The organism is Streptomyces sp. NPDC048361, from assembly GCF_040651795.1.
Lineage (GTDB): Bacteria > Actinomycetota > Actinomycetes > Streptomycetales > Streptomycetaceae > Streptomyces.
Genome location: NZ_JBEZKW010000003.1, coordinates 113,556 through 170,942 on the forward strand (window position 1 = coordinate 113,556; position 57,387 = coordinate 170,942).

A 57,387-nucleotide genomic window follows, 5' to 3' on the forward strand; every position below is an offset into this window, starting at 1 on the left:
GGCAGCATCGCCTCGATCGCGGCTCAGGTCGCGGGCTTCGCCATCCCGGCCGTCGTCACCGCCCAGTACCCGGAGCGCGCCCGTCGCGCCGCCGTCCTCAAGGGTGCCTGACCATGACGGCGACGCACAGTACTTCCGCGCACCTCGCGGGCAACTTCGCCCCTGTCCCGGAAGAACTGACCACTTACGAGCTGCCCGTCACCGGTGCCATACCGCCGGAGCTGTCCGGTTGGTACGTCCGCAACGGCCCCAACCCGCACGATGCCGCGTCCCCGCACTGGTTCTTCGGGGACGGGATGGTCCACGGCGTCCGGCTCGAAGGAGGCAGGGCCCGCTCCTACCGCAACCGCTGGGTGCGCACCTCCACCCTCACGCACGGGGCGCGGGTCCACGACCGGGAGGGCAACACCGACCTCACCGCCGGGGTCGCCAACACCCATGTCGTGCGGCATGCCGGGCGCACGCTGGCTCTGGTGGAGTCGTCCTTCCCGTACGAGCTGGACTGCCGGCCCGGGCGTGAACTGGAGACGCTGGGTCCGTACGACTTCGGTGGGCGGCTCATCACCGCCATGACCGCGCACCCCAAAACCTGCCCGACCACCGGCGAGCTGCACTTCTTCGGGTACGGCATGCTCCGCGAGCCGTATCTCACCTACCACCGTGCCGACGCACGGGGAGAGTTGGTGGTGAGCCGACCCGTGGAGGTGCCGGCGGCGACGATGATGCACGACTTCCACCTCACCGCCGCCCACGTGGTGTTCATGGACCTCCCCGCGGTCTTCGACCTGGAGACGGCGATACGGTCGGGCGGCGGGATGCCCTACCGCTGGGACGCGGGGCACGGGGCACGCCTGGGAGTGCTGCGCAGGGACGATCCCTATGGCGAGGTGCGGTGGCTGGAGATCGACCCCTGCTACGTCTTCCACGCGCTGAACGCGTATGACGAGCCGGGCGACGATGCGGGGTGTGGGGAGCGCATCGTGCTGCACGTGGTGCGGTACGAGCGTCTGGGCGCCGAGCGGCCGTCCCTGTGGAAGTGGACGCTGGACCTGGGGACCGGCGTGGCGGACGAGGAGCAGCTCGACGACCAGGCCTGTGAGTTTCCCCGGATCGACGACCGGCTGGCCGGCCTGGAAGCTCGGTTCGGGCACGTCACGGTGGCGCAGTCACCCTCCTCGGGTCCCACACCGGGGGCGCTGCTCCGGTACGACCTGCGGACGGGATCGGTGGCGCGGCACGACTTCGCGGCGGGGCGGACCCCGGCAGAGGCGGCGTTCGCCCCGGCGGACGACCGGCCGGGGGGCCCGGGCTGGCTGCTCAGTTATGTGTACGACGCCGCGAGGGACACCAGCGATCTCGTCATCCTGGACGCGGACGACCTCGCGGCTCCCCCGGTCGCGACAGTTCATCTTCCTCAGCGCGTGCCGTTCGGCTTCCACGGCGACTGGCTCGCGGATCGATGAAGAGTGACCTCAATCACCCGACGGAGAGGGGTAGTTGTGTTTGTTCCACAATGAAGTCGAGTTATCCACAGGGCATTTGGCGATCGTGTGGATAACTCGCGTCTCGTACATGGCATTTGCGCAATTTGTCTCGCCTAAGGCTCAGTTGGTCGACTGACCTTCGCGTTCTGATACGTGTTGACCGGACAACACGTCCAACGTCCGCGACTGCACCTCGCGTTCGGCGGCCGCGGCGATGAACGCGGCGACTTTGTCCTGGCCGACTAGGGCTTGAACGGCGCGGACTGTGTGCGTGGGGAGTGTCACGAGGGCGGGGTCCGGGTCGGGCGGGGCGGCCGCGGGAGTGCCCAGGTGTTTCTGGAGATGGCGGGTGGCGAACAGGCGCATCGCGCGCGCGAGTTCGGCGTCTACGGTCTGTTGGGCCAGCGGGCGCAAACGCCGTACCAGTTCGGCTGCTTCGGCGGCGTCGGTGTCGCTCGGGGGGTGGGGGCCGAGGTAGCGGGCGAAGACGTGTTCCGTGGTGAAGTCGAGGAAGCGGGCCGCGATGTGTTCGACCTGGCCCCGCAGCTCGCGCAGATGGCCGGAGATGGCGTCGAGCGGAACGCCCGCGGCATGCAACTCGGCGGCCACTGCCAGCTCTTGAGGGCTGGGGACGAGGAACTCTGTGTCGTTGTCCGGTATGCGTTCCAGGATGCCGAGCTCCACGGCCTCGGCCACGGCGTCGTCGTCGGGGTCGCCGCCGAACGTCGCGTCGAGATCGGCGCGGGAGATCCGAGCCGCCTCCTCGTCGGTCCACGGACCGTTGACCTCGACGACGAGGCCGAGCACGCCGCCGAGTCCGCGGCCCGCGTCCCAGGCCTCCAGGAGTTCCTTGATGGAAGCCAGGGTGTAGCCACGGTCGAGCAGATCGGCGATCTGGCGCAGCCGGGCCAGATGGGTTTCGCCATACACATTGGAGCGGCCGCGTCGCTCGGGCCGGGGCAGCAGTCCGCGGTCCTGGTAGGCGCGGATCGTGCGGACCGTGGCGCCGCTGGCATGCGCCAGGTCCTCGATCCGGTACTCGGCCGGAGCCGGTGGCTGAGACGCCACCTGCTGAAGTGCTGACTGCCCGGACAAACCCACTCCCTCTAACCCAGGGCGGCGCGGCCCACCGCGCCCGCCGCCGCTCGGGCCGCCGGCGAGGTCGCGAGGTATTCGACGGCCTTGCGCAGGGAGCCCTCCTGCGAGGGATGGTACGACCGGCGCAGGTAGCGGGGTATGGCCGAGCCCAGTTCCTTCCAGGTGGGCAGCAGGCCGCGGCGTACCGCCCGGTTGTGTTCACGCAGTGAATAGCGCATCCGGCCGCCGAGTTGGGGGTCATGGCGGATGAGGTAGGAGGCGCCCCACGCCCACAGCCACAGCAGCACCGGGGCGACGACGGCCATTCCTTCAACGCGGCGGATGTACCGGGGCAGGCCTGTGCCACCGCAGTGCTGGTACATGTCGAAAGCGACGGCCCGGTGCTCGACCTCCTCGGCGCCGTGCCAGCGCAGCAGGTCGAGCATGACCGCGTCGCATCCGGCGCCGTCCAGGCCCTCGGCGTCCAGCACCCAGGTGCCGAGGACCGCCGTGAACTGCTCGATGGCGGCGATCAGTGAGAGCCGGAAGCGCAGCCACTCCTGCGTCGGGATGGGGGCGCCGAACGGCGGCGCCTCGCCGAGGAGCTTGTCGAAGAGGAAGTCGACGTGCCGCGTGTAGGGCGTGGTGTCGAGGCGCTGGAGCGCCAAGTGGTCAAGGACATAGGAGTGTTGAACACTGTGGGTGGCCTCCTGACCCATGAACCCCTTGACGTCTTTGAGCAGTGCGGGGTCGGTGACCAGCGGCAGGGCTTCTTTGAAGACCTTCACGAACCAGCGCTCGCCCGCCGGAAGCAGCAGGTGCAGCACATTGATGACGTGGGTGGCGGTGGGCTCGTCCGGTATCCAGTGCAGCGGTGTCTCGTCCCAGTCGAACGCGACCCGGCGTGGGGATATCCGGTAGTGCTCCTCGCCCTGGGTGCCGTCTCGGCGCTCCGTGCTCACAGCGGCGGCTCCAGGCGGGCGATCGCGCGCAACGCCCTCGGCGTGAAACGGGACATGAGGTGAGCGCCGCGGGCCTCGGGCGTCACCGGCACCACGGCCTGGTTCTTCACGACGGCACGCAGGATCGCCGAAGCGACCTTCTCCGGCGGGAAGTTGCGCAGTCCGTACAGGCGGGAGGTCTTCTTCTGGAGGCGCTTCTCCTCGGCGGCGTCCGCTCCGGCGAAGTGCGTCGTCGAGGTGATGTTGGTGTTGACCAGGCCGGGGCAGATCGCGGAGACGCCGATGCCCTGCCCGGCCAGCTCGGCGCGCAGGCACTCGCTGAGCATCAGGACCGCTGCCTTCGACGTGCTGTAGGCGGGCAGCGCCCGGGAGGGCTGGTAGGCGGCGGCGGAGGCGGTGTTGACGATGTGGCCGCCCTGGCCGCGGTCGGCCATCTGCTTGCCGAAGATCCGGCAGCCGTGGATGACACCCCAGAGGTTGACGTCGAGGACCTTCTTCCAGTCCTCGGCGGTGGTGTCGAAGAACGAGCCGGAGAGCCCGATCCCGGCGTTGTTGACCAGGACGTCGACGATGCCGTACTCGCAGGCCACCTTCTCGGCGAGCTTCTCCATCGCCTGCTCGTCGCTGACGTCGACGGCCTCCCCCCACGCCTCGGGCGCGCCGATGAGGCGGGACATCTCGGCGGTCCGGGTCGCGCCCTCGGCGTCCCGGTCCACGGCGACGATCCGCGCCCCCGCCTCGGCGAACGCGAAGGCCGTGGCACGGCCGATGCCGCTCGCGGCTCCGGTCACCAGGACGAGCTGTCCGCCGAACCGGTCGGCGTACGGTCCCGTCGCCACGGCGTCCTGCGCCGGTATGCCGTCCTCGTTGGCACGGACGAACTCGGTGATCCAGGCGGCCAGTTGATCCGGCCGGGTGCGTGGCACCCAGTGCTTGGCGGGAAGGGTGCGCCGCACCAGGCGGGGCGCCCAGTGCTCAAGGTCGGCGGAGAGCTTCGGCGAGAGGAACGCGTCGTCGAGCGGCGTGATCAGCTGGACGGGCACATGCGCGTACGCGTCGGCACGGGGACGGCGCAGCCGGGCGCGGACGTTGTCGCGGTAGAGCCAGGCGCCGTGCGCCGCGTCCTGCGGCAGCGAGGCCGTGGGGTAACCGTCGGCGGGCACCTTCTCCATCCGCTGAAGGATCTTGGGCCACTGCTTGCCGAGCGGGCCGCGCCACGCGAGCTCGGGAAGGACCGGGGTGTGCAGCATGTACACGTACCAGGACTTGGCGCCCTGGCCGAGCAGTTGAGCCGTCGCGCGCGGGCCCGGGCGGCGCAGGCGCTTCTTGATCCAGTGGCCGAAGTGGTCCAGCGAAGGGCCCGACATCGAGGTGAAGGAGGCTATGCGGCCTTGGGCGCGCTCGACGGTGGCGAACTCCCAGCCCTGCACCGACCCCCAGTCGTGACCCACCAGATGGACCGGCCTGCCGGGGCTGACCGCGTCCGCGACCGCCAGGAAGTCGTCGGTCAGCTTCTCCAGGGTGAACCCGCCGCGCAACGGCGCGGGCGCCGTGGAACGGCCGTGACCGCGCACGTCGTACAGCACCACGTGGAAGTGCTCGGCGAGCTGCCGGGCCACCTCGGACCACACCTCTTTGCTGTCGGGGTAGCCGTGCACGAGCACCACGGTCGGCTGGGCGTCGTCGCCCAGTTCCGCCACGCACAGCTCTACGCCGCCGGTCCGCACCCAGCGCTCGCGCGCCCCCTCGATGTGCCCGTTCGTCACGCTCACGCCGCCTTCTCCTCGGCCCAGCGCCGCACATGCGGCAGGTCGTCGTCCAGCCAGAACGCGCTCTGCTCCGGATCCCTGGAGTCGGTGACGACCAGGATCTCCTCGAACTTCGCGCCCGTACCCCGGAACCCGAGGTGCGGCTCGACCGCCCACAGCCCCGGGTGGGGCGGGTGGTCGGAGAACGTGTAGGGGGACCACAGGGGTGACCAGCCGTCCCGGTGGCCGTGGACCGCGTCGCTCGCGAGGCCCTTCAGTGCCTGGGTGCCGAACCCGAAGACCGTCGGCGACCAGCGGCGCTCCTTCACCCGGTCGATCTTGTGGGCGATCACCCCGAACGGATAGGCGCGATGCCGGTTGGCATAGCCCTGGCGGACCATGAGCCGGTCGACGCTCTCGTAGATCTCGCGCAGCGGCCGCTTCTCGCGCACCTCGCGCAGGATCAGCGCGCGGTGCGCCTCAAGGTCGGCGAGCAGCCGGTCGTGCACCGGGTTGAGGCCGAGGCAGCCCGAGTAGCCGACGTCGGCGGTGAAGCCCTTGTAGACCGGGGCCATGTCGAGGATGAAGGGCATCCCCGCCTCCAGGCGCCGGTTGGTGGGGAAGAACTGCAGCGGGACGCGGAAGTTGACGAACGCCGTGCGGTCACCGAACCAGGCGAAGGGCAGATGGAACCAGTCCCGCACGCCCCGCTCACCCAGCCACTCCCGCTGCATGCGCGCCGCGTCCCGCTCGGTCACCCCCGGCTTGAGCTGGGCGGCAACCGCCTCCGCGCATTCGTACGCGAGGCTCTGCACCTCTTTGAACCCGCTCAGCCGCGAGTCGGGCCGAGCCTTCACTGCCGATGGCATCCGTCCACCCCTGTCGCCCTACGCGTGCGTAACTTGACACTGATGAATGTGACAATGCCCGGCGGCTGCGTCAAGGGCCCTGCGCAAGCCTGTGGACAACGGCGTGATTGTGGACAACGGCGTCGCTCGGGACGGCGAACCCCTCCGCCTCACGTACGGGGTCCCCTACGGGGCCGTACCTCTGGAGTCGGATATGGATCCAGCCGTCTGGTCTGACGATTCGTGTGGCCCGCGCCACTACCGTCGATGACGTGACTGTGATCGCGACCGAAAGCCTGAGCAAGCGGTTCCCCAGGGTGACCGCGCTTGACCGGCTGTCGTTGGACATCGGCCCCGGTGTGACCGGGCTGGTGGGCGCCAACGGAGCCGGCAAGTCCACGTTGATCAAGATCCTTCTTGGTCTCTCGCCCGCCACGGAGGGCACCGCCGCCGTGCTCGGCCTGGACGTCGCCACCAGTGGCGCCGCCATCCGTGAGCGGGTGGGCTACATGCCGGAGCACGACTGTCTGCCGCCCGACGTCTCGGCCACCGAGTTCGTCGTGCACATGGCGCGCATGTCGGGCCTGCCGGCCACCGCCGCTCGCGAACGCACCGCGGACACGCTGCGCCACGTGGGTCTCTACGAGGAGCGCTACCGGCCCATCGGCGGCTATTCGACCGGCATGAAGCAGCGCGTCAAGCTCGCCCAAGCTCTCGTCCATGACCCCCAACTGGTCCTCCTGGACGAGCCGACCAACGGCCTCGACCCCGTCGGCCGCGACGAGATGCTCGGCCTGATCCGCCGTATCCACACCGACTTCGGCATCTCGGTCCTGGTCACCTCGCATCTCCTGGGCGAGCTGGAGCGCACCTGCGACCACGTCGTGGTCGTCGACGGCGGGCAGTTGCTGCGCTCCAGCTCCACCAGCGACTTCACCCAGACCACCACCACCCTGGCGGTCGAGGTCACCGACTCCGACAGCCACCCCGACGGCACGGAGGCGGTCCGCAAGGCACTGACCGCGGCCGGCCTCACCCTGCACGCGGGCGTCGAGGACGGGCTGCCGGGCGCCGGCCACATCCTCCTGGTCGAGGCCACCGGCGAGGACGTCTACGACACGGTCCGCGACACCGTGGCCCACCTCGGCCTCGGTCTCGTACGGATGGAACAGCGCCGCCACCACATCGCCGAGGTGTTCCAGACCCCGGCGCGGGAGCCGGTCTCCGAACGCGCCGCCGCATGGGCAGCCACTGCGGCCGGCACCGAGCACAAGGGAGGCGGCCGCGATGGCAACTGACAGCGCCCAGACCCAGATCCACAACATCGGTTACCGCACCTACGACGGCCCCCGCCTCGGCCGGGCCTACGCGCGCCGCTCGCTCTTCTCGCAGTCGCTGCGCGGAGCGTACGGGCTCGGCCGCAGCGCCAAGTCCAAGGTCCTGCCCATGCTGCTGTTCGCGGTGATGTGCGTGCCGGCGGCCATCCTGGTCGCGGTCGCCGTCGCCACTAAGGCCAACGACCTGCCGGTCCAGTACACGCGGTACGCGATCCTGTTGCAGGCAGTCATCGGCCTGTTCATCGCGGCGCAGGCACCCCAGTCCGTCTCACGGGACCTGCGCTTCAAGACGGTGCCGCTGTACTTCTCGCGGCCGATCGAGCACGTCGACTACGTCCTGGCCAAGTTCTCCGCCATGGCGTCGGCGCTGTTCATCATCACGGGCGCGCCCCTGGTGATCCTCTACATCGGCGCTCTGCTCGCCAAACTCGACTTCGCGGACCAGACGAAGGGGTTCGCCCAGGGGCTGGTATCGGTGGCACTGCTCTCCCTCCTCTTCGCCGGCCTCGGCCTGGTCATCGCCGCACTCACACCGCGCCGCGGCTTCGGAGTCGCCGCGGTCATCGCCGTGCTGACGGTCTCCTACGGCGCCGTCTCCGCGGTCCAGGCCATCGCCTTCAACCAGGGCTCCCCCGGAGCGGTCCAGTGGCTCGGCCTGTTCTCGCCCATCACGCTCATCGACGGCGTGCAGACCGCGTTCCTCGGAGCGAGCTCCAACTTCCCCGGCGGCCACGGCCCGGGATCCGGAGCCGGAGCGGTCTACCTGCTCGTCGTCCTCGCGCTCATCTACGGCTCGTACGCCGTGCTGACCCGCCGCTACCGGAAGGTGGGGCTGTGACCACCATCGACATCGACCACACCTCACGCTGGTTCGGCAACGTGGTGGCGGTCAACGACGTCACCATGACGATCGGCCCCGGCGTCACCGGGCTGCTCGGTCCCAACGGCGCCGGAAAGTCCACCCTGATCAACATGATGGGCGGTTTCCTCGCGCCCTCCACGGGAACGGTCACGCTCGACGGCGAGCAGATCTGGCGCAACGAGTCCGTCTACAAGAAGGTCGGCATCGTCCCCGAGCGGGAAGCCATGTACGACTTCCTCACGGGCCGCGAATTCGTCGTCGCCAACGCCGAGTTGCACGGCCTCGGTGCGCGCGAGGCCGGCCAGGCCCTGGCCACGGTCGAGATGGAGTACGCGCAGGACCGCAAGATCCAGACCTACAGCAAGGGCATGCGCCAGCGCGTCAAGATGGCCTCCGCCCTCGTGCACAACCCGTCGGTGCTCCTGCTCGACGAGCCGTTCAACGGCATGGACCCGCGCCAGCGGATGCAACTGATGGAGCTGCTGCGGCGGATGGGGGCCGAGGGCCGCACGGTTCTCTTCTCCTCGCACATCCTCGAAGAGGTCGAGCAGCTCGCCTCGCACATCGAGGTCATCGTGGCCGGACGCCACGCGGCCAGCGGCGACTTCCGCAAGATCCGCCGCCTCATGACGGACCGCCCGCATCGCTATCTGATCCGCTCGAGCGACGACCGCGCACTGGCTGCGGCGCTGATCGCCGACCCCTCGACCGCCGGGATCGAGGTGGACCTCAAGGAGGGCGCCCTGCGCATCCAGGCCGTCGACTTCGGCCGGTTCACCACCCTGCTCCCCCAGGTGGCCAGGGCGAACGGCATCCGTCTGCTGACGGTCTCGCCCTCGGACGAGTCCCTCGAATCCGTCTTCTCCTACCTCGTAGCGGCCTGAGCGCCTCCAGAAAGGAGCGGACGTTCCCATGTACAACCCGACCGTCGCCCGGCTCACCTACCGGGCTCTGCTCGGCCGCCGCCGGGCCGCCATTCTCTTCGTCCTGCCGGCTCTGCTGATCGTGATCTCCGTCGCCGTACGGTCGTTCAGCAGCGGAGCCGACGACCAGGTCACCGCCGACCTCCTCGGCAGCTTCGCGCTCGCCACGATGGTGCCGCTGATCGGTGTCATCGCCGGTACGGGCGCCATCGGTCCGGAGATCGACGACGGCTCGATCGTCTACCTGCTCGCCAAGCCGGTGAAGCGGTCCACGATCATCGTCACCAAGCTGATCGTCGCGATCGCCGTGACGATGGCGTTCTCCGCGATCCCCACGCTGATCGCCGGGTTCATCCTGAACGGCAACGGCCAGCAGATCGCCATCGCCTACACCGTGGCGGCCCTGGTCGCCTCCATCGCGTACGCCGCGGTCTTCCTGCTGCTCGGCACCATCACCCGGCACGCCGTGGTCTTCGGCCTGGTGTACGCGCTGGTCTGGGAGGCGCTCTTCGGCAACCTGGTGCCGGGCGCCCGCACGCTGAGCGTGCAGCAGTGGTCGCTCGCCCTCGCCCAGCGGATCGGCGAGAACGGTGTGATCTCCTCCGACGTGGGGCTGCCGCTCGCGGTGACCCTCCTTGTGGGCGTGACCGCGGTGGCCACCTGGTACGCGGGCCAGAAGCTGCGCACGCTGAAGCTGGCCGGGGAGGAGTGACGGGGCTTTCCTGGGCGGGGGTGCCTGGGCGGGTTCCTTGAGCGGGTCCCGGGACGGGGGCTCCGGGGGCTCCCTGAGCGGGGGCTCCCGGGACGGGGCTCCTTGAGAGCGGGGGCGGTGCCCGGCGGCGACAATCCGCCACCGGGCGCCGCCTTTTGTCTGGGAGCCGGCCCAGGTCGTGCTTGTGCGGGAGCCCGGGCCCCAGTCGCATTGGTGCAGGAGCCCGGCCTCCTGTGCCTGCCGCGCGGGGCCCGGCTGTTTCCCGTCCCGCGTGGTTACCTCCGGCGCTTGCGGCGCGGGTGCGGCGGGTGGGGGAGGCGCCGCTGGATGTCGGCGACGTCCTCGGTGAGATCCGTGAGCCGGACGCTCATCGCCCCCACCACGTGGTTGGTGGCGTCGAGCCGGCGGTCCAGAGATTCGACGCGGCGGTCCACGGCCTCCAGCCGGAGGTCCATCGCCCCCAGCCGGCGGTCCATCGCCTCCATGCGGTGGTCCATCGCGGCCATCCGATGATCGAGCGAATCGAGCCGCACCGACATCCGGCCGAGCAGCGGACCGAGTTCCTGGAGCGCCGGCCCGATCTGGGCCATGGAGCTCTCCAGGTTGCCGACCCGCAGGTCCAGGCCGTCGTAGCGGGGGTCGCTCGCGATGACGGTCCGGGGAGCCTCCTCGGTGTCGAGGAGGTAGCTACGCACGCAGCGGGCAACTTCGCTGTCGCGAAGGAGCATGGCTACGTTGAGGACGGCTCGGCGGGTGAAGAGCCGGAGGTGGAGCGCCCCTGTGGATAACTCTCCGGGGTGGCGCAGGGTGGCGTGGCCGTTTTGGCCACGTCATCGAGCCGCAGGTCATCACCGCTAAGGGTGGTCATTCCATTAGCGGTGAGCTCTTCGCGGTGCCGCTTGACCACGCTATGCACAGCCTGCTTGTGGACAGCAAAGTACTGGGCGACTCCGTCCGTGGTCACATGCAGACCATCGGGTAGCACCTGCAACGCCCTGACCTTCTCCAGGACGTCGACACGCCCCCCGATGGTCGGCGCGCAAGGTGCGAGATTCGAGTAGGGCGGCTTCGGATGGCATGGTTGTCGGCCTTCCGTTCATGGTCGTCGGTGCATGACAGGAACGCCCTGACCCCGGGCCGCAGGGGTGGAGGTCCGCTCATCTACGCCACTGACTCAATGACCGGTCTGTACCGCGACCGGCAATCCCCGAATTCACGAAAGGTACGACGCCACTAACCCCAGTTGCCTCCACGCACATGGGACAACGAGCGGACTTTCGTACAAGTCACGCATCCGGGGAACACCTGTTGGGAACAAAGGTCTCGCCAAGCCCCTGGGAGCCCCCGGGAGTCTCGAAGCGTCCGCCCCCGGGGGCCCTCGGCCCCCCGAGACCCTCCGAAACCCCCCGCACCGCGCGTCAGACCGTCCGGTCGCGGGCCGCGAAGAGGCCCACCGCAAGGGCCGCCGCGCAGACGCCGAGGACGAGGGCGATCGGCACGGTCCAGCCGCCCGTCGCCTGGTGGACGGCGCCCGCGGCGATCGGGCCCGCGGCGGCCAGCAGGTAACCGACCGTCTGGGCCATGCCGGACAGCCGGGCCGCCGTGCGGGCGTCTCCCGAGCGCAGCACGATCATGGTGAGGGCCAGGCCCACCGCGCCGCCCTGCCCGATGCCGAGCACCCCCGACCAGAGCCAGGCGCCGCTCACCGGGGCGATCATCAGGCCCGCGTATCCGGCGGCGACGAGCGAGGTGACCAGCACGATCAGCGGGCGCTGGCTGCGCATCCGGCCGGCCAGGAGCGGTACGCCGAAGGCGCCCGCCACCTGGATCAGGTTGTTGAACGCGAAGATCACCCCGGCCGTGGAGCGGCTCATGCCGTGGTCCGTGAGGATCGTCGGCATCCACGCGATCAGAACGTACGACCAGAGCGACTGGAGGCCCATAAAGAGGGTGACCTGCCAGGCGAGGGCGGAGCGCCACACACTCTTGACCGCGGCAGCGGAAGCGGGAGCCGAGCCGGAAGCGGAGCCGTTGGGGGCAGCACCGCGTACCTCATGACCGGTACGGCCCCGCGCGATCAGGACCTGCGGCAGCCAAGCCACCGCCGCGAGCACCGCCAGGAGCGACCACACCGCGAGGGATGCCTCCCAGCTGCCGCCGAACGCCTTCTCCAGGGGCACCGAGGACGCGGCCACCAGGGTCGCGCCCGCGATCATCGCGCCGGTGTAGACCGACGTCATCGACGCCGCCTTGTCGGGGAAGTCGCGCTTGATCAGGCCGGGCATCAGCACATTGAGCAGGGCTATCGCCGTGCCGACCAGCACGCCTCCGCCGTACAGCGCCACCGCCGAGGGGGCCACCCGCACCACGATGCCGACCGCCAGGAGCAGCAGGGCGAACAGCAGCACGGGCTCGCTGCCGAAACGGCGGGCCAGCCACGGCGCGACCAGCGCGCCGAGCCCCAGGAAGAGTACGGGTACGGAGGTGACCAGGCTGCTCGCGGTCGACGAGAGGCCGAACGATTCGCTGATCTCGCCCACCAGCGGTGACACGCTGGCCAGCGCCGCGCGCATGTTCACCGACGCCAGCACGATCCCGACCAGCAGCACCACCGGATGCGCGAGCAGCGCCCGCCGTGCGGCGAGACCCTGGGGCGAGGGCCGCACATCGGCTTCGGCATCGGGCAACAGCAGTTGATCAGCATCGGGGCGTGACAAAACAAGCACCTTTCTCAACGTGTACGTACTTCTCGCGCCGCGTCCTCACGCGGCACTCTCGCGCCGTGACCTCACGGACCCGCGGGCCGTGACTTCACCCGGCACCCGCATGCCGGGACCTCACGTGACACCCGCGCCCCGCGCCCTCACGCATCACTCGCGCGCCGAGGAGCGCCGTGCGGTCACCGCACGCACCGCTTCCAGCGGCTTGCGGAGCAGTTCGCGGACCGTGTGTTCCGCGGCCGCCGGGTCGCCGCTCTCGATCGCGTCGACCAGGGCCTCGTGTGTGTCGAGGTCGATCGGGGGCATCTCCTCGTCTCGCAGCGACGTGATCAGGCTCTCGTGCACCTGGACCGAGAAGAACCGGTAGACCTCGATGAAGGCCGGGTTGTGGGTGGCCTGGACGACTCCCATGTGGAACGCCATGTCGGCGTCGGCGGCACGGTCGCCCTGTTCGCGCAGGGACCGCAGCGCGCCGCGCAGGGCCACCATGTCGGCCGTGTCCCGGCGTTCCGCGGCGAGCCGGGCGGCTTCGGCCTCCAATGCGACGCGGAGTTCGAGCACGTCAAGGGTGCCGGCGGCGCGAATTCCCTGGAGGACCGCGGAGGGGTCGGCCGTGGAGCGTACGAACGTGCCGTTGCCCTGGCGGGACTCGAGCAGCCCGGCGTGGACCAGGACGCGTACCGCCTCACGGACCGTGTTGCGGCCGACGCCCAGCTGCTCGGCGAGCTCGTGCTCGGTCGGGATGCGGTCGCCGACCGCCCAGTCGCCGCCGGTCAGCTGGGCCCGCAGCTGATCGACCACGGTGTCCACCAGGGACTGCCGCCCCGCCGTCCGAAGAGCCACGCCCTACTCCATTCACCCGGTTGCCCAGTCATCCTACAACTGGTCATCCTACAACTGTCCCGGCATGGCGGCTCATGGCTTCCTCAGCGTCACACGCCATCATCTAGGGATGACGACCCTGCTCAACCGCGGCGCCGAGCCCTCGCGGCCGATCCGCGCCTGGGTGCGTTCCACGCCCGGTACGCACATCTGGCTGCTGTCCATCGCGGTCACCAGCCTCGTCATCCAGCTCTCCACGCGGGAGTTCGAACGGTTCCTGCTGCACCGCAACAGCAGCAACATCCACGAGCTGACCCGCCATCCCGTGCAGTCCCTCTTCACCAGCGCCTTCTGGATCGAGAACCCGTCCTCGCTCCTGCTCTACCTGGTGATGTTCGAGGTGGTCCACGGCACGGTGGAGCGCTGGCTCGGCACGTTGCGCTGGCTGTGCACGGTCGTCGTCGGGCATGTGGTGGCGACTCTGATCAGCCAGGAGTACGTGCTGTGGTCGATCCAGAACCAGCATCTGCCCCGGCGTCTGGCGCATGCCATGTCCCATGTCGTCGACATCGGCGTCAGCTACGGGCTGGCCGCGTCGGCCGGGATCCTCGTCTACCGGCTGGCCCGGCCGTGGCGCTGGTTCTATCTGGCGGGGGTGCTCGGGTTCTTCGGCATTCCGCTCGCCACCGGCGGTACGTTCACCGACCTCGGCCATGTGACGGCGCTGTTCATCGGGTTCGCCTGCTGGCCGCTGACCAGGGACCTGCCCGGGCAAAAACCAGTGGCGGCCAACGACCCTGCCGGGCACAGTGGTTGACGCAGCCGTACATGTGATGCGCGGCCCGCGGCACGGGGGAGGAGCACGACGGCGACCGTCTGCACGGGTTGTCGGGCTCTTGTGCGGGGCGGCGCGAGGCAGGCGCCGGAGCAGCACCGACGACTCCGGTTCGCCGCCCGTGCGCGGCTGCACAGGGGCGGCCGCTTCGAGCGCGCATTCGCGCGAGGCCGCCCCTCCCCACGTAGCGACACCTATGAGTCCCGCGCCGCGACACAGTGGGTAAGGGGCTCATGAGTCCCGCGCAGCGACACCCATGAGTACGCGCAGCGGCACCATGGGTAAGGGGCGTCCGCTATGGCGGACGCCCCTTACTGATCGAGCCACCGGCTCACCCCTGCAGCAGCTGCTCCAGCACCACGGCGATGCCGTCGTCGTCGTTGGAGGCCGTGATCTCGTGTGCCACGGCCTTCAGCTCGTCATGGGCGTTGGCCATTGCCACGCCGTGCTCGGCCCAGCCGAACATCGGTATGTCGTTGGGCATGTCCCCGAACGCGATGGTGTCCGCCGCCTTGCAGCCGAGCCGGCGCGCCGCGAGCGAGAGGCCCGTCGCCTTGCTGAGGCCGAGCGGCAGCAGCTCCACGACGCCGGCGCCCGCCATGACCACGCCGACCAGGCTGCCGACGACCTGCCGTGTGATCGCCGCGAGCGCGTCGTCGTCGTAGTCGGGGTGCTGGATGTAGACCTTGTTCAGCGGGGCCGACCACAGCTCGGCGAGGTCCTCGAAGCGGTTGACCGGTAGCGGTCCCTCCTGGACCCGGTAGCCGGGGCCGACCAGTACGTCGCCGTCGAGCCCGTCGCGGCTAGCCGCGAGCGCGAGCGGGCCGATCTCCGCCTCGATCTTGGACAGCGCGAGCCCGGCGAGCTGGCGGTCGAGCGTCACCGACGTCAGAAGCCTGTGCTCACCGGCGTGGTAGACCTGCGCGCCCTGTCCGCACACCGCGAGCCCGTCGTACCCCAGGTCGTCCAGGATGTGCCGGGTCCAGTTCACCGCGCGGCCGGTCACCACGATGTGCGCGGCGCCGGCCGCCGTGGCGGCGGCCAGCGCGTCACGGGTGCGCTGCGAGACCGAGCCGTCGGAGCGCAGCAGCGTGCCGTCGAGGTCGGTCGCGACCAGCTTGTACGGGAACGGGCGGCCCGGGGCGGTGTTCACTTGGCGATCGGCTCCAGGACCTCGCGACCGCCCAGGTAGGGGCGGAGCGCGGCCGGGACGCGCACCGAGCCGTCGGCCTGCTGGTGGTTCTCCAGGATCGCCACGATCGTGCGCGGGACCGCGCACAGCGTGCCGTTCAGCGTGGAGAGCGGGGTGACCTTGCTCTTGCCGTCGCTGGTGTCGCGCATGCGGACCGACAGACGCCGTGCCTGGAAGCCGTCGCAGTTGGAGGCCGAGGTCAGCTCGCGGTACTTGCCCTGGGTCGGGATCCAGGCCTCGCAGTCGAACTTGCGCGAGGCCGAGGAGCCGAGGTCGCCGGTGGCGACGTCGATGACCTGGAAGGGCAGTTCAAGGGCGGTGAGCCACTGCTTCTCCCACTCCAGGAGCCGCTTGTGCTCGTTCTCCGCGTCGTCCGGGTGGACGTAGGAGAACATCTCGACCTTGTCGAACTGGTGGACCCGGAAGATGCCCCGGGTGTCCTTGCCGTACGTACCGGCCTCGCGGCGGAAGCAGGGCGAGAAGCCGGCGTAGCGCATCGGCAGCTTGTCCGCGTCGAGGATCTCGTCCATGTGGTACGCGGCGAGCGGGACCTCGGAGGTGCCGACCAGGTAGTAGTCGTCCTTCTCCAGGTGGTACACGTTCTCGGCGGCCTGGCCGAGGAAACCGGTGCCCTCCATGGCGCGCGGGCGGACCAGAGCGGGGGTGAGCATCGGGATGAAGCCGGCCTCGGTGGCCTGCGCGATCGCGGCGTTGACCAGGGCGAGCTCCAGGAGCGCGCCGACGCCGGTCAGGTAGTAGAAGCGCGAGCCCGACACCTTGGCGCCGCGCTCGACGTCGATGGCGCCGAGCGCCTCGCCGAGCTCCAGGTGGTCCTTGGGCTCGAAGCCCTCGGCGCCGAAGTCGCGGATGGTGCCGTGCGTCTCCAGGACGACGAAGTCCTCCTCGCCGCCGACCGGCACGTCCGTGTGGACGATGTTGCCGAGCTGCAGAAGCAGCCGCTTGGCCTGCTCGTCGGCGTCGTTCTGCGCGGCCTCCGCGGCCTTGACGTCGGTCTTGAGCTGCTCGGCCTTCTTCAGGAGCTCGGCGCGCTCGTCCGGCGTGGCCTTGGGGATGAGCTTGCCGAGCGACTTCTGCTCGGAGCGCAGTTCGTCGAAGCGGAGGCCCGAGGACCTGCGCAGCTCGTCGGCGGAGAGCAGGGCGTCGACAAGGGCGACGTCCTCTCCACGGGCGCGCTGGGAGGCGCGAACACGGTCGGGGTCCTCACGGAGCAGGCGAAGGTCAATCACCCCTCCAGGCTACCGGTGCGGACTCCTGCCACCCCACCGGTATATCCCCCGCGCGCCCCACCCGCGTGGCGCTTTGTCCGCATTGACCGAATTGGCAATGCTGGCGCTCGCAATTCCCGGGCGGATGTCGGCAGGAGTCAAGGAAAGCGCCGCTATTCCCTGAAAAGAGGCGCTTTCGGGATGGTCGTTGACCGACTCCCTTGCCGTGCACCGGACTTGTCCACAGAGGTGGACGCGCTCGGAAACTTATCCACAGGCTGTGTGGGAGATCTGTGGACTGCGGAAGGGATCATTCCGAAAGCCGCATGCGGGACCGAGGTTTCCCCTACCAAACCCGCTCCACACACTCATTCGGGTGGGAATTACTCGCTCTAAAGAGTTGATCAATGGAATTGAGGTGACAGAGGGCGTCCTGGTGGCCTGTGGACTGATGTGTCGTCACTAGAGGGATTTGTCGACTGTGTCCGGTTGTGTTGTCGACTTACCCACAGGTCGAGAACCGGGCCTGTGGATAACTTTGTGGACAACGAAAATCAGCAGGTAGGACCGGCTGTGAAGCCGCCACAAAGCTGGGGACAACGCCTCCTGAGCGCCCTCGCGCCCGACAGTCCTGCCCCTCCCGAGCGGCCTGGCACGCGCCAGTCCTCCGAGCGGCCTTACGCACGCCCGTCCTGGCAGTGGGCCAGCCAGTCCGCGGCCCTGTCGAACTCCGCGTCCGAGGTCCCCTGGCGCGGCGGCCGAACGTCGTCCAGCGTGACCTCCGCCCGCGGGTAGGAGCCGAGGAAGCGGATCTCCGGGCAGATGCGCCGCAGCCCCATCAGGGCCTCCCCTACGCGCCGCTCCGAGATGTGGCCCTCGGCGTCGATGGCGAAGCAGTAGTTGCCGATGCCCTGACCGGTCGGCCGGGACTGGAGCAGCATCAGGTTGACCCCGCGCACCGAGAACTCCTGGAGCAGTTCGAGCAGGGCGCCGGGGTGGTCGTCGCGCTGCCACACCACCACCGAGGTCTTGTCCGCGCCGGTCGGCGCCGCCGGGCGGGCCGGGCGGCCGACGAGCACGAAACGGGTCTGCGCGTTGACCGCGTCGTGGATATCGGTGATCAGCGGTTCGAGGCCGTACGTCGCCGCCGCGAACTCGCCCGCGAACGCCGCGTCGTACCGCCCTTCCTGGACGAGGCGGGCGCCATCGGCGTTGGAGGCCGACGACTCCCAGAGCGCCTCCGGCAGATTGGCCTGCAGCCACTTGCGCACCTGGGGCTGGGCGGCCGGGTGCGCGGTGACCGACTTGATGTCCGCGAGCGCGGTCCCCGGGCGCACGAGCAGCGCGAATTTGATGGAGAGCAGCACCTCGCGATAGATCATCAGCGGCTCGCCCGAGACCAGCTGGTCGAGCGTGGTGGTGATGCCGCCCTCCACCGAGTTCTCGATGGGCACGAGCGCCGCGGCCGCCTCCCCGTTGCGCACCGCGTCCAGGGCGGCCGGCACGGAGACCATCGGGACCAGTTCGCGGGTGGCTGCCTCGGGGAGGGTGCGCAGGGCGGCCTCGGTGAACGTGCCCTCGGGACCCAGATAGGTGTAGCGCGTGGCGGACATGCGGTTCACACTAATGGCCCGAAGTCCCCGGCACGCACCGCCCGGACCGGCCGTCCCGCCCGCCGGGCACGCCCCTTGGGCGCCTCCCGCCCCTCACGTCTCCAAGAGCCGCTGGCCCACGTATTCGCCCGCCCGCGGCCCGCCCGGCACCGCGAACAGACCGCTCGCCTCGTGGCGTACGAACGCGGACAGCGCGTCCCCCCGGTCGAGCTTGCGCTGCACCGGTACGAAGCCTCTGACCGGGTCGGCCTGCCAGCAGACGAAGAGCAGCCCCGCGTCCGGCGTGCCGTCCGCCGCGATGCCGTCGTGGTAGGAGAACGCGCGGCGCAGCATGGCCGCCCCGCCGTTCTGTTCCGGGGCGGCGATACGGGCGTGCGCGTTCTCCGGGATGACCAGCTTGCCGTCCGGCCCGAACGTGTCGAGCTTCATCGCGGTCGTCTCGGTACCCCCCGAAAGAGGGGCGCCGTTCGACTTCCTGCGGCCGATCACCTTCTCCTGATCGGTGAGCGGCAGCTTCTCCCAGGTGTCCAGAAGCATCCGGATGCGGCGTACGACCGCGTACGAGCCGCCCGCCATCCAGGCCGGCTGCCCGGTGTCGGGCACGAAGATGCGCTGTTCGAAGTCGGCGTCCGCGACCTTGGGATTGCCGGTGCCGTCGATCTGGCCCATCAGATTGCGCGCGGTCATCGGCTTCTCGGTGGCGCCCGGGGTGCGGTTGAAGCCGTTCATCTGCCAGCGCACCTTGGCCGCGGCGCCGGCGTCCTGCTGGATCGCGCGCAGGGCGTGGAAGGCGACCAGTGCGTCGTCCGCGCCGATCTGCACCCACAGGTCGCCGTTGGAGCGCTTGGGGTCGAGCTGGTCGGAGGAGAAGTCGGGCAGCGGGTCCAGCTGGCCGGGGCGCCGGTCGGTCAGCTGCGTACGGTCGAAGAAGCTGTGGCCGAAGCCGAAGGTGACGGTCAGCGAGGAGGGGCCGGCGTCCAGCGCGACCCCGGTGTCGCCGCTGCCCGCGGGCTCGCCAGCCATGAGTGCCCTGGCCGTCGCCGACCAGCGGCGCATCAGGGCGGCGGCCTCCTTGCGCCCGGCGCCGGGCGCAAGGTCGAAGGCGATCAGATGGCCGGTGGACTGAAGCGGAGTGCTGATCCCCGCTTGATGTTTCCCGTGAAACATCACCTCCGTGGAACCGACCGTCGACAGCGGGCTCGTGGCATCCGGCGATTCGACCGCCGCGTACACCCCGGCCCCGCCCGCCGCGCCCAGCGCCAGACCGGCCACGCCCACGCCGCCGACGGTGCCGAGCAGCTTGCGCCGGGAGATGTCCAGGCCGGGCTCGGCGGAAGTCCCCGGGGCCTGCTCGGTGATCCCGGCCCTGCCGGCCTGCCCGGGCTTGTTGGCGTTCTTGGTCTCGGTCATGTCAGTTCAACTCAGCCGATCTTGACGTTCTTGTCCACGGTGGTCTCGTCGATCTCGGAGGTGCGTACGGTCACCGAGATCTGCCAGTCGCCCGCCATCGGGATCTGCACGCCGCTCGCGCTCCAGTGTCCGGCCACCACGTGGTCGGGCACGACGGGCAGCGGGCCGACCGATTTGGCGGCCAGGGTGAAGGCGACCTTCACCTCGGGAGCGTCCTTGGGCTTGCCCGACGGGTCCACGAGATAGACGTGCAGGTCGTTGGCGCCGGTGCGGCCCGGGTCGAGGGTGAGCTCGACGGTCCCCTTGCCGTTCTGGCCGCCGGTGTCGAACGGCAGCCGGATGTCGACGGGGCGGTCCGCCACCGCGACCTGGGACCCGGCCTTCGCCCGGTCCACGGCCTCCTGGGTGCGGCCGGGCTCGGTCGAGGTCAGCACCGTCGTCACGGCGAGCAGCACCACGGCGACGCCGGCCTCAACCAGGACCGTGCGGCGCAGCCCGCTCCGCCCGGGATCGGCGTCGCGGACCCGCTTCTCGCGTGCGGTGCTCATCGCGGCCTGCTGGCGCGCGAGTTGAGCGGCCCGCTTGGCGCCCTCGCCGTCGGCGGGCAGGGTGACGGGCTGGGGGACGGGCCCGGGGACGGGGTCGGGGGCGGTGACCGGCTCGGGCGCGGTGACGGGATCAGCCACGGTGACGGGCTCGGGGACGGTGACCAGTTCGGGCTCCGGCTCGCTCGCGCGCTGCTCCACGATCACGGCGGCCCCGTCGTCGGTCGCGGCGTGCTCCGAGAGGCGGGCGGTCCAGCGCCGCGAGAACGAGGCGGTCGCGACCAGGACGGCCACCAGGCCCACCTTGACGAGCAGGAGCTGCCCATAGGTGGTGTCGACAAGCGCCGACCAGGTGCCCACCTGACGCCACGACTGGTAGAGCCCCGTCGCCGCGAGGACGGCCACGCTCCAGAACGCGAGGCGCGAGAAACGCAGCACGGCCGCGCGCTCGATGTCGGGGGCGCGGTACAGGACGACGAGCAGGGTGGTGAGCCCGCCGAGCCAGGCCGCCACGGCCAGCAGGTGCAGTACGTCGACGGGCATGGCGATGCCGGGCTGGAGCCCCGTCGAGGCGTGCTCGGCGAGGGCCCAGGTGGCGGCGAGCCCGGCGGCGACCACGGTCCCGCCGAGGGCCAGGCCGAAGGTGAGGTCCTGCTTCTCGGCCTTCTCGTGCTCGTCGTCGCGCCTGGCGTACGCGCCGAACAGCACGGACACGAAGAGGGCGGCGGCGCCGAGCAGCAGCAGCCGGGAGATGAGCGCCGCGCCCGGCTTGGTCTGCAGGACGGCCCGGAGCCCGTTCAGGTCGAAGGCGTCCGAGAGCTTCCCTGAGCCGGTGTAGGGGGTGCGGAGCAGCAGCATCGCGAGGGTGGCCACGGTCATGGTGAGCCAGCCGCCGACGACGACCCGCTGCACCGCGCTCACGCCCGCGCCCCGGCGCCAGCAGGCGAGCACGAAGGCCGCGCCGCCGGTGAGCAGTACGAAGCCGGCGTATGCCGCGTACCGCGCGATGCCGTAGAGGGCGCCGACGAGACCGCCGCCCACCTCCTGGCTGGGGAGGACGGCGGCGGTCGCTGAGGGGGCGCCGATGGAGAAGGTGAAGGCGCCGGAGACGGGGTGGCTGTCGGCGGAGATCGCCTGCCAGGCCACGGTGTAGGTGCCGTTGGGGATGCCGGTGCGCAGCCGGACGCCGTACTTGACGATGTTCCCGCTGCACAGGTTGATCAGTTCGGCGGTGTCGGAGCGCTTGCCCGTGGGATCCAGGACGCGAATGGAGTTGGCGTCCAGGGCGACGCCCTCGGAGAAGGTGAGGGTGACCTGGGCGGGCGCGGTGGCGACCACCGCCCCGTCCTTCGGATCGCTGCCGGTGAGTGCGGCGTGCGCGGACGCGGGCACGGCGCCCGCGAAGAGCGCGCCGAGCAGCGCCACCGTGACGAGCAGCAGCCGGGTCAGAGGCCTGCTCGCGATGGTGCGAAGGGGTGGGGCGGTGGCCGTCATGTCAGTCCCTCATGTCCCTCAAGTCCCTCTGGACGCCTCAGTGGTGCTTCGGGTTGTAGGTGGCTTCCTTCACCGGGAGGTCGACCTTGACCGGGTCGGCCTTCTCGAAGTGCAGCTCGATGGTGACGTTCTCGCCCTGCGTCGGCTTCTTCTTCAGACCCATGAACATGATGTGGCTGCCGCCGCGTTCCAGATCCAGCTCGCCGTTGGCCGGGATGTCGAAGGACTTCACCTCCTGCATCTTCTGGTTCTTCGTCTCGTGGATCGTGACGTCGTCCGACAGGTCGCTGGTGACCTTGGTGAGCTTGTCCGCGGTCGTGCTGTCGTTCTTGACCACGAGGAAGCCGCCGGCCATGTTGCTCGTCGGCAGCGGCATGAACGCGTCGCTGACCTGGAGCTTCGGCTTCGCTTCGGCGCTGTCGGAGCAACCCGCGAGGGCCAGGCCCGCGGCCAGGGCTATGACGGCGGCGACGGTCGAGCGGGTGGTGCGGGTGGTGCGGCGGTTCACGGGTTCTCCCCCTTGATGATCTTCGGCAGGTCCTTGGTGTAGTCGGCGATGGTGGCGTCCTCGCCGTACAGCACATAGCCCTGGTCGGTCTTGGGGGAGAAGGCGATGACCTGGGCCCCGTGCATGGAGACGACCTTGCCGTCCTTGTCCTTGGTGGCCGGGTCGATGCCGATGCCGATCGAGCGTGCGCCCTTCTGGATGGTGGCGAAGTCGCCGGTCAGGCCGATGAAGGACGGGTCCTGGCCCTTGAGCCACTTGCCGAGCGAGGCGGGGGTGTCGCGCTCGGGGTCGGTGGTCACGAAGACGACCTGGAGCTTGTCCTGGTCGGCCTTGGGCAGCGACTTCTTGGCGACGGCGATGTTGCCCATGGTGAGCGGGCAGACGTCCGGGCAGTTGGTGTAGCCGAAGTAGATGAGCGTCGGCTTGCCCTTGGTCTCGGCACGGAAGTCGAACTTCTTGCCGTTGGTGTCCGTCAGGACGAAGTCGGGCTTGGTGAACGGCCGGTCGAGCACGGTCGCGGCCTGGGTCTTCGCGGAGGCGGAGACATCGGCGACGGGGCTCTTCGAGCCGCCGTCACCGTTGCTGCCGCACGCGGTCAGGGTGAGCGCCGCTGCCGCCGCGAGGGCGGCGGCAGTCAGCGCGGTCTTGGTGCGCATGAGGTGATGTTCCGGTCTTTTCCGGTGGAAGGGGTGCAGAGGGCGGGGGTTACGCGGAGCGGCGTCGCCCGGCGAGGACCCCGAAGGCCACGCCCGCGATGCCGACGACGATGCCCACGACGGCGAGGACGCGCGCGGTGGTGTCGGTGTCCGACGAGGAGGCGGCCGCGGTCTTCTGGCCGGCCGTGCTCTTGTCCGCGGCGGGCGCGGCGCCGCCCGCCCCGGTGGCGGCGGCCGTCAGCTGAAGCGTCGGCGCCGGGTTGGCGGGCTCGGCCGCGCCCTGCTTCGGCTCCTCGATCCAGCGCACGACCTCGTTGTTGGAGTACGTCTGGAGCGCCTTGAAGACGAGCTTGTCGGTGTCGGTGGGCAGCGAGCCGATGGAGAGCGGGAACTTCTGGAACTGGCCGGCCTCGATCGCCCCGCCGCTCCACGTCACCTTGGTGACGGCTTCGTTGATCTGCTTGCCGTGCACGGTCAGCGGCTTGTCGAGCTTGGACTTGGTGACTTCGACGTCCCAGCCCGGCACCGGCTGCGGCATCACGGACGCCAGCGGGTGGTCGGTCGGGAAGTTGACCTCGACCTTGACCGTCTTGGCGTTGTCGCGCTCATTGGGGACCTTGAAGTCCACGACGGCGTAACCGCCCTTGGCGGCCGCTCCCTCGGGCTGCACGGTGACGTGGGCGAAGGCCGTTCCCGACAGCAGCAGGACAGAGCCGGCGGCGACGGAACCGACGAGGGCGATACGGGTGCGCGAACGGGCAGCGTTCATGGCAGAGACACTCCAGTGAGCAGGAAGGGTGGGGACGGCCACCGCGCACGGATGCGCGGGGACCCGCGACACCACTCCTGCGGTACGTGTGGGGAGTGGGCCGCGTTCAGGCTGCGAGGGCGTATGCCGCGGGCGGCCCGCGCCTGATCACCGAGTGCTGCAGTGCCGCTCCGGGCGGGGGAGGTGTCTCGCGCGCATCCGCGAGCGGGACACGCGGCCCCTGTGCGCCGGCCGCCAGGAGCCCGGCGCACAGGGCGCCCACGAAGGACAGGGCGCGGCGCAGAGAGCGTACGAAGGCGTCCTCGGCGGCGACCGTGACGGACTCGGTGGCCAGGCGCACCGCGCCGAAAAGCGCGACCTCGCCGCGCCGCAGCAGCCAACCCGTGGCGAGCGCCGCAAGCAGGTGGCAGAGCAGCATGGGAAACGTGGGAAGCAGCGAGGCGGCGAGCGAGGCGGAGTGCGCCGCGCCCGGACCGGCACCCGTCATGCCCGGCATCAAGTCGCTCATCTGCGCCATGCCGGGCACGGTGGCGTGGCCGCCGCCGCTGATTCCGGCCGGGTCGATGCCCGCGTCGCTCACGATGCGCTGGGCGTCCGCGGCGGTCAGCGGGATCGAGCCGTCGCCGCAGAGCAGATGTCCGGCGAACCGGATCAGCGGGAGGTCCCCGGTGGATCCGTTGCCGGACGCGGCCGCCGTGTGCTGGCCGATGCCGAACAGCGCGTGCAGGCCGAGCTGTCCGATCGCGAGGGCCCCTGCGATGGACGGCAGCGAGCGCTCCCGCCCGGCGAGCGGAGCCACGACGGCGAGCACTCCGAGGAAACCGGCGAGCAGCGTCCACCAGGGGACGCTCGCACAGGCCGCCATGACGTGTCCCATCGCGGACAGCACGACGCAGACCGCGGCGAACACCGCGGCCCTGAGCAGCCGGAGGCCGGCGCCTGCTGGGGCGTGGAGGGAAGACATGGCGGGGCCATCATCGCACTGGGCTTACCCGCCCCATACGCCAGGTCCAAAAGGTCACCTTTGGGGGTCGCATCTGGCCGCGGCCGCCGCACGGCCGGCCGCGGCGTAAGCGGCGGTCGCGGTGGCTCTACACCGGCGCGCGGGGGCGCGTACATCCGCCGAACGGGCGCCATCACGTCAAGAGGGTGCTTACGGGCGAGTAGTTACGGCAATACTGCGCCCGTAGAGAGAAGGACTATGTCGAGCCGCAGTTGCAGCCAGGAGGCTGGAGCATGAGCATCTGGTGGTCCCTCCACTTGCGGCGCGAAGCCGCGAGCGTGCCGCTCGCCCGGCGTCTTCTGCTCGGGACCATGGAGACCGCGGGGGTCGACCCCGACGTCTCCTACGACTTGTCGGTCGCCCTCACCGAGGCCTGCGCCAACGCCGTCGAGCACGGCGGGGACACGGGGGCGGGCAGCGCCTCGGCGGCCTACCGGGTGACGGCCTACCTCGACGGCGAGAAGTGCCGCATCGAGGTCGCCGACTCGGGCCCGGGCTTTCCCGCGCGGCGCGCCCGCCGCCCCGCACCACCCGCGAGAACCGGCTGCCTCGCCGAGCACGGCAGGGGGCTCGGCCTGATCGAACAGCTCGCCGACCATGTGCACTTCAGGAACCGGCCCGGCCGGGGCGCGGTGGTCAGTTTCGACAAGATCCTCAAATGGCGCGAGGGCGCGCTGCTCAAGGTGGGCTGAGCGGCGCGCCCCCGGGCGCTTGAGCGGTGCTGGGTCGGGCCGGCTGGACCCGGACCGCGTAAGCGCAGCTGGATCAGGCCGGCTGGACCCGGCCGCGTGGGCCGGCCTGGATCAGGCCTGCTTGACCTGGGCCATCCACGCCTCGACCTCGTCCGAGCGGCGCGGCAGCGCGGCGGACAGGTTGGTGTTGCCGTCCTCGGTGACGAGGATGTCGTCCTCGATGCGGACGCCGATGCCCCGGTACTCCTCGGGCACGGTCAGGTCGTCGGCCTGGAAGTACAGGCCGGGCTCGACGGTCAGGCACATGCCCGGCTCCAGGTCGCCGCCGACGTACGTCTCGGTGCGCGCGGCCGCGCAGTCGTGGACGTCCATGCCGAGCATGTGACCGGTGCCGTGCAGGGTCCAGCGGCGCTGGAGGCCGAGCTCAAGGACCTTCTCGACGTCCATGTCGCCGAGCAGCCCCCAGGCGACGAGCTTCTCGGCGAGCACGCGCTGGGCGGCGTCGTGGAAGTCGCGGTAGGCGGCGCCCGGCTTGACCGCCGCGATGCCGGCCTCCTGGGCCTCGTACACCGCGTCGTAGATCTTCTTCTGGAGCGGCGAGAAGGTGCCGTTGATCGGCAGGGTGCGGGTGATGTCGGCGGTGTAGAGCTCGTTGGTCTCCACGCCGGCGTCCAGGAGCAGCAGGTCGCCGGAGCGGACCTCGCCGTTGTTGCGCACCCAGTGCAGCGTGGTGGCGTGCGGGCCTGCGGCGCAGATCGAGCCGTAGCCGATGTCGTTGCCCTCGACGCGGGCGCGCAGGAAGAACGTTCCCTCGATGTAGCGCTCGCTGGTCGCCTCGGCCTTGTCGAGCACCTTGACGACATCTTCGAAGCCGCGGGCGGTCGAATCGCACGCCTTCTGCAGCTCCGCGATTTCAAACGCGTCCTTCACCAGGCGCGCCTCGGAGAGGTACACGCGCAGCTCTTCGTCGCGTTCGGCGGTGACCTTGTCGGTGAGCGCGGCCTCGATGGACGCGTCGTGACCCCGCACGCACCGGACGGGCCCGGTGGCCTCGGCCAGGGTGGCGGCCAGCTCGCGGACGTCCTTGGCGGGCACCCCGAGCAGCTGCTCGGCCTCGGCCAGGGAGTGGCGGCGGCCGACCCACAGCTCGCCGGAGCCGGAGAGCCAGAACTCACCGTTCTCACGGTTGGAGCGGGGCAGCAGGTAGAGCGTCGCCTCGTGTCCGTCGCCCGCGGGCTCCAGGACGAGCACGCCGTCCTCGGCCTGGTCGCCGGTCAGGTACGCGTACTCGGTGGAGGCGCGGAAGCTGTACTCGGTGTCGTTCGAGCGGGTCTTGAGGTTGCCCGCGGGGATCACCAGACGCTCGCCAGGGAAGCGCCGGGAGAGCGCGGCGCGCCGGTCGGCGGTGTGGCCGGCCTGCGCGATCGGCTCCAGGCCGTGCAACTCGGTGTCGGCCCACCCGGACTTCATGTTCGCGGCCAGCTCGTCGGAGACGCCCGGGTACAGGCCGTTCTTCCGCTGCTGGATCGGCTTCTCGTCGGTGGTCTCTTCCGGGCCCGCTGCGTCAGCAGCAAAATGGGACTCCGCCGGGCTGAGCTCCTCTGACACGTCTGCTCCTTGGTACGACACTGGGCCGTCCTCCATCGTACGGGCGTACGGAAGGGGGTCCAGGGTCGTAGTGCCTCTTACCGAGGCCGGCGGGCCGTCGGCCCTAGACGAAGCGGGCCGCGAGCATCACCACATCCTCACCGTGGTCGGCGGAGTCGAGGCCATCGGGCAGCAGGGTGCGCAGCACGTGGTCGAGGATCGCGTCCGGGTCGTCGCGCACCGACCTGGGGACGCTCGCCGCGGCGGCGTGCAGCCGGGCGAAGGCCCGGTCCATGGGGTCGCCGGTGCGGCGCAGCAGGCCGTCCGTGTAGAGCAGCACCGTTTCTCCCGGGTCGGGAGAAAGCTCGACGCTCGGCGCTTCCCAGCAGGCGAGCATGCCGAGCGGCGCCGAGAGGGAGGTCTCCACGAACTCGGTGCGCCGCTCCCCGATGATCAACGGTGGGGCGTGTCCCGCCCCGGCGAGCACGATCTTGCGGGGGGCGGGCTCGCAGTAGGCGAACAGCGCGGTGGCCGAGCGGGCGGGCTCGGTCAGGCGCAGCAGCAGTTCGAGGTCGGACAGGACGGCGACGGGGTCCTCGCCCTCCATCACGGCGTACGCCCGCAGGCTCGCGCGCAGCCGGCCCATCGCGGCCACCGCGCTCGGCCCGGACCCGGTGACGGACCCGACCGCGAGGCCGAGCGCGCCCTCGGGCAGCGGCAGCGCGTCGTACCAGTCGCCCCCGCCGCGCGGCCCGGTGCGGTGCCGGGCGGCCAGCTGGACGCGGGCGACCCGGGGGAGCCGGCTGGGCAGCAGCTCCTCGGCGACGGTCGCCACATGGGCGCGGGCCCGCTCCAGTTCGAGGAGGCGGGCCAGGTGTTCGGCCGCGTACCGGATGTAGAGGCCGACCAGGTGCTGCCGGCGCTCGACGGGCTCCGCGCGCTCGTCGTAGAGCCAGACGGCGGCACCGAGCCGCCCGGCGCCCTCGGTGGTGAGGGGCAGCGCGTAGCTGGCGGCGTAGCCGAGACGGGCGGCTACCTCGCGGTGGCGGGGGTCGAGGCCGGCCGGGTCGGCCATGAGGTCGGGGCCGCCGTCGGCGTCGGGGAGCCCGTCCAGGATCCGGCCGTACGCGGTGGCGCTGCGCGGCACGGTCTCGATGTGGCCGAGGTCGGCGTGGGCGAGCCCGAGGCCGGTGGTGACGACCGGACCCAGGCCGTCCGCGGGCTCCAGGACGACGAGCCCGCGCCGGGCGCCGACCAGGGCGGCGCCGGCCTTGAGGAGTTCGTTCAGGGCGTCGTCGAGCGCGGTGGTGCGGGCGAGCCGCTCGGTGAGTTCATGGAGCGTGGTGAGGTCGGAGACCCAGCCGGCGAGCCGGTCCTGGAGCACCGCACCGGGCGGGGTGTGGGCGACGGGTGAGGGCAACGGCGCGTGAGTGTGCGCCGGAGACGGAACAGATGGATCGATTCCAGCCACTTTCGGCAGGTGAGGGGCGCTCATGGCAGCCGGCTTTCCGACTGGTTGATTTTGCTCAATAGCATCGCAAACCCCCATGTCATTCTGCGCCGCTATCAATGCATCCACATGTACACGCACAAGTGAGGGGATGTCCAGCATTGTCATAGCGGGACTATTGGTGTCCGTGGGGCGTCCAAGTTGGCCGGAAAATGGCCCTGGTGGCCCAGTCCTGGGGTCGACTGAAGACGTTCAACTGTGCGTCGTTTCAACCGTGTTGGGTACGTAATCGGTGTGGTCCATGGCGGTTGAGCTGCCGCGGAACCTTGCGGACGGCCTGAGCGTCTTAAGAGCCGACCGGCCACGCCTCACCCCGAGCGGCGGGGTTTTTGCCCGCAGGACGGCAAGCGCCATGCACGCGCCACCCTTCGCCATGCTTTAAATGGTTACGGGCCGTGGCCGTCACCACCCTTGGTGACGGCCCATGTTTCATCGTGGCGGATCCCCACCGCCTGCTCACGCAGCATGTACGCGCAGTGAAGTGATGCACATGTGATGTGGACTCGGCGTTCAACGGAAAGGAACGAGCGCCCATGCGCGAGATCCTCGGAAGGCGACGCAGGTTCCGGTTTTGGCGCAGTGAAAGGGCTGCTCAGCTCGGCGCCGCGCTGACCTGTGCGACCCAATGGAAATGGCCCGTGGTGCCCGGAGTGGGACTGACCGCGGGCGGCAGCGGCTGTGCCTGCCCCGACCCCGATTGCGCGGTGCCGGGAGCACACCCCTTCGACCCCGTCCTGCTCGCGGCGACCACCGACGAGCGCATGATCCGCTGGTGGTGGACGAACCGGCCGGCCGCGCCGGTCCTGCTCGCCACCGGCGGCGGCGCGCCCTGCGCGATCAGCCTTCCGGCCCTCGCCGGAGCCCGGGCGCTCGCCGCCCTCGACTCCATGGGTGTCCGGCTCGGCCCGATCGTGGCGACCCCCACCAGGTGGTCGCTCCTGGTTGCTCCGTACTCGATGGAGCGCCTCGGCGAGCTGCTCTACTCCAAGGACTGGGTGCCCAGTTCGCTCCGCTTCCACAGCGAGGGCGGCTATCTGGTGCTGCCCCCGTCGCAGACCGGCAAGGGGCAGATCCGATGGGAGCGGCCCCCGCTGGGGACGACCGGTCCCTGGCTGCCGGAGGTCGAGGCGGTGGTGGACGCGCTGGTCGAGGCGAGCACCAGCGCACCGGACGGCGGGAGCCGGCTGGCGTACTGACAGGGCGCGAGGGCCACACCGGCCCAATGACAGTGAAGGCGGTTCGGTTCCCGAGCCGCCTTCACTCTTTCGGGTGCGAGCGGGCCCTGGTTGTACGGGAATTGGGTGTGCGCGGCGCCGGGCGCCCGGTTTCCGTGGCTATCTTCGGCCCACCATCAGGAATTCCAGGGCAGGCGGGTCCCCCAATGAATCTCCAGCACCTCCGCGTGGCCGGGCTCACGGCCGTCGTGGTGGGCGCCGTGCTGCTGCCGTTGGTCGCTTCGGCGGGGCCCGCGGGAGGGCCCGAGAAAAGAGCCGCGGCGGATGACGCAAAAAGCCCCCTCACCCACGCGCTCGTGCCGGTGAACAAGCCATGGTCGCGGGCCGCCCAGGCCGCGATCGCGCGCTGTGGCCCCGCGCTGGTCTCCCCCGAAGGGGTTGAGGCGCAGACCTGCGTACTGGGCGAGGGGCGCGACACCTGGGGGCGTACCTACTACCGCAACGCCACCGGACGGGAGCTGAACTCCGCCCTCACGCTGATGGGCCCGGACGGGCGGACCCTGGAGACGACCTGCCAGGTGGCCGCCGACGACCAGCCCGATTCCTGCGACACCCCGCACGAGAGGCGGACGGAGGGGGCCGCGCGAGCGGGCGTGTATGCGGCGGTGGCGGAGTTCGCGGGGGCGGGAGAGGACTCACCGCTGCTGCTGCGTTCCGGTAGCAACTCCACGGAACGCCCGGCTCGTTGAGCGAACCGGCACATGGAAGGGCCCGATCGCTGGCGACGGGGGATGCACCAGCGACCGGGCTCTTAGAACCGTAACAAGAGATCGGTCGTTCGCAAATTCGATCTCGGTAATTCGGACACCGATTTACCTGCGAGTACGGCGAGTTGTGACAGGAGTCACCTGGCGGGCAGCCGGAAGGGGCGCCGCCGTCACTCTCAGCTGAGCGTCACTTGGCGGTTGGTGAGCCCGCCGCGGGCCCGGCGCTCGTCCGCGGTGAGTGGCTCCTCGCTCGCGAGTGCGCCGGCGAGCCGCTCGGCGAACTCGGCGGCCGGCTTCTCGCACTCCTCGGCGCCCATGCCGGCCGGCAGGTCCCAGACCGGCACGGTCAGGCCGTGCGCACGGAAGGAGCCCACGAGCCGGGTTCCCTCACCGAGGGAGGACGTGCCGGCCGCGTGCAGCCGCGCCAGCGCGTCGAGCAGCTTCTCCTCCGGGTGCGGCATGACCCACCGCAGGTGGTTCTTCTCCGGGGTCTCGCACCAGTACGAGGCGTCGACCGACGTCAGCCGTACGGTCGGGATGGCGGCGGCGTTGGCGCGCTCAAGAGAGGCCGCGACCTCGGTGGCGGCGCTGTCCGCGTCCGGCACCCAGAACTCGAAGCCGGTGTGCACCTCCGGCTCGAACGGGGCGGCCGGGTCGAGCAGGTCCTGGAGGCGGGGGCCGTCGGACTCGGCGCGCTGGGCGGCGACCGGCGAGCCGGGCTCGGCGACCAGCGCGCGCTTGAGGGTGTCCGCCAGATCGCGGCTGAGGTCGCCGGAGGGGGTGTCGTTCTGGAGGCCGAGCAGCACCGAGCCGTCCTCGCGGCGCAGCGCCGGCCACGCCATCGGCAGCACGGTCGCCAGCGTCACCGAAGGCACGCCGTCGGGCAGCGGGTCCTTCAGCGTCAGCGGCACGGTCGCCGCCGGGACCAGTTCGCGCAGCGCGACCCAGTCGCACTCGCCGGCCAGGCCCTCGAAGGGACGCTGGACCAGCTCGGTCACGGCGTGCGACGCGGCCCGCCCGTGACACGCCTTGTAACGGCGGCCGGAGCCGCACGGGCAGGGCTCACGGGCCCCGACGACCGGGATCTCCCCGTCGCTGATCTGCGGCTTGACGGCCTTCGCCTGGGGACGCTTCTTGGCCATGGTGTGGCTCTCTCCCGACTGCGGTGGTGCGGTGTCGCTGTGTCGGGCGCGAGCCTAGCCGCACGAACCGCCCGGACGCGGCCGAGCCGGACCTTCGACCCGCCCGGTCACTGCTCGGCGCCGCCCGGGCCTCCCCGCCACTGCTCGGTGCCCGGTCCCTGCTCGGTGCCGCCCGGCTGCCCGGTCGCCGCCCGCCGCACCCAGCCGGCCCACCACCGCCGGCCCGGCCTCCGCTGGTCCGTCCTGCGCCCGGCTTCCGCTCACTCCAGGTCGTCGAACGCGTCCGCGAACTCCAGGCTCGGCACCGTCGCCGGTCCTGCGACGCGCGTAGCGAAATCGTCGTGGTGATGCCCCGCCGTGAGGATCACCCACACCGTGACCTCGCCGGACGCGCTGTCCCGTACGCCCCAGTCCTCGGAGAGGGCGTTGATGATGTTCAGCCCCCGGCCACCGCGCGCGGTCACCGACGGTGTCGCCGGGATGGGCCTGGTCGGGCCGCCCCCGTCCGTGACCTCGACCGTCAGTTGCCCCGACTTGTCGATGTGCCAGGCCGCCTCGATGTCGCCGTCACCGATGTCGGACCGTCCCAGCGGCCTGCCGTGCCGGCAGGCATTGCTGAGCAGTTCGGACAGGATCAGTACGGCATCGTCCACGACCGGCTCGGCCACCCCGTTGCCGAGCAGTTGCTCGCGCATCCGGTGTCGCGCCTTGCCCACGCCCGCAGGGCCATGGGGTACGGCCATGCTCGACGACGTGGGCACCTCCTGTGCCACCACCAACGCCACCCCCGAGACCTCCTTCGCCCCACGCCACGGTGTGAATGCCCCAATGGACTGGACCGGAAACCGGCCAACCGGCGTCGGGAGACGCATTCGTCACGGTCGAATACGGAGCGAACGCGCCGGTGCACACCCTGTAAGGGGCTTTACATACGCCCGAGTTGGGACAGGACCTGTTTTGGCCGGTTGGTGATGATTGCGTCCACTCCGAGGCTTACGCACAGGTCGACGTCCTCGGGTTCGTTCACCGTCCAGACGTGCACGCGGTGCCCCGCGCGGTGCAACCGCTCGATATAGGCGGGGTGGTTGCGCACGATGCGCATACCGGGGCCGGCGATCCGCGCACCGGCCGGCAGCCGCCCGTCGCGCAGCCGCGGCGACAGGAACTGCATCAGGTAGACGGTCGGGATGTCGGGGACCGCTGCGGTCACCCGGTGCAGGGAGCGCGCGGAGAAACTCATGATGCGGACCGGGGAGGTTTCACCGGCCGGCGGCGGCTGAGTGAGGCCGAACCTCTTAAGGAGGTCGACGAGACGCTCCTCCACCTGGCCGGCCCAACGGGTGGGGTGTTTGGTCTCGATGGCCAGCTCGATCCGGCGCCCGGCGTCCGAGACGAGTTCGAGCAACCGCTCAAGGGTCAGGACGGAGGTGAACTCGCGGTCCTTCCAGTCCGGGCTTTCCTCGCTGTCCTTCCAGGAACCGAAGTCGAGCGCGGCCAGATCGGAGAGCTCCAGGGTGGACACGGCGCCACGGCCGTTGGAGGTGCGGTTGACCCGCCGGTCGTGGACGCAGACGAGGTGGCCGTCGGCGGTGAGCCGGATATCGCATTCCAGGGCGTCGGCCCCGTCCTCGATCGCCTTCATGTACGCGGCGAGCGTGTGCTCGGGCGCGTCCTCGGAGGCTCCTCGGTGGGCGACCACCTGGACGCGGGCGGGGTCTGGGGTGTGCGGGCTGTGCTGCCGTGCTTGGGTCACCGCGTCATCGTGCCACCGCCGGGGCACAGGTTGGCGCACGAATACACAGCTCCTGCTTACAGTGGCCTGACGTGCGGTGGGAAAAGCTGAGCGGAGTCATCCGCACCGTGCGGGGTCCGATGTCGGACCCCTGACGCACCATGGGTGGTGCCGAGCCCCATGCCGGAGCCCGGCAGCCAGCCGGCCCCGCCGGACCGTCCCCAAGACCGAGTGGAACCCGAGGAGAGCAAGCTGTGAGCACCGAGAACGAGGGCACCGCGGTTCCGGCCGTCCCGCCTGCCCCGTCGTCTGCACCTGCTGCACCTCCCGCGCCCGCCGCAGCCCCCGCACCTGCCGCAGCTCCCGCCCCGGGCGCGGCCCCCGCGCCCACCGACGCCCATGCCGCCCATACCGCCCGTTCGGACGCGGCGCCCGGTGGCGCGGAGAGCACGCTCGTCCACGAACCCGTACCGCCGTCGGCCGGGGCCGCCCCGGGGCACGCACCGGACCCGGCCACCGCCCCGCTGCCCGCAACCCCGGGCGCCCCGGCGGCGCCGGCGTACGCGGCGCACGAGTCGGCTCCCCCGCAGCAGGGTGGCGCCGGCTGGCCGCCGCCCCCGCCGGTGCTCCCCTCCTACGGAGGCGGTGGCGCGGGCAACCCGGGCGAGCCCTGGGGCGCCCCGCAGCCCCCCGCCCCGCGCAAGCGCGGCGGCGGAGGCCTGATCGCCGCGGTCGTGGCGGCCGCCCTGGTGGCCGGCGGGATCGGCGGAGCCATCGGCTACTTCGCCGCGGACCGGGATAACGGCGGGTCGGGCTCCACCACGGTGGCCTCCTCGGACACCCCCAAGGACTTCAAGCGCGACCCGGGCACGGTGGCCGGGGTCGCCGCCAACTCGCTGCCGAGCGTGGTCACGATCGACGCCCAGGGCAGCGACGGTGAGGGCGGCACGGGCACCGGCTTCATCTACGACAAGGAAGGCCACATCCTCACCAACAACCATGTGGTGGCCTCCGCGGCGAGCGGCGGCAAGCTGTCCGCGACGTTCTCCAACGGCAAGAAGTACGACGCCGAAGTGGTGGGCCGCGCCCAGGGTTACGACGTGGCCGTCATCAAGCTGAAGAACGCCCCGTCCAACCTGAAGCCGCTCTCCCTGGGCAACTCGGACAAGGTCGCGGTTGGCGACTCGACCATCGCGATCGGCGCGCCCTTCGGTCTCTCCAACACCGTCACCACCGGCATCATCAGCGCCAAGAACCGTCCGGTGGCCTCCAGCGACGGGCAGAACTCCAAGGCCTCGTACATGAGCGCCCTGCAGACCGACGCCTCCATCAACCCGGGCAACTCGGGCGGCCCGCTGATCAATTCGGCCGGCGCGGTGATCGGCATCAACTCGGCGATCCAGTCGGCGGGCACCGGCGGCATGGGCGGCCAGTCCCAGGCAGGCTCGATCGGCCTCGGTTTCGCCATCCCGATCAACGAGGCGAAGAACGTCGCGGAGCAGCTCATCAAGACCGGGCAGCCGGTCTACCCGGTGATCGGCGCCTCGGTCGGCATCCAGCAGGGCAGCGGCGCCGCCCCGGGCGGCGGCACGGACGGCGCCCAGATCTCCCAGCAGGGCAGCGGCAGCCAGCAGCCGATCACGCCGGGCGGCCCCGCGGACAAGGCGGGCCTGAAGCCGGGCGACGTCATCACCAAGTTCGGCGACATGCCCATCGACAGCGGCCCGACGCTGATCAGCGAGATCTGGACGCACCAGCCGGGCGACCAGGTGCAGGTGACGTACACGCGTGACGGCAAGGAGAACACGGTGACGATCACGCTGGGCGAGCGCAAGGGCGACAGCAACTGACCGGCCGCCGGTAGGCCCAGGCCCACAGCACGCAGGGCCCGTCGGCTCGTAGGCCGTAGCCGCCCGCGATGACGTTCGTGAGAGCGTCACCGCGGGCGCGCTGCTGCGTGGGCGCGTGCATATCGGCCAAAGCCGCCCGACCACTGGCTTGTTTTCCTGCACTGGCCGCAGTGGCGGGACGGCCAGGGGAGGCGGTTTGACGCGCCGCTGCACGGGTGGCCACGGGGACGTCGACAAGCCCGAACACTTCCATGTCCTCGGAAACGGCCCGAACTTCCACGCGGTCGCGGACTCGATCCGGATGATGCTCCGAGAAAAGAAGAGCGCCACCGCCCCCCGATGACGTGATGCTTCGAGAAAGGAAGACGGCGCCGACCCCCGCTGACGCCCCGCAGCACACCACCGCGCGGCCCCCGCCCCCGCGACCCGCCCGAGGCCGGTACGCTGTACCCGCTCCGTCGCTGGTCGGCGGGGCGAGGGTGGGTTGCCCGAGCGGCCTAAGGGAACGGTCTTGAAAACCGTCGTGGCAGCGATGTCACCGTGGGTTCAAATCCCACACCCACCGCAGTCGCAGGCCCCAGGGCCTGCTGTGAGAAGGGGTGTTCCGGATTTCCGGGCGCCCCTTCTCGGCGTTCGCAGGGGCCGCTCCTTACCGTGCCGCGCTCATCCGTGCCGCCGAGGCGATCGTCGCGTGGGCCTCGTGTGGGGTGAGGCCGGTGCGGATGGCGGCTGCGGTGAGAGCGGCCGTGAGGTGCTCCCCGATGCCGTTCTCGTAGGCCCGGCACGCCGCCCAGAACAGGCGGGTGTTGCGCTGGCCCTCGTGGGCGGCGAGGACGAAGCGCACCAGGCCCTGACCATGATGGTCGCCGGGCCGGTCGGGGTGGTGGGGCCGTGGCGGCGGGGTCAGCAGGTCGAGCAGGGTGCCGGGGCAGGGGGCCGGGCCGAGGTGGGCGGTGCCGGGGGCGAGGCGGTAGACGCCCCGGTGGGTGAGGGAGCCGGGCCCGACGAGGTACCCGCCGGCGCCTCGGATGTCGATGCCGGGGGCGAGGCGGCTCGCCGAGTTGGGCACGACCGCGTCGGGCGGCCCGGTCAGCCATATGTGGCGGCCCCCGCTCGGGGTGATCACGACCACGGTCTCGGGGATCGTGAACAGGTGGCGCAGCGCGAGGTGTTGGAGCGCGGCCGTGGCGTCGGCGCCCGGAGGCTTCGTGTCGAGGTCGATCCCGATGAGGTGGTGCGGGGCCCGGCCGCAGGCGATGCCGTAGCCGGTGGCCCAGGGCGCGGCCGCGAACAGCGCGCGCACCCTGGCCGGGTCGGCGGTCGCGTCGTGCACCCCGTGCCCCGGGAGCCCGCACTCGCCGCGGCAGAGCACGGGATGCGAACCGTTGCGGTGCGGCGAGGGGAGCGCGGGGAGCTTGGTGCGTGACAGCGGGATGACGGGCAGGCCGCGCTCGGCGGCGGACAGGGCGTGGGCGAGGGCCAGGGTGGCTGCCTGCCGGTCGATGGTGGCCATGGCTCCATGTTCGTACGAATGTTCGAGAAAAGGAATCCCTGTCCGGGGCTGCTCCGCTCACACGGTTTCCGGCCCCACCCCCGACCCCACCCGTGGGGCGCGACGGCTCGGTGGCGTGCCGGTGTCTTTCAGGTGAGCTGAGGGTGGCGGCCAAGGTTGGCCGAATCTGAGCGGAAACGGTTCTTCCCTTGGGGCGGCGCGGCTCCGCGGTGGATAGGTCCGTCCTGGCCGGAGAGTTGGTGTCGCATTGGGGGTTTATCGACATGTCCTCACGCTTGCGGGCGAAAGGTACCCCGATGACTGGTTCGCCGGGGATTCGGTGGGCAACTCTGATCTCGCGACGTCGTCACCAAGCGTCCGAGGCGGCCGGCCAACTGCCTGGGAACAGACCGCACTTACCTCATGCACGAGAGGTACGGGCGGTCCGGAACGCCGAACCAACAACGCCGAACCAACCCGTACTTCTGGTTCCTGGAGGAATTGACATGGCAAGCATCCGTACCGCTCGCGTCCTCGCCACCGTTGCCGCGCTGCCCCTCGCCGCCGCCCTCTTCTCGGGTGTGGCCACCGCCGACAACGGAGCCATCGCGGGCCACGGATCGAACGCGGCGGTGGCGACCATCAGCGGCAGCGGGGTCGGACACGACAACCGGGGGAACTCGTCCACCTCACAGCAGCAGGCCGTCGGTTCCGGCGCCTCGAACCAGAACAACACCGCCCAGGTGAACGGCTCCGCGTTCACGTCGATCAACCAGGGCAACCACAATGTCGCCGTGAACTTCACCCGCCTGTGGTGACCCGCGACCCCTGCTGCGGGGTCCGGTCCATGGGGTGAACGACGGCCCGGGTGAGAGTGCTGCGGCACGGCCACCCGGGCCGTTCGCGTACACCGGGAGGGTCGCCCCGGGAGCGGCGGCCCGGAGCGGTACCGCTGGAAGCGATATCCCGGAACGCCCCGGGAAGGGGCGCCACGGGTGCGTCTGACTGGGCGCGTGCCGTTGGTGCGCCGGGCCGGTGCGGGACGCCGACGCGCGGTCGGCCGCCGGTGCGTGTGATGCGCGGGCATTGACAGCCGAGCCGTATCTGACGGACAGTCAGGAAACGTTTGGGGCGCAGCTCATCCGTACGCGCGCGCATCTCATCGGTTACGCACGCGCACGCGCGCCTCATCAGTTACGCACCAGCACCCGCACCAGTACCTGCACCAGCACCAGCACCCGCACCCGCACCCGCACTCGCACCCGTACGCATTCGTACGTCCCGTACGCACGGAAGGCCCCCGTCGTGCACCTCGCCCCGACCGAGCGCCAGCAGCGGTTGCGCGCCGAACTCCGCGCCTATTTCGCCCGGTTGCTGCCCGCAGGGCCGGGATCGGGGGCCGACACGGACCCGAACACCCAGCGCTCGCTGCTGCGCCGGATCGGCGCCGACGGGCTGCTGGGGCTCGGCTGGCCCGTCGAATACGGGGGCCAAGGGCGCGGCGCCGACGAGCAGTTCGTCTTCTTCGACGAGGCCTACCGGGCAGGCGCACCCGTCTCCATGGTCACCCTCAACACGGTCGGGCCGACCCTGATGAAGTACGGGACCACCGAGCAGAAGGCGTACTTCCTGCCCAGGATCCTCAGCGGCGATCTCGTCTTCGCGATCGGCTACAGCGAACCGGAGGCCGGTACCGACCTGGCCGCCCTGCGCACCAGAGCCGTGCGGGACGGCGACGCATGGGTGGTCGACGGGCAGAAGGTGTTCACCTCCAACGCCCAGAACGCCGACTGGATCTGGCTCGCCTGCCGCACCGACCCCGCGGCGCCCAAGCACAAGGGTATTTCGATCGTCCTGGTGCCGACCGGCGCGCCCGGATTCTCATGGACCCCGATCGAGACGGTCGGCGGTCTGACCACCACGGCCACGTACTACGACGGCATCCGGGTGCCGCTCGGGAACCTGGTCGGCGAGGAGAACGCGGGCTGGGGACTGATCACCAACCAGCTCAACCACGAGCGGGTCGCGCTCGCCGCGATCGGCATGCAGGCCGAGGATTTCTACGAGGCCGCGCTCACCGCCGCCTGTACGCCCGATCCGGTGACATCCGAGCGCCGGGTTGACCACGAATGGGTGAAGGCGAAGGTGGCTGCCACACACGCGAGGCTGGCGGTGAATCGCCTGCTCAGCTGGCGTTTGGTGGGGGATGTCGGGGCCGGAAATCTGGCGCCGGGAGACGCCAGCGGCGTGAAGTTCACGGGAACGGAGTCCGCGGTCGAAACGTATCGAATGTGTCGGGAAATCGTGGGGGACGCGGCCCTGATACGGGGCGGTTCGCCCGGCGTCTTCGGGGACGGGGAGCTGGAGCGGATGAACAGAGCGGCACAGATCAACACGTTCGGGGGCGGGGTGAGCGAGGTGCAGCGGGAGATCGTCGCGACGATGCGGCTCGGGATGAAACGGGGGAAGCGGTGAGAGACGGGGGCGGGGTGAACGGGGTGGGTGAGGAGAAGGGGCCGGCCCGGGTGGGCGAGGCGCTCGGGGAGCACGGCGGTGACGCATCGGGCGGTGTGAGCGGGGGGTTGGGAGGCAACGGAGGTGGCGCATCGGCTGGGGCGAGCGGGGGGCTTGGGGGGCACGGGGCCGGCGGAGCGGCCGGGGGGCTCGGGGGGAGCGAGGTGGAGTTTCTGGGCCGGCTGAAGAAGTTCGAGGGGCAGGCCGCGGCGACCGCGGGGGTGGGCAAGGACCTGGTCAACGAGGCGATGATCCGGCACTGGTGCGAGGCGATGGGCGACACCCATGCCGCCTACACCGGGCCCGACGCCGTAGCGCCGCCGACGATGCTCCAGGCCTGGACGATGGGCGGCCTGTCCGGACACGGGGACGGCACGGGCCGCGCCACGGCCTACGACGAGCTGTTCGAGCTGCTGGACGACGCCGGTTACGCCTCGGTGGTGGCGACGGACTGCGAGCAGGAGTACGTACGCGACCTGCGGCCCGGGGACCGCGTCAGCTACGACGCGGTGATCGAGTCGGTGTCGGAGCGCAAGACCACCAAGCTCGGTACCGGCCACTTCATCACCACACGGATGGACGTCCTGGCCAACGACGAGCTCGCCGGCACGCACCGTTTCCGCATTCTCAAATACGCGCCCGCGCATCGGAGTTTGCGGCAGTCGGCCGATGCCGAACGACCCCCTGACCGGTCGCCTCGGTCCCGGCCCGCGCGCCCCCGGCCCGTGGTCAACCGGGACAACGCCGGGTTCTGGGCGGGCGTGGCCGAGCGTCGGTTGCTGATCCAGCGCTGCGACGACTGCGCCGAGTTGCGCTTTCCCTGGCTGCCGGGGTGCCACGCCTGCGGTTCGACGGGGTGGCACACGGTGGAGGCGAGCGGCGAGGGCACGGTGTTCTCATTCGTAGTGATGCACCACCCGCCCTTTCCTGCCTTCGACCCGCCCTACGCGGTCGGCTTGATCGAGCTCGCGGAGGGCGTGCGGATGATCAGCAATGTGGTCGGGGTGGCGCCGGACGAGGTGCGGATCGGCATGCCCGTACGCCTCGAATTCACGCGGGTGGACGACGAGCTGGAACTTCCGCTCTTCCGGGCGGAGGTGGCCTGATGGACTTCACGCCCACCGATGAGCAGGCCACCGTGCGCGACCTCGCGGCGCAGATCTTCGGAGACCTGTCGACCCACGAACGGCTCGCCGCGGCCGGCACGGGCACGGACGCCGAGCTGTGGAAAGCGCTGTGCGGGGCCGGGCTGCTCGCGGCCGTCGAGGAGGTCGGTCTGCTCGGGCTGGTTCTCGCCCTGGAGGAACAGGGCAGGACCACGGCACAGGTCCCGTTCGCGGCGGCCTGCGTCTACGGCGTCCTGCCGCTCAGCGCGCACGGCACGGCCGAACAGCGCGAGCGGCTGCTGCCGGCGCTGCGCGAGGGTACGGCTGTGGTGACCGGAGCCTTCCCCGCCGGAGCGGGCCGCGTACGGGCCCTCGGTGAAGCCGAGTTGAGCGGGGTGGTACCGCTCGTGCCATGGCTGCGGGACGCCACCCATGTGCTGGTCCCGGACGTGGAACGGCGCCTGTGGCTGGTGCGGGTCGCCGACGCGGTGACCGAGCCGGTGGAGACGACCGCGCCCTGGTCGGCCGGGCGCCTCACGCTCGACTCCACCCCGGCCGAGCGGGTGGGCGGGGCGCACGCGGGGGCCGGAGCGGACACGGGAACGGGGGTGGACTCGGAAACGGGGATGGACGCGGAAACGGGGATGGACGCGGAAACGGGGATGGACAAGGAGACGAGGGTGGAGACGGGGGCATATGAGGACGTGCTGGCCACCGCCCGCACCGCGTTCGCCGGACTCCAGGCAGGGGTGTGCGCGGGCTCGCTGGCCAGAGCGGTCCTGCACACCACGACCCGTGAGCAGTTCGGGCGGCCGCTCTCCACCAACCAGGGCGTGCTGATGCGGGCGGCCGAAGCGTACATGGACACCGAGGCGATACGGGTCACGTCCTATGAGGCGGCCTGGCGGCGGGATGAGAGGCTGCGGTACGGGACGCACGCGCTGACGGCGGCGTGGTGGGCGTCCGAGGCCGGCACCCGTGTCGTGCACACGGGCCAGCATCTGCACGGCGGCCTCGGGGCGGACCTCGAACACCCGGTGCACCGGCACTTCCTCTGGGGACGGCAGCTCGACGCGTATCTGGGGTGCGGCGCCGAACTGCTCGCGGAATTGGGGGAGTTGATTGTGCGGGAGCGAGAGGGGCGAGAGTGGCGAGAGGGGCTGGTGGGGGTATGAGGGCGGGAGACGAGTTGCCGCCGCTGGAGGTAGCGATCACCCGGACCCTGATCGTGGCCGGCGCGGTGGCGTCGCGCGACTACCAGGACGTGCACCACGACGCGGTGCTCGCGCGGGAGAAGGGGTCGCCGGACATCTTCATGAACATCCTCACGACCAATGGTCTGGTCGGCCGGTACATCACGGACTGCTTCGGGCCGACGGCCCGGTTGCGGGCGGTGAAGATCCGGCTCGGGGCGCCCAACTACCCCGGGGACACCATGACGCTGACCGGCAGGGTCACCGAGGTGGAGGGGGACGTCGCCGTGGTGCGGGTGACGGGAGCCAACGGGCTCGGCCATCACGTCACCGGGACCGTACGGGTATGGGTGCCTGCGGCGGGACCGGTTGAGCCGACAGCTCTCGGCAGGGGGGTGGAGTCATGAGCGTGCGGGGGGTCGATGCGCTAGGTGGGCGGGCGGCGGTCGTCGGGATCGGGGCGACCGAGTTCTCCAAGGACTCCGGGCGCAGCGAGCTGAAGCTGGCGGTCGAGGCGGTCCACGCGGCGCTCGACGACGCGGGGCTCGCGCCGTCGGACGTCGACGGCCTGGTCACGTTCACGATGGACACCAGCCCTGAGATAGCGCTCGCGCAGGCGACCGGCATGGGCGAGCTGTCCTTCTTCTCGCGCGTCCACTACGGAGGCGGCGCGGCCTGCGCCACCGTGCAGCAGGCGGCGCTCGCGGTCGCCACCGGGGTGGCCGACGTGGTGGTCTGCTACCGGGCGTTCAACGAGCGTTCGGGGCGGCGCTTCGGTTCCGGGGTGCAGCAGCGCGAGCCGTCGGCGGAGGGTGCGGCGCTTGGCTGGGCGCTGCCGTTCGGGCTGCTGACGCCCGCGTCCTGGGTGGCCATGGCGGCGCAGCGCTATCTGCACACCTACCGCCTGACGCCCGAGGCGTTCGGCCATGTCGCGGTCACCGACCGCCGCCATGCCGCGACCAACCCGGCGGCCTACTTCTACGGCAAGCCGATCACCCTGGCCGACCACGCGGCGTCGCGGTGGATCGTCGAGCCGCTGCGGCTCCTGGACTGCTGCCAGGAGACCGACGGCGGACAGGCGATCGTCGTCACCACCGCGGAACGGGCCCGGGATCTGCGGCAGCGGCCCGCCGTGATCAGCGCGGCGGCGCAGGGGGCCGGCCGTCGTCAGGAGGCGATGACCAGTTTCTACCGGGACGCGATGGCCGGGCTGCCGGAGATGGGGGTGGTCGCCCGTCAGCTGTGGCGGAGCTCGGGGCTCGCCCCCGCCGAGATCGATGTGGCGATCCTGTACGACCACTTCACACCGTTCGTGCTGATGCAGCTGGAGGAGTTCGGGTTCTGCGGTCCGGGCGAGGCAGCCGATTTCGTCGCGGCGGACGCGGTGCCGCTCAACACGCACGGGGGGCAGCTGGGCGAGGCGTACCTGCACGGAATGAACGGCATAGCGGAGGGGGTGCGGCAGATCCGGGGCACATCGGTGAACCAGATACCGGGCGCCGCACACGTCCTGGTCACGGCCGGCACGGGCGTCCCCACGTCGGGGCTGGTCCTGGGGCGGGACGACTGACAGCGCCGGGGCTGGGCGTTGGCCGTTGGCCGTTCGTTGGCCGTTGGCCGTTGGCCGTTGGCCCAGGGTCGATTGACGGCGCCGGCATGGCTCGGGCAGGCCGGACGGCTGATCCTCCGCACGGACGGCCGACGCGACGGGCTGAGCGGTGGCCGGGCCGTGCGCTGGGCCGTTCACTCGGGCCATGCCCCGTCCCAAGATCAAAGAGTCCCTGGCGCGTTCCGGGATCGAAGAGTCACCGGTGCGTTCCGGGATCAAAGAGTCCTCGGCCCGTTCCGCGCCGAGCCCCACCACCTCCTCCGCCTCCCCCCGCTCCTCCTGCCGCCCCTCCGACTCTCCCTCCGCCGCCCCCTCCACCACGTCCGCCACGTCCACCACGTCCGCCACGTCCGTCACCTTCCCCAAACTGCTCACCGTCGGCCTTGCCGCCCTCCTCGCCCTCGTCACGCTGCTGTCCCCCACAGCAGCAGCCGCGACACCGGCCGATGACGACGGGCCGGACGACGAACGCTTCGCGGTCGCGCCGCACTTCACCGGGGCGGCCTTCGACATCTGCAACACGCCGTCGCTGGCCGCGATGCGGGGCTGGCGGAGCTCGTCGTACCACGCGGTCGGCATCTACTACGGAGGCCGCGGACGCCACTGCACGGCACAGCCGAATCTGAACAGGAACTGGGTGAGCGAGGTGCACGACATGGGGTGGCAGGTGCTGCCCGTGTTCGTGGGCTCGCAGGCGCCGTGCGTCTACGCCAAGAACAAGCAGGGGGTGCGGATCGGGAAAGAGCCCGCGAAGCAGGGCCGGTCCGAGGCGGCCCAAGCCGTGCAGGAGGCGCAAGCACTCGGCATCCTGTCCGGCAGCCCGCTCTTCCTCGACATGGAGGCGTACAACGTGGGCAACGCGTCGTGCGCCCGCATCACGCTCGACTTCGTGCGGGCCTGGAACCACGAGGTGCGCGGACGCGGCTACCTCCCCGGGTTCTACAGCAGCGCCGACTCCGGGGTACGGCAGATGGAGCAGGCGAGACAGTCCGGGGTGGGCGACCTTCCGGCGGTGATCTGGTTCGCCCGCTGGCACACCGAAGCCGCCGTATATGAGGAGGAGTCGCTGCGCGAGGACGCCTGGCACCACTCGCGCATCCACCAGTACGCGGGTGATGTGACGGAGACGCACGGCGGGTACCGGATGGCGGTGGACCGCAACCAGGTCGACGCGCCGGTCGCCCGCATCGGCTGAGTCGGCCCTTGCTGCCCGGGCTGAACCCTGAGGGCCCGGGTCGCGTCCTCCACCTTCAGGAGGTGCAGCCACCCCCACCCCTACAACCTGAGGCGGACACCGCTTCGGGACCTGGGGCCGATCCCGGGGGGCCTTCGCGCTCATAGCGTGGAGCCATGACAACGCCCGTCTGCACCACCGCCTCCCGGGCGGCGACGCCCTACCCCGCGTACGCGTCCTTCTCGTCGTACGTCCGCGCCAGGGGCCCCGTGCTGCTGCGCACCGCGCGCTCGCTGACCGCGAACGCGAGCGACGCCGAGGACCTGCTGCAGACGGCGCTGACCAAGACGTACGTCGCCTGGGACCGCATCGAGGATCACCGGGCGCTCGACGGCTATGTGCGCCGCGCCCTGCTCAACACCCGTACGTCGCAGTGGCGCAAGCGCAAGGTCGACGAGTTCGCCTGCGAGGAGCTGCCCGAGCCGGAGACCGTGGCCGGTCCCGACCCCGCCGAGCAGCAGGTGCTGCACGACGCCATGTGGCGGGCGGTCATGAAGCTGCCCGACCGCCAGCGGGCCATGGTCGTCCTGCGGTACTACGAGGACCTGAGCGAGGCGCAGACCGCCGAGGTGCTGGGTGTCTCCGTGGGCACGGTCAAGAGCGCGGTGTCGCGCGCGCTCGGCAAGCTCCGCGAGGACCCGGAGCTCGAACCCATACGGTGACGCTTACACGGCGACGCCCCTACGGTGACGCGTACACGGCGATACCCACGGCGATACGCCCGGCGACTCGTACACGGCCATACCCCGCGGTGACGCGCGGTGACGGCCGGATCTCATGCCGCGCTCGCCGGCGGAGTATCTCCAGGTAACTTCGGAGAACCGGACCCGAAACTACTCTCGGGTAGTGACATACCGCGCGGTACGTGAGCAGAATTCGGCAGACCCTATCGCCACAGAGCGCACCGTAGCGCTCACCGGGAGGACGCCGTGCTGAGCACCATGCAGGACGTACCGCTGCTGATCTCGCGGATCCTGACCCACGGGTCGACGATTCACGGCACGTCCCAGGTCACCACCTGGACCGGTGAGGCCGAACCGCACCGCCGCAGCTACGCCGAGATCGGCGCCCGGGCCGCTCAGCTGGCCCACGCCCTGCGCGAGCTCGGGGTCGAGGACGGCCAGGCGACCGGCACCCTGATGTGGAACAACGCGGAGCACGTCGAGGCCTACTTCGCGATTCCCTCCATGGGCGCCGTGCTGCACACCCTCAACCTGCGGCTCCCCGCCGAGCAGTTGATCTGGATCGTCAACCACGCCGCCGACCGGGTGGTGATCGTCAACGGTTCGGTGCTGCCGCTGCTGGTCCCGCTCCTCCCCCATCTGCCGACCCTCGAACACCTCGTGGTGTCGGGTCCCGGCGACCGCTCGCTCCTCGACGACCTCGACGGCACCGGCCCGCAGGTGCACGAGTACGAGGAGCTGCTCGCAGGCCGTCCCACGACATACGACTGGCCGGAGCTGGACGAGCGCAGTGCCGCCGCCATGTGTTACACCTCCGGCACCACGGGCGACCCCAAGGGTGTCGTCTACTCCCACCGTTCGATCTATCTGCACTCCATGCAGGTCAACATGGCGGAGTCGATGGGCCTCACCGACCAGGACACCACGCTGGTCGTGGTGCCGCAGTTCCATGTGAACGCCTGGGGCCTGCCGCACGCCACGTTCATGTCCGGGGTGAGCATGCTCATGCCCGACCGATTCCTCCAGCCCGCTCCGCTCGCCGACATGATCGAGCGCGAGAAGCCGACGTACGCGGCGGCCGTCCCCACCATCTGGCAGGGCCTGATCGCCGAGGTCACGGCCCGGCCGCGCGACCTCAGCTCGATGCGGAACGTCACGATCGGCGGTTCGGCCTGCCCGCCCGCGCTGATGGAGGCGTACGACAAGATCGGTGTGCGGCTCTGTCACGCCTGGGGCATGACGGAGACCTCGCCGCTCGGCACCATGTCCAACCCGCCGGCCGGGCTCACCGCCGAGGAGGAGTGGCCGTACCGCATCACGCAGGGCCGCTTCCCCGCCGGGGTCGAAGCGCGGCTCACCGGACCCGGTGGCGGGTTCCTGCCCTGGGACGGGGAGTCGGCGGGCGAGCTGGAGGTGCGCGGCCCCTGGATCGCGGGCGCGTACTTCGGCGGTGTGGGCGGCGAGGACTTCCGCCCCGCCGACAAGTTCAGCCCGGACGGCTGGTTGCGCACCGGTGACGTCGGCGTCATCAGCCCCGACGGCTATCTCAGCCTCACCGACCGCGCGAAGGACGTCATCAAGTCGGGCGGTGAGTGGATCTCCAGCCAGGAGCTGGAGAACGCCCTGATGGCCCACCCCGAGGTCGCCGAGGCGGCGGTTGTCGCCGTGCCGGACGCCAAATGGGGCGAACGCCCGCTCGCCACAGTCGTGTTGAAGCCCGGCGCCACGGCCGACTACGCCGCCCTGAAGGAGTTCCTCGCGGGGCGGATCGCCAAGTGGCAGCTGCCGGAGCGCTGGGCGCTGGTGGAGTCGGTGCCGAAGACGAGTGTGGGCAAGTTCGACAAGAAGGTGATCCGCCGGCAGTACGCGGACGGGGAGCTGGATGTGACGGAGCTGGGCTAGGCAGGCGGGGGCCTGGGCGCACCCGGCCGGCGGGCGCGGGCCTGAGGGTCACCCTCGGCCAGGGGGCACCGGCCTGGGGGCACCGGCCTGGGGGCACCGGCCTGGGGGCCCCGGCCTGGGGCCCCGGCCTGGCGGAGCACCCCCGGGCACCCCTGTGCGTGCGGCCCGGCGTGTGGCAGTCGGCATGTGCTCGCCCGGTTGGGGTGGCGTGGCGCGGCGCGGCGCGTGCCTACGCGTGCAGCCAGCGGCGGAGCAGACGGCTCGTCGTCGGCATGGCGACGTACGTCATGAGCACGCTGAACAGCACGGTGAACACAGCCGTCCGCGCCACCAGCGGGAGGCCGGTCAGATAGGGGCCGAGCACCGCGTTGCCCAGCAGGGAGATCGGGAAGATGGCGAGGCCCGAGCTGATCGCCATCTTCCAGCGGGGCGGCGCGGGCCGGGACGCGCCGGGCTTGGCGAACCAGGTTTCCATGCCGGTCAGTTCGCGCCGGGCTATCTCGGTGTGGTGGTGCCCGGTGCAGTTGGAGAAGAACAGCGCCCGCTCCTTCGAACTCTGCCAACGTTCGAGCGCGGCTGAATCCCGGAAGCGGTGGACGAGGAACCAGGGTGCGCCGGGGGCGGCGGGCCGGAAGAGTCCGTGCCCGAGGTGCCCGGAGAAGCGCCTCGCCGCGGCGAGGATCTCGCCCGCCCACTGCTCGAACGCTTCCTCGTACCCCTCCTCGACCTGGCGGGCGATGAGCAGGGTGACCTCGCCGTTGTCGGCGGGGACGGTGGTGTGTTCCTGACGCATGGCGGAGCGCGTGGGGGCCACGGGTCTCTCCTCGTGGTTCGTACGGTGTCGCGCGCCGCAGCCAGCCTACGCATATGACCGCGTGACACCAGGTCCCCCGAGCGACCCCGGCGGGCCCGCGGTGGCCCGCCGTCCCCAACGTGGGCCCCACGTCGGGCCCACGTTGGGCCCACGATGGCCCGCCGTCATGTGCTAATTGGTGCCGATTTTCGCCAGAAGGTCCACGATGCGGCCCTGTACCTCGCCGCTGGTGGACCGTTCCGCCAGGAACAGGACCGTCTCGCCGGACGAGAGTTTCGGCAGCTCCGCCTGGTCGATGCCGGCCGAGGTGTAGACGACCAGCGGGGTGTGGTTCAACTGCCCGTTGGCGCGCAGCCAGTCGACGATTCCGGCTCGTCGGCGGCGTACCTGCATGAGGTCCATCACGACGAGGTTCGGGCGCATCTGGGCGGCGAGCGTGACCGCTTCGGAGTCGGTGGCGGCGCGGGCGACCTGCATGCCGCGCCGCTCCAGGGTCGCGGTGAGGGCGAGCGCGATCTCCTCGTGCTCCTCGATGAGCAGCACGCGCGAGGGGTGCTGCTCGCTGTCGCGCGGCGCGAGCGCCTTGAGCAGGACGGCCGGGTCGGCTCCGTACGCCGCCTCCCGCGTGGCCTGCCCGAGCCCGGCCGTGACCAGCACGGGGACCTCCGCCGCGACCGCCGCCTGACGCAGCGACTGGAGCGCGGTACGGGTGATCGGACCGGTGAGCGGGTCGACGAAGAGCGCGGCCGGGAACGCGGCGATCTGCGCATCGACCTCCTCGCGGGAGTGCACGACGACGGGCCGGTAGCCGCGCTCACTGAGCGCCTGCTGGGTGGAGACGTCGGGCGCGGGCCACACGAGCAGCCGGCGCGGATTGTCGAGCGGCTCGGGGGGCAGCTCGTCGTCGACGGGCTGCGGCTGCGGTCGGTTGGCCACCTCGACCGCGCCGCCGGGACCGTCGAGCGGCTGGGGCCCCTCGGCGCCCTCGTCCGGCGCCCCGATGGCGTAGGCACGGCCCTGGCCCTCCGAGGGGGGCGAGGGGAGCACGGGGTGCGGGCGCGCCGGGGCTTCGACCGGCCGCTCCACACCCTCGGGAGGCGTGCCGAGCTTGCGGCGCCGCCCGCTGGGCTGCCCGGCCTGGGTGGCGTGGGTAGGCGTCGGTGCCGGAGTCGGTACCTGCCCCTGGGCCTGGGCCTGGGCTTGGGCTTGGGCCTGAGCTTGGGCGAAGGGGGTGCCCTGCCCGAGCGCGCGCACGCTGAACGCGCGGCCCTGGGTGTCCCCTGCAACGACCGGGATCCCGCCGGGCGGCGTCTCGGCGGGCAGCGGCTGCCGGATGGGCCTCGCGGGCCCGGCCACGCTCTGTCCGCCGAGCGCCTGCGCGGATCCCTGCGGCGGTACGGGGCCTGCCGCGCCCGATGCCGCGACCGCGCGAGCCGCCCACTCGGGCTGCTCCGCGGGATGCGGCTGAGGCGGGGTGTGCTCGGCCAGGGGGTCGCCGGGGGCTGGGTTCTGGCGGTCCGGGGCGGTGCGGGCCCCGTTGCGACCCGGGGCGCCTGCGCCGGGGGCGGCGGCGGGCCCGGCCTCCATGGCCTGGGCGGCTGCCGGGTTGGGGCCGGCGGGGTTGAGGCGTGCGTTCGCAGATCCGGCAGATCCGGCAGATCCGGTGGGTGCGGAACCCATGGGGTGCGCGGCGGGGTTGGGCCCTGTAGGGCCTGTCCCCCTCGGGCCCGAGGGAGCCGGGCCTGAGGGAGCCGGGCCCGAGGGAGTTGGGCCTGAGGAAGTCGGGCCTGCACCTGCCGGGCCCGAGCCCACGGCGTCCGGGCTGAGTGGGGCGGTGTGACCGGCGTGCGGGGGAGTGGCGCGGTCGGCGGGGTTCGGCCTTGAGGCCGGGTTCAGAGGGCTGTCCGAGGCGGAGCCGACGGGAGTCTTGCCCATCGAGACGGGCCCAGTGGGCTGAGCACCCAGGGACCGAGCGGCTTCGGCGGGCGCAACTCCCGTGGCGCGGAAGCTTGTTGAGCCGTCACTCACGGGTCCAGCGCCCATGGGGCGAGCGCCCATGGTTTCCATGCCCAGGGGTCCAGCGCCCACAGGTCCATTACCTACGACGGGCTCAACTCCCAAGGTCCCCACGGACTCGGGACCCGACGCACCGGCACCCACCTGGCCGGCACCACGCGGGCCCGGACCTGAGCCCGAGTCCGCATCCGACTCCGACTCCGACTCCGAGCCCACGCGGCCCGTCCCCAGGGCGCGAGCACCCGCAGCGGGTACGGAGTCGTGGCGTCCCGGTGCCGAGACATCGGACGTGTTGAAGGCCGGGGGCGCCGGGTGCGGGGCGCGGTCGGCGTCGGCGGGCGGCAGCGCGAACGCCATCCGCACCGAGCCACCCTCCTGACCATGGGCGGAGCCGGCCGCTGAACCACCCGCAGAGCCGGCCGCAGCGGCGCCGGCCGGCGCGGATCCCAACGCTCGCCTGGCCCGTCGCCCGATCGGCTCGCCCCCACCATCGCCGGAAGCGGGAGCAGTAGCGGCACCAGGGGCAGCACCAGCAGCACCCTGGGCGGCACCGGAAGCGGTGCCCTCGGCACCACCCGGCGCGGGCAACGCGCGGCGGGCACGGCGTCCGGTGGCGTCGTTCGGCACGCCCTGCGGCGGCACGGTCTCGCCGAGCGCGGCCCGGCCCATGCCGGAGGACTCGCGGGCGCTCTCCGCACCGGTGACAACGGATCCCTCGGAGGCCCGGCCGCCCCCTGCCTGTCCCCCGCCCTGGCCCAGAGCCTGCCCGGCTGTCTGACCGACTGCCTGACCAAGTGCCCGTCCGGCTGCCGGACCGACCGCCTGCCCAGGTGCCTGACCAGTCGCCTGCTCGGCCGGGCTGGGCCGGCCACGGCGCCGTCCCGAACCGGACGCGGCCCCGACGGCGGAAGCGTCGGCGCCAGTGACACCGCCCGGGGCCCCGCCGCTCCCGCCGTCACCGGTGTTCTGCTGGGCCGGAATCCGGGCTCGGTCACCGTCCGGGCCGCCGTCGCCCTCCCCGGCGCCCGAGCCGGAACCGGAGCCCGAACCGGACTCGGCGCGTGCCCGGCGGCGACCGGTCGGGGACTTCTCGTCGGTGACCGGGCTCTCCAGGAACGCGTCCATCGACGCACGCCGGCCGCGCCTGCGTCCGCCGCCGTCCTGCTGCGCGGGCAGCAATGCTTCGTCGGGCCGCGGGGCCACGGGCGCCTCGACCGTGCCGGCGCCCGCGCCGAGCGGCACTTCCAGCACGTACGCGGAACCGCTCATGCCCGGCACGTCCACGGTCTGCAGGACACCGCCGTGCGCCTTCACGATGCCGCGCACGATGGGCGCGTGGACCGGGTCGCCGCCCGCGTAGGGGCCGCGTACCTCGATGCGTACGACCTCATCGCGCACGGCGGCCGCGACGACGACGGTGGAGTCCATGTAACCGCCGGCGGCGACGGGCGCCTTGCCGGTGGCGTCGACGCCTGCCACGTCCGCGATGAGGTGGGCGAGGGCGGTGGAGAGGCGAGGGGCGTCGACCTCGGCCTCGATCGGCGGGGTGTGCACGGCGAACTGGGCGCGCCCGGGCCCGATCAGCTCGACGGCGCCGTCGACTCCGGCGCCGACCACCGAATCGACCAGCACCTTGGTCTTCTTGAGCTCCTCGCCGCCCGCGTCGAGCCGCTGGTAGCCGAGGACGTTGTCGACGAGCGTGGTGATGCGGGAGTAGCCGGCGGCGAGGTGGTGCAGGACTTGGTTGGCCTCGGGCCACAACTGGCCCGCGTCGTCGGCGGCGAGGGCCGCGAGCTCCTGGCGCAGCTCGTCGATCGGCCCGCGCAGCGTGCCGCCGAGCACCGAGAGCAGCTGCTGGTGCCGGGCGGCGAGCGCGTCGTAACGCTTGGTCTCGCGCTCCAGGACCTCGGCGTGCTTGGCGGCCTGCTCCTCGTAGGGGCGGCGGTCGGTGAAGGTCATGACGGCGCCGACGAGCAGATCACCGTCGCGCACCGGCGCGGTCGTCAGGTCGACCGGCACCTTGGCGCCGGACTTGGTCCAGATGACCTGCCCGCGCACCCGGTGCTTGCGCCCGGACTTGAGGGTGTCGGCGAGCGGGCTGCCCTCGTACGGGAACGGCTCGCCGTCCTCGCGGGAGTGCAGCACCAGGGGGTGGAGCTCCTGCCCGCCGAGGTCGCTGGCCCGGTAGCCGAGGATCTGCGCGGCCGCCGGGTTGACGAGCACGACCCGTCCTTCGGTGTCGGTGCCGACCACGCCCTCGGCCGCCGCGCGCAGGATCATCTCGGTCTGGCGCTGCGAACGGGCCAGCTCCGCCTCGGTGTCGACGGTGCCCGAAAGGTCCCGTACGACCAGCATGAGGAGTTCGTCGCCCGAGTACGAGCCGGGGCCGCCGCCGCTTCCGTAGGAGGCGTACGCGTCCCGGCCGTCCTCCAGGTTGGCGCTGGTCACCTCGACCGGGAACTCGGTGGTGTCGGTGCGGCGCGCCACCATCCGGGTGGGCTTGGTGCGGCCCTGGTCGTCCTCGCTCTCGGGCCGGCGCATGGAGCCGGGGATGAGCCGGGAGTCGAAGGAGGGCAGCAGATCGAGAACTCCCCGCCCCACCAGCCCCGTACCGGGCGCCTCCAGCATTTCCAGCGCGACGGTGTTGGCGTTGACGACCGTGCCGTTGCAGTTGACGAGGAGGAGCCCGTCCGGAAGGGCATCAAGTATGGCTGCGAGGCGAGCAGCGCCTCGGGATGGCCTGCTGCTCACGACGACGCTTCCTCCCTGAACCACTGCACCTTGCGGCCTGTCACTGGGAGGGAGTCTAAAGGCTGCGGATGCGCGAGCGACGGCGGATGAGGGGGAGCTCTCACCAAGGTTGTGTGACTACGGCGTACGCGGGGCGGTCGCGGGGAGCCGTACGGGGTCTCCTACCTGGCGCTCGGCAGCACGGGCAGCATCTTGTCCCACCGCGAGATCTCGCATCCGTTGGAACGGTTGTACGTCGCGTCGACGGGCCGTCCGGCCCAGGTGCCGGTGATGTGGGCGGTGGCGGGCCCGCCGTAGATGAACGTGCACATCTGACCCTGGGGCACCGGCGCGAAGGTGTCCTTTCCCCAGGTCGTGACGGAGTCCAGCTTGTCGCAGGCCTGCTGGGCCCGGGGATGGGTGCCGCCCGCCGGGTGGCATTCGAGGGTGTACGTCCCTTCCGCGCCCGGGTTGTCCGTGATGGTGACGGTGAGCCGGTCCTCCGTCTGGCCGCCGCCGAGCAGCGGCAGCGGAACGGGCAGGGGGCCGGCGGAAGCGGCGGGGGCGGCGGCCAGCGCGGCGAGCGAGGCGGCGGCGGTGACGACGAGGCGGCGCAGCATGGGACGCGTATCTCCAGGCGTGTGGACGGGCTTTCGGCGACGGCTCCCCCTCCCAGGTCTCCCTGGGCTCCCGAGGACTAACGCGCGGCGACGCCGGGCGTTGCGCCGCGCGACGAACGCCTTTGCTCTGGCGCCCATCTGCCTAGTACCGTGGGGTGCGATTGGTGACGGCCCGCAAGGCTGTGTCATCATCTGCACGCACCACTCGCGCGAGCCCGGCTCGAACGACGGTGTGCTGGAGGCGTCGCCTAGTCCGGTCTATGGCGCCGCACTGCTAATGCGGTTTGGGTCTTAAAGCCCATCGAGGGTTCAAATCCCTCCGCCTCCGCCAGCACCACCCGAAGCCCCGGCCCCACAGGCCGGGGCTTCGGCCATTCCCGGACCCGGCCGAGCCTCCGGCCCACGCCGAGTGGCCGACCCATACGCGCCGAAGCCGCGCAGCGCCCCCCGAACGGCGGTTTCCGCCGTCCCCCTGCCCGCGCCCGCCGGGCCCGCAATCCCTCACGCAGAGGCATTTCCGCAGGTCAGCGGCGGTGAGGGGAATGGATTTCGCGTCACGGCGCAGGTCATGTAATGTTGTTCTCGCAACGCCGACGGGGCAGAAAAAACCCCGGAAGCACAAGCACTCGTAGCTTAACGGATAGAGCATCTGACTACGGATCAGAAGGTTGCAGGTTCGAATCCTGCCGAGTGCACACAGGTGAGAGGCCCCGGACATCGCGTCCGGGGCCTCTTGCGTTGAGGCGTGCGGGAGTGAAGTGCGGCGACGGTGGACGTCGTCGGCGAGGGGATGGCGTGGCCGGCGCCGCAGCCGCCGCGCGACTGGCGGGCGGGCCGGGTGGGCGATGGGGTTATGGGGGCAGCGCAGAGCTAGGGGGAACGCCACGCCATGAGCAAGTAACGGCGCTCCCGCCCCCGCACACGCCGGCCCCGGCGGCCTGGAAGCCCAGGGGCCCCGTAGCGCCGGCGCCACCGGTGGCTCGCGAAGAGCAGGGCCCCTGGGTTTCTCCGGAGCGGGCTGCGGCGCAGAGCCCGGCAGCGGCGCCCGTGCGGTGATCGCGTACGCGGTGACCCGGCGCGTTGTCAGTGGGGCCCGGTAGCTTCGGGAGTGTGGCTCAGGTCTGGTGGTGTTCCGGGGTTCGTTGGGGGGTGGGCGGGGCTCGGCTCGGGTGGGGGGAGGGGCGGGAGAGTGCGCTCGGGTTCGGGCAGGGGATCGCGTTCCGGGTCGTGGGGGCGCGGCGCTGTGTGGGGGCTCGGGGGAACCCCTGTCCGGTGGCCGCGTCGGTGCCGGGGCGCAGTACGCAGGCGCGGTGCGGGGAGTGTGCGCGGCTCGACCGGGTGCACTCCGTCGCCGCCGACACCTTCCTCGACGATCCGCGTACCTATCGGGTCTACCTCGCCTGGTTCGGCAGCGGCATGGTCAAGGTCGGGATCACCGCCGAGGAGCGGGGCCCGGCGCGGCTGCTCGAACAGGGCGCGGTGGCCTTCGGCTGGCTCGGGCGCGGGCCGTTGATGGCGGCCCGGCGCTGTGAGGAGCTGCTCAGGGCCGCGCTGGGGGTGCCGGACCGGATCGCGTACGCCGACAAGCGGGCGGTACGGGCCCGGCTTCCCGGGGTGGCCGAGCGTGCCGCCGAGGTGGCCGAGCTGCACGCACGGGCCGTCGCGCTGGCCGGCTGGCCCGAGACCCTGGAGCGGCTCGACTGCGAAGCCGTCGATCACACCGAGGTGTTCGGGCTCGCCGGGCTCGCACCGGCCTCCGGTGTCGTCGTGGAGCTGGTGGACGGCGGCGTCGTGGCAGGGCGGCTCGTCGCGGCCGCCGGGCCCGATCTGCACCTGGACATGGCCGACTCCGGGATCGTGGTGCTCGACACGCGGCTCATGCGGGGGTGGGGGCTCACGGCGGTCGGCAGCGACGAGGAGAGGGGCGGTTCGGGGGGCACGATCAGCGTTCCCGTGCGCGAGGTGTCTCGGGATGCTCGGGGTAATGGGGTGCAGGACCAGTTGTTCTGACCGGCCCTGACCCGGCCCACCTCGGTCCCACCCGGCCCTGACCCGGCCCACCTCGGTCCCACCCGGCCCGCTCCGGGGGATGAGAGGGGGCACCCGGGGGCATCCCCAACCTTCCCCGCCCCCAGGGCCCCTCCGCCGCCCCCGCAATACCTCCCGACTCCTTCCTGGAAATGATCTGGACACCGCCGCCGCTCGCGCACGAGGGTGGTGGCATGAGCGATCACGTACAGGGGCCGATCTCGGGGCTGGAACCGCCTTACTACGCCGTGGTGTTCACCTCCCTGCGGACCGAGGGCGATCGCGGGTACGGGGGAACCGCCGACGCGATGGACGAGCTGGTGCGGGAGATACCGGGTTATCTCGGGCACGAGAGCGCCCGTAACCCCGGGGGCCTCGGGATCACCGTCAGCTACTTCCGGGACGTGGAGGCCATCACCGAGTGGCGCGGCCGCGCCGACCACCAGCAGGCGCAGCGGCGCGGACGGGAGCAGTGGTACGAGAGCTACAGCGTCCACGTCGCCAAGGTCGAGCGCAGTTACGGCTTCGAACGTGGGTGACGGCGGGGCGACCCCACGGACGACGGGGCCGGGGGCCGCCCCCGCAGAAGCCCCCACCGGTGGCACCGCACAAGCCGGGGCCGCCCCCGAAGGAGCCCCCGCCGACGGCCCCCCGCAAAACGCGGCCGCCCTCCGCGAGGGTGCCCGGGTGCGCGCCTTCTGGGGGCGGCTCGGGCTGCCCGGGATCGTCGATGTGCACACGCACTTCATGCCCGAGCGCGTCCTCGCCAAGGTGTGGGAGTACTTCGACTCCGCCGGCGAGCTGGTGGGCGGGGTCGAGTGGCCCATCACCTACCGCGAGGAGGAGGCGGAACGGCTGCGGCTGCTGCGCGAGGAGTTCGGGGTGCGTGCGTTCACCTCGATGCTCTACCCGCACAAGGCCGGCATGGCGCAGTGGCTCAACGGGTGGGCCGCCGGGTTCGCCACCAGGACCCCGGATTGTCTGCACACCGCCACGCTCTATCCCGAGCCCGGTGTCGATGACTATGTGCGGGAGGCGGTCGGCGCCGGGGCGCGGGTCTTCAAGTCCCATGTGCAGGTGGGGGGTTACGACCCCTGCGACCCGCTGCTCGACCCCGTCTGGGGGCTGCTCGCGGAGGCCGGTGTGCCCGTCGTCATGCACTGCGGGTCGGGGCCGGCGCCGGGCAAGTACACCGGGCCGGGCCCGGTCGGCCGGATGCTCGCCCGCCACCCCCGGCTGCGGCTGATCGTCGCGCATATGGGGATGCCGGAGTACGCCGACTTCCTCGACCTCGCCGAAACGTACGGCTCGGTCATGTTCGACACGACGATGGCGTTCACCGACTTCAGTGAGCGGAGTGCCCCGTTCCCCGCGGTGGAGCGGGGCCGGCTGCTCGATCTGGGCGAGCGGATCCTCCTCGGCACCGACTTCCCGAACATCCCGTATCCGTACGTCCACCAACTGGACGCCCTGGAGCGGCTCGGACTCGGCGACGACTGGCTGCGGGCGGTCTGCCACGACAACGCGGCCCGGCTCTTCGCGCTGGACAGGTGAGGCCCGCTCGCCCCGAGGCCCGGCCGTCACCTTCGCGAGTGGCCCGGCCGTCACTTGCTCACGGCGCCCGGCCGTCACTTGCTCACGGCGCCCAGCCGCCACTTGCTCAAGACTCAGCCGCCACTTTCTCAGGGAAATCACAGGAACGGGCAAGGTTGTTCTCACGGCCCCCTCACAGGGTGAGCCCCATGACCGTTACCTCCTCGCCCCAGGGGCGGACCGAAATGCTCAGGCCGGACGGGAGCCCCGTCCGTGTGCTCGTCGTGGACGACGAGGCACCCCTCAGTGAGCTGCTCTCCATGGCGCTGCGCTACGAAGGCTGGGAAGTGCGCAGCGCCGGCGACGGGGCCGGGGCGGTGCGGGACGCCCGCGAGTTCCGACCCGACGCCGTGGTCCTCGACATCATGCTGCCCGACATGGACGGGCTCGCCGTGCTCGGCCGGCTGCGCCGCGAACTCCCCGACGTTCCGGTGCTCTTCCTCACCGCCAAGGACTCCGTCGAGGACCGGATCGCCGGGCTCACGGCGGGCGGCGACGACTATGTCACCAAGCCGTTCAGCCTGGAGGAGGTCGTGGCCCGGCTGCGCGGCCTGATACGCCGCTCGGGCACCGCGGCGCTGCGCAGCGAGTCGGTACTGGCCGTCGGCGACCTCACGCTCGACGAGGACAGCCACGACGTCACGCGGGGCGG

General features: G+C 71.3%; 49 protein-coding genes and 3 tRNA genes (2 of these 52 running past the window's edge). 27 read left to right on the forward strand and 25 right to left on the reverse strand.

What is annotated here, in order from left to right:
- On the forward strand, window positions 1–111 hold the 3' portion of the coding sequence (locus AB0D31_RS02880; protein ID WP_362716074.1) for a hypothetical protein. The gene continues 447 nt to the left of window position 1, outside the view; the window shows 111 of its 558 coding nt (coding positions 448–558); the start codon falls outside the window, past its left edge; the stop codon is at window positions 109–111.
- 2 nt (window positions 112–113) lie between these two features.
- A complete protein-coding gene (locus AB0D31_RS02885) occupies window positions 114–1,463 on the forward strand; it encodes a carotenoid oxygenase family protein (RefSeq protein WP_362716077.1) in 1,350 nt (449 codons plus the stop codon).
- 141 nt (window positions 1,464–1,604) lie between these two features.
- Here AB0D31_RS02885 and AB0D31_RS02890 read toward each other — a convergent pair whose 3' ends face one another.
- Genes AB0D31_RS02890 through AB0D31_RS02905 form a run of 4 tightly spaced genes read right to left on the reverse strand, consistent with a single transcriptional unit; the run spans window position 1,605 to window position 6,140 of the window.
- The gene (locus AB0D31_RS02890; RefSeq protein WP_362716079.1) at window positions 1,605–2,552 is read right to left on the reverse strand and encodes a MerR family transcriptional regulator; all 948 of its coding nucleotides are present in this window, start codon (window positions 2,550–2,552) and stop codon (window positions 1,605–1,607) included.
- A 38-nt stretch (window positions 2,553–2,590) separates the two neighbouring features.
- On the reverse strand, window positions 2,591–3,523 hold the full coding sequence (locus AB0D31_RS02895; RefSeq protein ID WP_362716082.1) for a metal-dependent hydrolase: 933 nt from the start codon (window positions 3,521–3,523) through the stop codon (window positions 2,591–2,593).
- Entirely contained in the window at window positions 3,520–5,289 is a 1,770-nt protein-coding gene (locus AB0D31_RS02900) for an SDR family oxidoreductase (RefSeq protein WP_362716274.1), read from the reverse strand. The genes AB0D31_RS02895 and AB0D31_RS02900 overlap by 4 nt, the downstream gene beginning before the upstream one ends.
- Before the next feature lie 2 nt (window positions 5,290–5,291).
- Complete coding sequence (locus AB0D31_RS02905; protein WP_362716085.1) at window positions 5,292–6,140, reverse strand: M24 family metallopeptidase; 849 nt, start codon at window positions 6,138–6,140, stop codon at window positions 5,292–5,294.
- A gap of 257 nt (window positions 6,141–6,397) precedes the next feature.
- Here AB0D31_RS02905 and AB0D31_RS02910 point away from each other — a divergent pair, with 257 nt between their 5' ends.
- Genes AB0D31_RS02910 through AB0D31_RS02925 form a run of 4 tightly spaced genes read left to right on the forward strand, consistent with a single transcriptional unit; the run spans window position 6,398 to window position 9,953 of the window.
- Window positions 6,398–7,417: an ABC transporter ATP-binding protein gene (locus AB0D31_RS02910; RefSeq protein WP_362716277.1), complete on the forward strand. Its 1,020-nt coding sequence runs from the start codon at window positions 6,398–6,400 to the stop codon at window positions 7,415–7,417.
- On the forward strand, window positions 7,407–8,294 hold the full coding sequence (locus AB0D31_RS02915) for an ABC transporter permease subunit (protein ID WP_362716088.1): 888 nt from the start codon (window positions 7,407–7,409) through the stop codon (window positions 8,292–8,294). The genes AB0D31_RS02910 and AB0D31_RS02915 overlap by 11 nt, the downstream gene beginning before the upstream one ends.
- Window positions 8,291–9,202 carry an ABC transporter ATP-binding protein gene (locus AB0D31_RS02920; protein WP_362716091.1) on the forward strand — a complete coding sequence of 304 codons (912 nt, stop codon included), beginning with the start codon at window positions 8,291–8,293 and terminating at the stop codon, window positions 9,200–9,202. The genes AB0D31_RS02915 and AB0D31_RS02920 overlap by 4 nt, the downstream gene beginning before the upstream one ends.
- A gap of 28 nt (window positions 9,203–9,230) precedes the next feature.
- Window positions 9,231–9,953, forward strand: coding sequence for an ABC transporter permease (locus AB0D31_RS02925; RefSeq protein ID WP_362716094.1), 723 nt, complete (start codon window positions 9,231–9,233; stop codon window positions 9,951–9,953).
- A 275-nt stretch (window positions 9,954–10,228) separates the two neighbouring features.
- Here AB0D31_RS02925 and AB0D31_RS02930 read toward each other — a convergent pair whose 3' ends face one another.
- From AB0D31_RS02930 to AB0D31_RS02940, 3 genes are all read right to left on the reverse strand, one after another.
- The gene (locus tag AB0D31_RS02930) at window positions 10,229–10,648 is read right to left on the reverse strand and encodes a hypothetical protein (protein ID WP_362716097.1); all 420 of its coding nucleotides are present in this window, start codon (window positions 10,646–10,648) and stop codon (window positions 10,229–10,231) included.
- A 723-nt stretch (window positions 10,649–11,371) separates the two neighbouring features.
- Complete coding sequence (locus tag AB0D31_RS02935; RefSeq protein ID WP_362716100.1) at window positions 11,372–12,670, reverse strand: MFS transporter; 1,299 nt, start codon at window positions 12,668–12,670, stop codon at window positions 11,372–11,374.
- Between the two features lie 153 nt (window positions 12,671–12,823).
- Window positions 12,824–13,516 carry a FadR/GntR family transcriptional regulator gene (locus AB0D31_RS02940; protein WP_362716103.1) on the reverse strand — a complete coding sequence of 231 codons (693 nt, stop codon included), beginning with the start codon at window positions 13,514–13,516 and terminating at the stop codon, window positions 12,824–12,826.
- A 109-nt stretch (window positions 13,517–13,625) separates the two neighbouring features.
- Here AB0D31_RS02940 and AB0D31_RS02945 point away from each other — a divergent pair, with 109 nt between their 5' ends.
- Window positions 13,626–14,312 carry a rhomboid-like protein gene (locus AB0D31_RS02945; RefSeq protein ID WP_362716105.1) on the forward strand — a complete coding sequence of 229 codons (687 nt, stop codon included), beginning with the start codon at window positions 13,626–13,628 and terminating at the stop codon, window positions 14,310–14,312.
- Window positions 14,313–14,661: 349 nt separating this feature from the next.
- Here the strand turns inward: AB0D31_RS02945 and AB0D31_RS02950 are convergent, their stop codons facing one another.
- The 9 genes from AB0D31_RS02950 to AB0D31_RS02990 form a co-directional block, all read right to left on the reverse strand.
- Window positions 14,662–15,483: an HAD family hydrolase gene (locus AB0D31_RS02950; protein ID WP_362716108.1), complete on the reverse strand. Its 822-nt coding sequence runs from the start codon at window positions 15,481–15,483 to the stop codon at window positions 14,662–14,664.
- Window positions 15,480–16,769: a serine--tRNA ligase gene (serS, locus tag AB0D31_RS02955; RefSeq protein ID WP_362716111.1), complete on the reverse strand. Its 1,290-nt coding sequence runs from the start codon at window positions 16,767–16,769 to the stop codon at window positions 15,480–15,482. Before serS ends, AB0D31_RS02950 begins: the two co-directional genes overlap by 4 nt.
- A gap of 656 nt (window positions 16,770–17,425) precedes the next feature.
- Window positions 17,426–18,361, reverse strand: coding sequence for a prephenate dehydratase (gene pheA / locus AB0D31_RS02960; RefSeq protein WP_362716114.1), 936 nt, complete (start codon window positions 18,359–18,361; stop codon window positions 17,426–17,428).
- A 93-nt stretch (window positions 18,362–18,454) separates the two neighbouring features.
- On the reverse strand, window positions 18,455–19,771 hold the full coding sequence (efeB, locus tag AB0D31_RS02965; RefSeq protein WP_362716117.1) for an iron uptake transporter deferrochelatase/peroxidase subunit: 1,317 nt from the start codon (window positions 19,769–19,771) through the stop codon (window positions 18,455–18,457).
- A gap of 11 nt (window positions 19,772–19,782) precedes the next feature.
- Complete coding sequence (locus tag AB0D31_RS02970) at window positions 19,783–21,810, reverse strand: copper resistance protein CopC (RefSeq protein ID WP_362716120.1); 2,028 nt, start codon at window positions 21,808–21,810, stop codon at window positions 19,783–19,785.
- Between the two features lie 37 nt (window positions 21,811–21,847).
- Window positions 21,848–22,318, reverse strand: coding sequence for a copper chaperone PCu(A)C (locus tag AB0D31_RS02975; protein ID WP_362716123.1), 471 nt, complete (start codon window positions 22,316–22,318; stop codon window positions 21,848–21,850).
- Window positions 22,315–22,974, reverse strand: coding sequence for an SCO family protein (locus tag AB0D31_RS02980; RefSeq protein ID WP_362716126.1), 660 nt, complete (start codon window positions 22,972–22,974; stop codon window positions 22,315–22,317). The genes AB0D31_RS02975 and AB0D31_RS02980 overlap by 4 nt, the downstream gene beginning before the upstream one ends.
- A 49-nt stretch (window positions 22,975–23,023) precedes the next feature.
- On the reverse strand, window positions 23,024–23,743 hold the full coding sequence (locus AB0D31_RS02985) for a YcnI family protein (protein WP_362716129.1): 720 nt from the start codon (window positions 23,741–23,743) through the stop codon (window positions 23,024–23,026).
- A gap of 106 nt (window positions 23,744–23,849) precedes the next feature.
- A complete protein-coding gene (locus AB0D31_RS02990; protein WP_362716132.1) occupies window positions 23,850–24,707 on the reverse strand; it encodes a hypothetical protein in 858 nt (285 codons plus the stop codon).
- Between the two features lie 272 nt (window positions 24,708–24,979).
- Between AB0D31_RS02990 and AB0D31_RS02995 the strand changes: the two genes are divergently transcribed.
- Window positions 24,980–25,438, forward strand: coding sequence for an ATP-binding protein (locus AB0D31_RS02995; RefSeq protein WP_362716134.1), 459 nt, complete (start codon window positions 24,980–24,982; stop codon window positions 25,436–25,438).
- Window positions 25,439–25,549: 111 nt separating this feature from the next.
- Here AB0D31_RS02995 and AB0D31_RS03000 read toward each other — a convergent pair whose 3' ends face one another.
- Together AB0D31_RS03000 and AB0D31_RS03005 are read right to left on the reverse strand one after the other, a co-directional pair.
- A complete protein-coding gene (locus tag AB0D31_RS03000) occupies window positions 25,550–27,046 on the reverse strand; it encodes an aminopeptidase P family protein (protein WP_362716137.1) in 1,497 nt (498 codons plus the stop codon).
- Between the two features lie 103 nt (window positions 27,047–27,149).
- The gene (locus tag AB0D31_RS03005) at window positions 27,150–28,637 is read right to left on the reverse strand and encodes a PP2C family protein-serine/threonine phosphatase (RefSeq protein ID WP_362716279.1); all 1,488 of its coding nucleotides are present in this window, start codon (window positions 28,635–28,637) and stop codon (window positions 27,150–27,152) included.
- A 431-nt stretch (window positions 28,638–29,068) separates the two neighbouring features.
- Here AB0D31_RS03005 and AB0D31_RS03010 point away from each other — a divergent pair, with 431 nt between their 5' ends.
- Both AB0D31_RS03010 and AB0D31_RS03015 read left to right on the forward strand, forming a co-directional pair.
- Entirely contained in the window at window positions 29,069–29,731 is a 663-nt protein-coding gene (locus tag AB0D31_RS03010; RefSeq protein ID WP_362716139.1) for a bifunctional DNA primase/polymerase, read from the forward strand.
- Window positions 29,732–29,916: 185 nt separating this feature from the next.
- Window positions 29,917–30,459, forward strand: coding sequence for a hypothetical protein (locus tag AB0D31_RS03015; RefSeq protein WP_362716141.1), 543 nt, complete (start codon window positions 29,917–29,919; stop codon window positions 30,457–30,459).
- 194 nt (window positions 30,460–30,653) lie between these two features.
- Here AB0D31_RS03015 and AB0D31_RS03020 read toward each other — a convergent pair whose 3' ends face one another.
- From AB0D31_RS03020 to AB0D31_RS03030, 3 genes are all read right to left on the reverse strand, one after another.
- Window positions 30,654–31,619, reverse strand: a complete 966-nt coding sequence (locus tag AB0D31_RS03020; RefSeq protein WP_362716144.1) for a DUF5926 family protein — start codon at window positions 31,617–31,619, stop codon at window positions 30,654–30,656.
- Window positions 31,620–31,879: 260 nt separating this feature from the next.
- Entirely contained in the window at window positions 31,880–32,491 is a 612-nt protein-coding gene (locus AB0D31_RS03025; RefSeq protein WP_362716147.1) for an ATP-binding protein, read from the reverse strand.
- Window positions 32,492–32,544: 53 nt separating this feature from the next.
- The gene (locus tag AB0D31_RS03030; RefSeq protein WP_362716149.1) at window positions 32,545–33,372 is read right to left on the reverse strand and encodes a glycerophosphodiester phosphodiesterase; all 828 of its coding nucleotides are present in this window, start codon (window positions 33,370–33,372) and stop codon (window positions 32,545–32,547) included.
- A gap of 233 nt (window positions 33,373–33,605) precedes the next feature.
- Between AB0D31_RS03030 and AB0D31_RS03035 the strand changes: the two genes are divergently transcribed.
- Both AB0D31_RS03035 and AB0D31_RS03040 read left to right on the forward strand, forming a co-directional pair.
- A complete protein-coding gene (locus AB0D31_RS03035; protein WP_362716152.1) occupies window positions 33,606–35,201 on the forward strand; it encodes a trypsin-like peptidase domain-containing protein in 1,596 nt (531 codons plus the stop codon).
- A 478-nt stretch (window positions 35,202–35,679) separates the two neighbouring features.
- Window positions 35,680–35,766, forward strand: a tRNA-Ser gene (locus tag AB0D31_RS03040).
- 84 nt (window positions 35,767–35,850) lie between these two features.
- Here the strand turns inward: AB0D31_RS03040 and AB0D31_RS03045 are convergent.
- Window positions 35,851–36,714, reverse strand: coding sequence for a bifunctional DNA primase/polymerase (locus AB0D31_RS03045; protein WP_362716155.1), 864 nt, complete (start codon window positions 36,712–36,714; stop codon window positions 35,851–35,853).
- Between the two features lie 485 nt (window positions 36,715–37,199).
- On the opposite strand from AB0D31_RS03045, the gene AB0D31_RS03050 reads away from it, so the two are divergent.
- From AB0D31_RS03050 to AB0D31_RS03090, 9 genes are all read left to right on the forward strand, one after another.
- Window positions 37,200–37,511 carry a hypothetical protein gene (locus tag AB0D31_RS03050; RefSeq protein ID WP_362716157.1) on the forward strand — a complete coding sequence of 104 codons (312 nt, stop codon included), beginning with the start codon at window positions 37,200–37,202 and terminating at the stop codon, window positions 37,509–37,511.
- 487 nt (window positions 37,512–37,998) lie between these two features.
- Entirely contained in the window at window positions 37,999–39,168 is a 1,170-nt protein-coding gene (locus AB0D31_RS03055) for an acyl-CoA dehydrogenase family protein (protein WP_362716159.1), read from the forward strand.
- A gap of 203 nt (window positions 39,169–39,371) precedes the next feature.
- Window positions 39,372–40,313: a bifunctional MaoC family dehydratase N-terminal/OB-fold nucleic acid binding domain-containing protein gene (locus AB0D31_RS03060; RefSeq protein ID WP_362716162.1), complete on the forward strand. Its 942-nt coding sequence runs from the start codon at window positions 39,372–39,374 to the stop codon at window positions 40,311–40,313.
- Window positions 40,313–41,488, forward strand: a complete 1,176-nt coding sequence (locus tag AB0D31_RS03065) for an acyl-CoA dehydrogenase family protein (protein WP_362716165.1) — start codon at window positions 40,313–40,315, stop codon at window positions 41,486–41,488. Before AB0D31_RS03060 ends, AB0D31_RS03065 begins: the two co-directional genes overlap by 1 nt.
- Window positions 41,485–41,913: a MaoC family dehydratase gene (locus tag AB0D31_RS03070; protein WP_362716168.1), complete on the forward strand. Its 429-nt coding sequence runs from the start codon at window positions 41,485–41,487 to the stop codon at window positions 41,911–41,913. Before AB0D31_RS03065 ends, AB0D31_RS03070 begins: the two co-directional genes overlap by 4 nt.
- Window positions 41,910–43,076: a lipid-transfer protein gene (locus AB0D31_RS03075; protein ID WP_362716169.1), complete on the forward strand. Its 1,167-nt coding sequence runs from the start codon at window positions 41,910–41,912 to the stop codon at window positions 43,074–43,076. The genes AB0D31_RS03070 and AB0D31_RS03075 overlap by 4 nt, the downstream gene beginning before the upstream one ends.
- Window positions 43,077–43,260: 184 nt before the next feature.
- Window positions 43,261–44,310 carry a DUF1906 domain-containing protein gene (locus AB0D31_RS03080; RefSeq protein WP_362716172.1) on the forward strand — a complete coding sequence of 350 codons (1,050 nt, stop codon included), beginning with the start codon at window positions 43,261–43,263 and terminating at the stop codon, window positions 44,308–44,310.
- A gap of 155 nt (window positions 44,311–44,465) precedes the next feature.
- Window positions 44,466–45,011 (forward strand): SigE family RNA polymerase sigma factor, encoded by a 546-nt coding sequence (locus AB0D31_RS03085; RefSeq protein WP_362716174.1) that lies wholly within the window; start codon window positions 44,466–44,468, stop codon window positions 45,009–45,011.
- 267 nt (window positions 45,012–45,278) lie between these two features.
- Entirely contained in the window at window positions 45,279–46,934 is a 1,656-nt protein-coding gene (locus AB0D31_RS03090) for a long-chain fatty acid--CoA ligase (protein ID WP_362716176.1), read from the forward strand.
- 229 nt (window positions 46,935–47,163) lie between these two features.
- Here AB0D31_RS03090 and AB0D31_RS03095 read toward each other — a convergent pair whose 3' ends face one another.
- From AB0D31_RS03095 to AB0D31_RS03105, 3 genes are all read right to left on the reverse strand, one after another.
- Window positions 47,164–47,748, reverse strand: coding sequence for an antibiotic biosynthesis monooxygenase (locus tag AB0D31_RS03095; RefSeq protein WP_362716178.1), 585 nt, complete (start codon window positions 47,746–47,748; stop codon window positions 47,164–47,166).
- A 171-nt stretch (window positions 47,749–47,919) separates the two neighbouring features.
- A complete protein-coding gene (locus AB0D31_RS03100; protein WP_362716180.1) occupies window positions 47,920–52,515 on the reverse strand; it encodes a PAS domain-containing protein in 4,596 nt (1,531 codons plus the stop codon).
- 161 nt (window positions 52,516–52,676) lie between these two features.
- Window positions 52,677–53,114: an SSI family serine proteinase inhibitor gene (locus AB0D31_RS03105; protein ID WP_362716183.1), complete on the reverse strand. Its 438-nt coding sequence runs from the start codon at window positions 53,112–53,114 to the stop codon at window positions 52,677–52,679.
- A 237-nt stretch (window positions 53,115–53,351) separates the two neighbouring features.
- On the opposite strand from AB0D31_RS03105, the gene AB0D31_RS03110 reads away from it, so the two are divergent.
- The 6 genes from AB0D31_RS03110 to AB0D31_RS03135 all read left to right on the forward strand — a co-directional run.
- A tRNA-Ser gene (locus AB0D31_RS03110) sits at window positions 53,352–53,445 on the forward strand.
- Between the two features lie 291 nt (window positions 53,446–53,736).
- Window positions 53,737–53,809: transfer RNA gene (locus AB0D31_RS03115), tRNA-Arg, on the forward strand.
- A 415-nt stretch (window positions 53,810–54,224) separates the two neighbouring features.
- Window positions 54,225–55,124: a DUF2797 domain-containing protein gene (locus AB0D31_RS03120; protein ID WP_362716186.1), complete on the forward strand. Its 900-nt coding sequence runs from the start codon at window positions 54,225–54,227 to the stop codon at window positions 55,122–55,124.
- Between the two features lie 212 nt (window positions 55,125–55,336).
- Entirely contained in the window at window positions 55,337–55,681 is a 345-nt protein-coding gene (locus AB0D31_RS03125) for an antibiotic biosynthesis monooxygenase (protein ID WP_362716189.1), read from the forward strand.
- Window positions 55,682–55,829: 148 nt separating this feature from the next.
- Window positions 55,830–56,696 carry an amidohydrolase family protein gene (locus AB0D31_RS03130; protein WP_362716192.1) on the forward strand — a complete coding sequence of 289 codons (867 nt, stop codon included), beginning with the start codon at window positions 55,830–55,832 and terminating at the stop codon, window positions 56,694–56,696.
- 188 nt (window positions 56,697–56,884) lie between these two features.
- Window positions 56,885–57,387 carry the 5' portion of a response regulator transcription factor gene (locus tag AB0D31_RS03135; protein ID WP_344371109.1) on the forward strand. 238 nt of this gene lie beyond the right edge of the window, so the window shows 503 of its 741 coding nt (coding positions 1–503); it begins with the start codon at window positions 56,885–56,887; its stop codon lies beyond the right edge, outside the window.

What these genes read in the sequence shown, in the direction of transcription:
- AB0D31_RS02885 (WP_362716077.1), top strand. Translation starts at nt 114, where the DNA reads ATGACGGCGACGCACAGTACTTCCGCGCACCTCGCGGGCAACTTCGCC.
- AB0D31_RS02905 (WP_362716085.1), bottom strand. Translation starts at nt 6,140, where the DNA reads ATGCCATCGGCAGTGAAGGCTCGGCCCGACTCGCGGCTGAGCGGGTTC.
- AB0D31_RS02915 (WP_362716088.1), top strand. Translation starts at nt 7,407, where the DNA reads ATGGCAACTGACAGCGCCCAGACCCAGATCCACAACATCGGTTACCGC.
- AB0D31_RS02925 (WP_362716094.1), top strand. Translation starts at nt 9,231, where the DNA reads ATGTACAACCCGACCGTCGCCCGGCTCACCTACCGGGCTCTGCTCGGC.
- AB0D31_RS02945 (WP_362716105.1), top strand. Translation starts at nt 13,626, where the DNA reads ATGACGACCCTGCTCAACCGCGGCGCCGAGCCCTCGCGGCCGATCCGC.
- pheA (WP_362716114.1), bottom strand. Translation starts at nt 18,361, where the DNA reads ATGTCCGCCACGCGCTACACCTATCTGGGTCCCGAGGGCACGTTCACC.
- efeB (WP_362716117.1), bottom strand. Translation starts at nt 19,771, where the DNA reads ATGACCGAGACCAAGAACGCCAACAAGCCCGGGCAGGCCGGCAGGGCC.
- AB0D31_RS02970 (WP_362716120.1), bottom strand. Translation starts at nt 21,810, where the DNA reads ATGACGGCCACCGCCCCACCCCTTCGCACCATCGCGAGCAGGCCTCTG.
- AB0D31_RS02980 (WP_362716126.1), bottom strand. Translation starts at nt 22,974, where the DNA reads ATGCGCACCAAGACCGCGCTGACTGCCGCCGCCCTCGCGGCGGCAGCG.
- AB0D31_RS02985 (WP_362716129.1), bottom strand. Translation starts at nt 23,743, where the DNA reads ATGAACGCTGCCCGTTCGCGCACCCGTATCGCCCTCGTCGGTTCCGTC.
- AB0D31_RS02990 (WP_362716132.1), bottom strand. Translation starts at nt 24,707, where the DNA reads ATGTCTTCCCTCCACGCCCCAGCAGGCGCCGGCCTCCGGCTGCTCAGG.
- AB0D31_RS02995 (WP_362716134.1), top strand. Translation starts at nt 24,980, where the DNA reads ATGAGCATCTGGTGGTCCCTCCACTTGCGGCGCGAAGCCGCGAGCGTG.
- AB0D31_RS03005 (WP_362716279.1), bottom strand. Translation starts at nt 28,637, where the DNA reads ATGCTGGACATCCCCTCACTTGTGCGTGTACATGTGGATGCATTGATA.
- AB0D31_RS03010 (WP_362716139.1), top strand. Translation starts at nt 29,069, where the DNA reads ATGCGCGAGATCCTCGGAAGGCGACGCAGGTTCCGGTTTTGGCGCAGT.
- AB0D31_RS03015 (WP_362716141.1), top strand. Translation starts at nt 29,917, where the DNA reads ATGAATCTCCAGCACCTCCGCGTGGCCGGGCTCACGGCCGTCGTGGTG.
- AB0D31_RS03020 (WP_362716144.1), bottom strand. Translation starts at nt 31,619, where the DNA reads ATGGCCAAGAAGCGTCCCCAGGCGAAGGCCGTCAAGCCGCAGATCAGC.
- AB0D31_RS03025 (WP_362716147.1), bottom strand. Translation starts at nt 32,491, where the DNA reads ATGCGTCTCCCGACGCCGGTTGGCCGGTTTCCGGTCCAGTCCATTGGG.
- AB0D31_RS03045 (WP_362716155.1), bottom strand. Translation starts at nt 36,714, where the DNA reads ATGGCCACCATCGACCGGCAGGCAGCCACCCTGGCCCTCGCCCACGCC.
- AB0D31_RS03050 (WP_362716157.1), top strand. Translation starts at nt 37,200, where the DNA reads ATGGCAAGCATCCGTACCGCTCGCGTCCTCGCCACCGTTGCCGCGCTG.
- AB0D31_RS03065 (WP_362716165.1), top strand. Translation starts at nt 40,313, where the DNA reads ATGGACTTCACGCCCACCGATGAGCAGGCCACCGTGCGCGACCTCGCG.
- AB0D31_RS03070 (WP_362716168.1), top strand. Translation starts at nt 41,485, where the DNA reads ATGAGGGCGGGAGACGAGTTGCCGCCGCTGGAGGTAGCGATCACCCGG.
- AB0D31_RS03075 (WP_362716169.1), top strand. Translation starts at nt 41,910, where the DNA reads ATGAGCGTGCGGGGGGTCGATGCGCTAGGTGGGCGGGCGGCGGTCGTC.
- AB0D31_RS03080 (WP_362716172.1), top strand. Translation starts at nt 43,261, where the DNA reads ATGCCCCGTCCCAAGATCAAAGAGTCCCTGGCGCGTTCCGGGATCGAA.
- AB0D31_RS03085 (WP_362716174.1), top strand. Translation starts at nt 44,466, where the DNA reads ATGACAACGCCCGTCTGCACCACCGCCTCCCGGGCGGCGACGCCCTAC.
- AB0D31_RS03105 (WP_362716183.1), bottom strand. Translation starts at nt 53,114, where the DNA reads ATGCTGCGCCGCCTCGTCGTCACCGCCGCCGCCTCGCTCGCCGCGCTG.
- AB0D31_RS03125 (WP_362716189.1), top strand. Translation starts at nt 55,337, where the DNA reads ATGAGCGATCACGTACAGGGGCCGATCTCGGGGCTGGAACCGCCTTAC.